The 45,542-nt window shown below is 70.5% G+C and carries 59 protein-coding genes; 53 read left to right on the top strand and 6 right to left on the bottom strand.

Annotated elements, in window-relative coordinates; translation table 11 throughout:
- Window positions 1–124: 124 nt before the first annotated feature.
- Together rfbC and rfbA are read right to left on the bottom strand one after the other, a co-directional pair.
- Window positions 125–724 carry a dTDP-4-dehydrorhamnose 3,5-epimerase gene (gene rfbC / locus ACWGKU_RS11955; RefSeq protein WP_359897519.1) on the bottom strand — a complete coding sequence of 200 codons (600 nt, stop codon included), beginning with the start codon at window positions 722–724 and terminating at the stop codon, window positions 125–127.
- The gene (gene rfbA, locus ACWGKU_RS11950; protein WP_452179449.1) at window positions 721–1,596 is read right to left on the bottom strand and encodes a glucose-1-phosphate thymidylyltransferase RfbA; all 876 of its coding nucleotides are present in this window, start codon (window positions 1,594–1,596) and stop codon (window positions 721–723) included. Before rfbA ends, rfbC begins: the two co-directional genes overlap by 4 nt.
- An 81-nt stretch (window positions 1,597–1,677) precedes the next feature.
- On the opposite strand from rfbA, the gene rfbB reads away from it, so the two are divergent.
- The 6 genes from rfbB (at window position 1,678) to ACWGKU_RS11920 (ending at window position 6,984) form a co-directional block, all read left to right on the top strand.
- Window positions 1,678–2,655, top strand: a complete 978-nt coding sequence (gene rfbB / locus ACWGKU_RS11945) for a dTDP-glucose 4,6-dehydratase (protein WP_359897517.1) — start codon at window positions 1,678–1,680, stop codon at window positions 2,653–2,655.
- On the top strand, window positions 2,652–3,587 hold the full coding sequence (gene rfbD, locus ACWGKU_RS11940; protein WP_452179450.1) for a dTDP-4-dehydrorhamnose reductase: 936 nt from the start codon (window positions 2,652–2,654) through the stop codon (window positions 3,585–3,587). Before rfbB ends, rfbD begins: the two co-directional genes overlap by 4 nt.
- A gap of 17 nt (window positions 3,588–3,604) precedes the next feature.
- A complete protein-coding gene (locus ACWGKU_RS11935) occupies window positions 3,605–4,921 on the top strand; it encodes a lipopolysaccharide biosynthesis protein (RefSeq protein WP_452179451.1) in 1,317 nt (438 codons plus the stop codon).
- Window positions 4,922–4,989: 68 nt separating this feature from the next.
- Complete coding sequence (locus ACWGKU_RS11930) at window positions 4,990–5,679, top strand: glycosyltransferase family 2 protein (RefSeq protein ID WP_359897515.1); 690 nt, start codon at window positions 4,990–4,992, stop codon at window positions 5,677–5,679.
- Window positions 5,676–6,074 carry a DUF2304 domain-containing protein gene (locus ACWGKU_RS11925; protein ID WP_401044046.1) on the top strand — a complete coding sequence of 133 codons (399 nt, stop codon included), beginning with the start codon at window positions 5,676–5,678 and terminating at the stop codon, window positions 6,072–6,074. Before ACWGKU_RS11930 ends, ACWGKU_RS11925 begins: the two co-directional genes overlap by 4 nt.
- 4 nt (window positions 6,075–6,078) lie before the next feature.
- Entirely contained in the window at window positions 6,079–6,984 is a 906-nt protein-coding gene (locus tag ACWGKU_RS11920) for a glycosyltransferase family 2 protein (RefSeq protein WP_359897513.1), read from the top strand.
- Window positions 6,985–7,071: 87 nt separating this feature from the next.
- Here the strand turns inward: ACWGKU_RS11920 and ACWGKU_RS11915 are convergent, their stop codons facing one another.
- The gene (locus tag ACWGKU_RS11915; RefSeq protein WP_452179452.1) at window positions 7,072–8,688 is read right to left on the bottom strand and encodes a hypothetical protein; all 1,617 of its coding nucleotides are present in this window, start codon (window positions 8,686–8,688) and stop codon (window positions 7,072–7,074) included.
- 432 nt (window positions 8,689–9,120) lie between these two features.
- On the opposite strand from ACWGKU_RS11915, the gene ACWGKU_RS11910 reads away from it, so the two are divergent.
- From ACWGKU_RS11910 to glmM, 37 genes are all read left to right on the top strand, one after another.
- Window positions 9,121–10,932 carry a hypothetical protein gene (locus ACWGKU_RS11910; RefSeq protein ID WP_401044042.1) on the top strand — a complete coding sequence of 604 codons (1,812 nt, stop codon included), beginning with the start codon at window positions 9,121–9,123 and terminating at the stop codon, window positions 10,930–10,932.
- Window positions 10,933–11,324: 392 nt separating this feature from the next.
- Window positions 11,325–11,633: a 30S ribosomal protein S10 gene (gene rpsJ, locus ACWGKU_RS11905; RefSeq protein WP_012785157.1), complete on the top strand. Its 309-nt coding sequence runs from the start codon at window positions 11,325–11,327 to the stop codon at window positions 11,631–11,633.
- A 14-nt stretch (window positions 11,634–11,647) separates the two neighbouring features.
- Window positions 11,648–12,295: a 50S ribosomal protein L3 gene (gene rplC / locus ACWGKU_RS11900; RefSeq protein WP_189916064.1), complete on the top strand. Its 648-nt coding sequence runs from the start codon at window positions 11,648–11,650 to the stop codon at window positions 12,293–12,295.
- A 5-nt stretch (window positions 12,296–12,300) separates the two neighbouring features.
- Window positions 12,301–12,978, top strand: coding sequence for a 50S ribosomal protein L4 (gene rplD / locus ACWGKU_RS11895; protein WP_359897509.1), 678 nt, complete (start codon window positions 12,301–12,303; stop codon window positions 12,976–12,978).
- Window positions 12,978–13,295 carry a 50S ribosomal protein L23 gene (rplW, locus tag ACWGKU_RS11890; RefSeq protein WP_030280768.1) on the top strand — a complete coding sequence of 106 codons (318 nt, stop codon included), beginning with the start codon at window positions 12,978–12,980 and terminating at the stop codon, window positions 13,293–13,295. Before rplD ends, rplW begins: the two co-directional genes overlap by 1 nt.
- Before the next feature lie 43 nt (window positions 13,296–13,338).
- On the top strand, window positions 13,339–14,175 hold the full coding sequence (rplB, locus tag ACWGKU_RS11885; protein WP_320440637.1) for a 50S ribosomal protein L2: 837 nt from the start codon (window positions 13,339–13,341) through the stop codon (window positions 14,173–14,175).
- An 11-nt stretch (window positions 14,176–14,186) separates the two neighbouring features.
- Window positions 14,187–14,468: a 30S ribosomal protein S19 gene (rpsS, locus tag ACWGKU_RS11880; protein WP_030055821.1), complete on the top strand. Its 282-nt coding sequence runs from the start codon at window positions 14,187–14,189 to the stop codon at window positions 14,466–14,468.
- A gap of 57 nt (window positions 14,469–14,525) precedes the next feature.
- Window positions 14,526–14,873: a 50S ribosomal protein L22 gene (gene rplV / locus ACWGKU_RS11875; protein WP_030055822.1), complete on the top strand. Its 348-nt coding sequence runs from the start codon at window positions 14,526–14,528 to the stop codon at window positions 14,871–14,873.
- Entirely contained in the window at window positions 14,873–15,697 is an 825-nt protein-coding gene (gene rpsC, locus ACWGKU_RS11870; protein ID WP_359820416.1) for a 30S ribosomal protein S3, read from the top strand. The genes rplV and rpsC overlap by 1 nt, the downstream gene beginning before the upstream one ends.
- 5 nt (window positions 15,698–15,702) lie before the next feature.
- A complete protein-coding gene (gene rplP, locus ACWGKU_RS11865; RefSeq protein WP_030055824.1) occupies window positions 15,703–16,122 on the top strand; it encodes a 50S ribosomal protein L16 in 420 nt (139 codons plus the stop codon).
- Window positions 16,122–16,346: a 50S ribosomal protein L29 gene (gene rpmC / locus ACWGKU_RS11860; protein ID WP_063348970.1), complete on the top strand. Its 225-nt coding sequence runs from the start codon at window positions 16,122–16,124 to the stop codon at window positions 16,344–16,346. Before rplP ends, rpmC begins: the two co-directional genes overlap by 1 nt.
- Window positions 16,346–16,618, top strand: a complete 273-nt coding sequence (gene rpsQ / locus ACWGKU_RS11855) for a 30S ribosomal protein S17 (RefSeq protein WP_030055826.1) — start codon at window positions 16,346–16,348, stop codon at window positions 16,616–16,618. Before rpmC ends, rpsQ begins: the two co-directional genes overlap by 1 nt.
- Before the next feature lie 102 nt (window positions 16,619–16,720).
- A complete protein-coding gene (gene rplN, locus ACWGKU_RS11850; protein ID WP_030393301.1) occupies window positions 16,721–17,092 on the top strand; it encodes a 50S ribosomal protein L14 in 372 nt (123 codons plus the stop codon).
- 15 nt (window positions 17,093–17,107) lie between these two features.
- Complete coding sequence (gene rplX, locus ACWGKU_RS11845) at window positions 17,108–17,419, top strand: 50S ribosomal protein L24 (protein ID WP_030055828.1); 312 nt, start codon at window positions 17,108–17,110, stop codon at window positions 17,417–17,419.
- Window positions 17,419–17,988 carry a 50S ribosomal protein L5 gene (rplE, locus tag ACWGKU_RS11840; RefSeq protein WP_030393302.1) on the top strand — a complete coding sequence of 190 codons (570 nt, stop codon included), beginning with the start codon at window positions 17,419–17,421 and terminating at the stop codon, window positions 17,986–17,988. The genes rplX and rplE overlap by 1 nt, the downstream gene beginning before the upstream one ends.
- Window positions 17,989–17,992: 4 nt before the next feature.
- Window positions 17,993–18,178 carry a type Z 30S ribosomal protein S14 gene (locus tag ACWGKU_RS11835; protein WP_030393303.1) on the top strand — a complete coding sequence of 62 codons (186 nt, stop codon included), beginning with the start codon at window positions 17,993–17,995 and terminating at the stop codon, window positions 18,176–18,178.
- Window positions 18,179–18,446: 268 nt separating this feature from the next.
- Window positions 18,447–18,854, top strand: a complete 408-nt coding sequence (rpsH, locus tag ACWGKU_RS11830) for a 30S ribosomal protein S8 (protein WP_033824224.1) — start codon at window positions 18,447–18,449, stop codon at window positions 18,852–18,854.
- A gap of 22 nt (window positions 18,855–18,876) precedes the next feature.
- Complete coding sequence (gene rplF / locus ACWGKU_RS11825; RefSeq protein WP_030393304.1) at window positions 18,877–19,416, top strand: 50S ribosomal protein L6; 540 nt, start codon at window positions 18,877–18,879, stop codon at window positions 19,414–19,416.
- 3 nt (window positions 19,417–19,419) lie between these two features.
- A complete protein-coding gene (rplR, locus tag ACWGKU_RS11820; protein WP_030280785.1) occupies window positions 19,420–19,803 on the top strand; it encodes a 50S ribosomal protein L18 in 384 nt (127 codons plus the stop codon).
- Between the two features lie 48 nt (window positions 19,804–19,851).
- Window positions 19,852–20,475: a 30S ribosomal protein S5 gene (rpsE, locus tag ACWGKU_RS11815; protein WP_030055834.1), complete on the top strand. Its 624-nt coding sequence runs from the start codon at window positions 19,852–19,854 to the stop codon at window positions 20,473–20,475.
- Window positions 20,475–20,657 (top strand): 50S ribosomal protein L30, encoded by a 183-nt coding sequence (rpmD, locus tag ACWGKU_RS11810; protein WP_030055835.1) that lies wholly within the window; start codon window positions 20,475–20,477, stop codon window positions 20,655–20,657. Before rpsE ends, rpmD begins: the two co-directional genes overlap by 1 nt.
- A gap of 2 nt (window positions 20,658–20,659) precedes the next feature.
- Complete coding sequence (gene rplO / locus ACWGKU_RS11805; RefSeq protein WP_255752515.1) at window positions 20,660–21,112, top strand: 50S ribosomal protein L15; 453 nt, start codon at window positions 20,660–20,662, stop codon at window positions 21,110–21,112.
- 310 nt (window positions 21,113–21,422) lie between these two features.
- The gene (gene secY, locus ACWGKU_RS11800) at window positions 21,423–22,733 is read left to right on the top strand and encodes a preprotein translocase subunit SecY (protein ID WP_359820423.1); all 1,311 of its coding nucleotides are present in this window, start codon (window positions 21,423–21,425) and stop codon (window positions 22,731–22,733) included.
- Complete coding sequence (locus tag ACWGKU_RS11795) at window positions 22,733–23,386, top strand: adenylate kinase (RefSeq protein WP_401046066.1); 654 nt, start codon at window positions 22,733–22,735, stop codon at window positions 23,384–23,386. Before secY ends, ACWGKU_RS11795 begins: the two co-directional genes overlap by 1 nt.
- A gap of 117 nt (window positions 23,387–23,503) precedes the next feature.
- Window positions 23,504–24,343, top strand: a complete 840-nt coding sequence (gene map / locus ACWGKU_RS11790; RefSeq protein WP_401046064.1) for a type I methionyl aminopeptidase — start codon at window positions 23,504–23,506, stop codon at window positions 24,341–24,343.
- A gap of 131 nt (window positions 24,344–24,474) precedes the next feature.
- On the top strand, window positions 24,475–24,900 hold the full coding sequence (gene mscL, locus ACWGKU_RS11785; protein ID WP_401046061.1) for a large conductance mechanosensitive channel protein MscL: 426 nt from the start codon (window positions 24,475–24,477) through the stop codon (window positions 24,898–24,900).
- Between the two features lie 194 nt (window positions 24,901–25,094).
- A complete protein-coding gene (infA, locus tag ACWGKU_RS11780) occupies window positions 25,095–25,316 on the top strand; it encodes a translation initiation factor IF-1 (RefSeq protein WP_003956442.1) in 222 nt (73 codons plus the stop codon).
- 32 nt (window positions 25,317–25,348) lie between these two features.
- Complete coding sequence (gene rpmJ / locus ACWGKU_RS11775) at window positions 25,349–25,462, top strand: 50S ribosomal protein L36 (RefSeq protein ID WP_003956441.1); 114 nt, start codon at window positions 25,349–25,351, stop codon at window positions 25,460–25,462.
- A gap of 176 nt (window positions 25,463–25,638) precedes the next feature.
- The gene (gene rpsM, locus ACWGKU_RS11770; RefSeq protein WP_350511311.1) at window positions 25,639–26,019 is read left to right on the top strand and encodes a 30S ribosomal protein S13; all 381 of its coding nucleotides are present in this window, start codon (window positions 25,639–25,641) and stop codon (window positions 26,017–26,019) included.
- Between the two features lie 72 nt (window positions 26,020–26,091).
- Window positions 26,092–26,499, top strand: coding sequence for a 30S ribosomal protein S11 (rpsK, locus tag ACWGKU_RS11765; protein ID WP_030232513.1), 408 nt, complete (start codon window positions 26,092–26,094; stop codon window positions 26,497–26,499).
- 129 nt (window positions 26,500–26,628) lie between these two features.
- Complete coding sequence (locus ACWGKU_RS11760) at window positions 26,629–27,651, top strand: DNA-directed RNA polymerase subunit alpha (protein WP_360349481.1); 1,023 nt, start codon at window positions 26,629–26,631, stop codon at window positions 27,649–27,651.
- Between the two features lie 127 nt (window positions 27,652–27,778).
- A complete protein-coding gene (gene rplQ / locus ACWGKU_RS11755; RefSeq protein ID WP_359897505.1) occupies window positions 27,779–28,258 on the top strand; it encodes a 50S ribosomal protein L17 in 480 nt (159 codons plus the stop codon).
- 82 nt (window positions 28,259–28,340) lie between these two features.
- A complete protein-coding gene (gene truA / locus ACWGKU_RS11750) occupies window positions 28,341–29,252 on the top strand; it encodes a tRNA pseudouridine(38-40) synthase TruA (RefSeq protein WP_401046058.1) in 912 nt (303 codons plus the stop codon).
- A 41-nt stretch (window positions 29,253–29,293) separates the two neighbouring features.
- Window positions 29,294–30,952 carry an ABC-F family ATP-binding cassette domain-containing protein gene (locus ACWGKU_RS11745; RefSeq protein WP_359897503.1) on the top strand — a complete coding sequence of 553 codons (1,659 nt, stop codon included), beginning with the start codon at window positions 29,294–29,296 and terminating at the stop codon, window positions 30,950–30,952.
- A 242-nt stretch (window positions 30,953–31,194) separates the two neighbouring features.
- Entirely contained in the window at window positions 31,195–31,638 is a 444-nt protein-coding gene (rplM, locus tag ACWGKU_RS11740; RefSeq protein WP_030055846.1) for a 50S ribosomal protein L13, read from the top strand.
- A gap of 45 nt (window positions 31,639–31,683) precedes the next feature.
- Complete coding sequence (rpsI, locus tag ACWGKU_RS11735) at window positions 31,684–32,193, top strand: 30S ribosomal protein S9 (RefSeq protein ID WP_387735829.1); 510 nt, start codon at window positions 31,684–31,686, stop codon at window positions 32,191–32,193.
- A 165-nt stretch (window positions 32,194–32,358) separates the two neighbouring features.
- Complete coding sequence (gene glmM, locus ACWGKU_RS11730; protein ID WP_452179453.1) at window positions 32,359–33,723, top strand: phosphoglucosamine mutase; 1,365 nt, start codon at window positions 32,359–32,361, stop codon at window positions 33,721–33,723.
- Between the two features lie 66 nt (window positions 33,724–33,789).
- Here the strand turns inward: glmM and coaA are convergent, their stop codons facing one another.
- The gene (gene coaA, locus ACWGKU_RS11725) at window positions 33,790–34,785 is read right to left on the bottom strand and encodes a type I pantothenate kinase (RefSeq protein WP_359897501.1); all 996 of its coding nucleotides are present in this window, start codon (window positions 34,783–34,785) and stop codon (window positions 33,790–33,792) included.
- 99 nt (window positions 34,786–34,884) lie between these two features.
- Between coaA and glmS the strand changes: the two genes are divergently transcribed.
- On the top strand, window positions 34,885–36,741 hold the full coding sequence (gene glmS, locus ACWGKU_RS11720; RefSeq protein ID WP_359897500.1) for a glutamine--fructose-6-phosphate transaminase (isomerizing): 1,857 nt from the start codon (window positions 34,885–34,887) through the stop codon (window positions 36,739–36,741).
- A 37-nt stretch (window positions 36,742–36,778) separates the two neighbouring features.
- Here glmS and ACWGKU_RS11715 read toward each other — a convergent pair whose 3' ends face one another.
- Complete coding sequence (locus tag ACWGKU_RS11715) at window positions 36,779–37,042, bottom strand: hypothetical protein (RefSeq protein WP_452179454.1); 264 nt, start codon at window positions 37,040–37,042, stop codon at window positions 36,779–36,781.
- Between the two features lie 86 nt (window positions 37,043–37,128).
- On the opposite strand from ACWGKU_RS11715, the gene ACWGKU_RS11710 reads away from it, so the two are divergent.
- The 5 genes from ACWGKU_RS11710 (at window position 37,129) to ACWGKU_RS11690 (ending at window position 42,086) form a co-directional block, all read left to right on the top strand.
- Window positions 37,129–38,604 (top strand): NAD(P)H-hydrate dehydratase, encoded by a 1,476-nt coding sequence (locus ACWGKU_RS11710; RefSeq protein WP_452191416.1) that lies wholly within the window; start codon window positions 37,129–37,131, stop codon window positions 38,602–38,604.
- A 139-nt stretch (window positions 38,605–38,743) separates the two neighbouring features.
- Complete coding sequence (gene alr, locus ACWGKU_RS11705; RefSeq protein ID WP_452180959.1) at window positions 38,744–39,943, top strand: alanine racemase; 1,200 nt, start codon at window positions 38,744–38,746, stop codon at window positions 39,941–39,943.
- Window positions 39,940–41,175, top strand: a complete 1,236-nt coding sequence (locus ACWGKU_RS11700) for an alpha/beta fold hydrolase (protein WP_401049444.1) — start codon at window positions 39,940–39,942, stop codon at window positions 41,173–41,175. The genes alr and ACWGKU_RS11700 overlap by 4 nt, the downstream gene beginning before the upstream one ends.
- An 85-nt stretch (window positions 41,176–41,260) precedes the next feature.
- Complete coding sequence (tsaE, locus tag ACWGKU_RS11695) at window positions 41,261–41,758, top strand: tRNA (adenosine(37)-N6)-threonylcarbamoyltransferase complex ATPase subunit type 1 TsaE (RefSeq protein WP_359897495.1); 498 nt, start codon at window positions 41,261–41,263, stop codon at window positions 41,756–41,758.
- Window positions 41,759–41,891: 133 nt separating this feature from the next.
- Window positions 41,892–42,086: a hypothetical protein gene (locus ACWGKU_RS11690; RefSeq protein ID WP_401053884.1), complete on the top strand. Its 195-nt coding sequence runs from the start codon at window positions 41,892–41,894 to the stop codon at window positions 42,084–42,086.
- Between the two features lie 41 nt (window positions 42,087–42,127).
- Here ACWGKU_RS11690 and ACWGKU_RS11685 read toward each other — a convergent pair whose 3' ends face one another.
- The gene (locus ACWGKU_RS11685) at window positions 42,128–42,694 is read right to left on the bottom strand and encodes a hypothetical protein (RefSeq protein WP_401053886.1); all 567 of its coding nucleotides are present in this window, start codon (window positions 42,692–42,694) and stop codon (window positions 42,128–42,130) included.
- 154 nt (window positions 42,695–42,848) lie between these two features.
- On the opposite strand from ACWGKU_RS11685, the gene tsaB reads away from it, so the two are divergent.
- The 4 genes from tsaB to ACWGKU_RS11665 are packed head-to-tail and all read left to right on the top strand — an operon-like array spanning window position 42,849 to window position 45,358.
- Window positions 42,849–43,505, top strand: a complete 657-nt coding sequence (gene tsaB, locus ACWGKU_RS11680) for a tRNA (adenosine(37)-N6)-threonylcarbamoyltransferase complex dimerization subunit type 1 TsaB (RefSeq protein WP_380356892.1) — start codon at window positions 42,849–42,851, stop codon at window positions 43,503–43,505.
- Between the two features lie 23 nt (window positions 43,506–43,528).
- Entirely contained in the window at window positions 43,529–44,017 is a 489-nt protein-coding gene (gene rimI, locus ACWGKU_RS11675) for a ribosomal protein S18-alanine N-acetyltransferase (protein ID WP_387686383.1), read from the top strand.
- Entirely contained in the window at window positions 44,010–45,101 is a 1,092-nt protein-coding gene (tsaD, locus tag ACWGKU_RS11670) for a tRNA (adenosine(37)-N6)-threonylcarbamoyltransferase complex transferase subunit TsaD (protein WP_452180960.1), read from the top strand. Before rimI ends, tsaD begins: the two co-directional genes overlap by 8 nt.
- A complete protein-coding gene (locus ACWGKU_RS11665; protein ID WP_452180961.1) occupies window positions 45,098–45,358 on the top strand; it encodes a hypothetical protein in 261 nt (86 codons plus the stop codon). Before tsaD ends, ACWGKU_RS11665 begins: the two co-directional genes overlap by 4 nt.
- Window positions 45,359–45,542: the final 184 nt, after the last annotated feature.

Below are 45,542 nucleotides of genomic sequence, written 5' to 3'. Positions count from 1 at the left end.
GGGGGGGGGGTTGGGGGCGGCCCTGGGGGGGGGCCGGCGGCCCCCCGGGCGCGGGGGGGGGGCCCCCCCCCGGGGGGGGGGCGGGGGCGGGGCCCCCCCCCCCCTCCGTGTGGGCCGGGCTGCGCTACTGCTGCTTCAGCGAGTCCGTGTAGGCCTTGCAGGCCTGGTAGTCCGGCAGCAGGCCGTCGGCGAGCGCCTCCGCGAGGGAGGGCGCCACCGCGTCGCGGGCCGAGAGCTGCGGGGCGTCGGTCGGCCACTCGATGCCGAGATCCGGGTCCAGCGGGTGCACGCCGTGCTCGCCGGTCGGGTTGTACGTCGCCGAGCAGAGGTAGGTCAGCGTGGCGTCGTCGGTGAGGGCGCAGAAGCCGTGGCCGAGGCCCTCCGGGATGTAGACGGCCTTGCGCTCGGTGTCGTCCAGCCGGACGAACTCCCACTTGCCGAAGTTCGGCGAGCCGACCCGCAGGTCGACGATGACGTCCAGCACCGCGCCGCGGGTGCAGGCCACGTACTTGGCCTGGCCGGGCGGGACGTCGGCGAAGTGGATGCCGCGGACGACGTCCTTGGCGGAGAGCGACAGGTTGGCCTGGGCCAGGTTCAGCGGGTGGCCGACGACCTCGGCGAGGCGGTCGAAGCGGTACCACTCGGTGAAGTGGCCGCGGGCGTCGCCGTGCACCTGAGGGGTGATCTCGAAGGCGCCCTCGATGGAGAGCTCACGGAACTTCACTTGGCGGCCGCCTCTTCGAGCAGGCCCACCAGGTACTGGCCGTAGCCGCTCTTCAGCAGCGGCTCGGCGAGCTCGCGCAGCTGGACGTCGTCGATCAGCCCGGCCCGCCAGACGGCCTCCTCGATGCAGCCGATCTTGAAGCCCTGGCGCTCCTCGATGACCCGGACGAACTCCGAGGCCTGGACCATCGACACGAACGTGCCGGTGTCCAGCCAGGCGGTGCCGCGGTCGAGGATCGTCACGTGCAGGTCGCCGGTGCGCAGGTAGGCGTCGTTGACGGCGGTGATCTCCAGCTCGCCGCGGGCGCTCGGCTCCAGCGTGCGGGCGATCTCGACGACCCGGTTGTCGTAGAAGTACAGGCCGGGGACGGCGTAACGGGACTTGGGCTCGGTCGGCTTCTCCTCGATGGAGATGACCTGGCCGGTCCCGTCGAACTCGACCACGCCGTACGCGGTCGGGTCGGCCACGGGGTACGCGAAGACCCGGCCGCCCTTGATGTCGGAGTGCTCGGTGAGCGCGGTGCCCAGGCCGGTGCCGTGGAAGATGTTGTCGCCGAGGATCAGGGCCACCGGCTCGTCGCCGATGAAGTCCGCGCCGAGCACGAAGGCCTGGGCGATGCCCTCGGGCTTCTCCTGGACGGCGTACTGGAGCTTCAGGCCGAACTGGGAACCGTCGCCCAGCAGTCGTTCGAACTGGTCCCGGTCGTTCGGGGTGGTGATGATCAGGATTTCGCTTATCCCGGCCATCACCAGGGTCGAGAGGGGGTAGTAGATCATCGGCTTGTCGAAGACCGGGAGGAGCTGCTTCGACACCGCACGGGTCAGGGGCCACAGCCGCGAGCCGGTGCCGCCGGCCAGGAGGATTCCACGCATGGGTGCACCCTATTCGAGATCGGTGAACGCGGGAGGGGCCGGGTCGGGAGGGCGTTCGGGCGGCGGTAGACTACGCGCATTATGCGCATCCTCGTGACCGGCGGCGCCGGATTCATCGGTTCGGAGTTCGTCCGTCAGCTCCTCGGGGCTGACGAGAATGCCCGGATCACGGTCTTTGACAAGCTCACCTACTCGGGCGTCCTGGAGAACCTCGCTCCGGTGGCCGACCACAAGGGCTACACCTTCGTCCAGGGCGACATCTGCGACGCGGACGCCGTCGACCAGGTCATGCCTGGACACGACGTGGTGGTGCACTTCGCCGCCGAGTCCCACGTGGACCGTTCGATCGCCGGCGCGGGCCCGTTCGTGCTGACCAACGTCGTCGGCACCCAGGTGCTGCTCGACGCGGCCCGCAAGCACGGCGTCGGCCGCTTCGTCCACATCTCCACCGACGAGGTGTACGGCTCGATCAACGAGGGCTCCTGGACCGAGACCTGGCCGCTCGAGCCGAACTCCCCGTACTCGGCCTCCAAGGCCTCCTCCGACCTGCTGGCGCTGGCCTACCACCGCACCCACGGCATGGACGTCGTGGTGACCCGCTGCTCCAACAACTACGGGCACTACCAGTTCCCGGAGAAGGTCATCCCGCTGTTCACCACCAACCTGATCGACGGCAAGAAGGTGCCGCTGTACGGCGACGGTGGCAACGTCCGCGACTGGCTGCACGTCTCGGACCACTGCCGGGGCATCGAGCTGGTCATGCGCGGCGGCCGCGCGGGCGAGGTCTACAACATCGGCGGCGGCACCGAGGCGACCAACAAGGAGCTGACCGGCCTGCTGCTGGAGGCCGCCGGCGCCGGCTGGGACATGGTCGAGCACGTCGCGGACCGCAAGGGCCACGACCTCCGCTACTCCATCGACATCAGCAAGATCCGCGAGGAGCTCGGCTACGAGCCGCAGGTCCGCTTCGAGGACGGCCTCGCCGCGACCATCGCCTGGTACCGCGAGAACCGCGCCTGGTGGGAGCCGCTGAAGCAGAAGGCGGCCCTGGCCAAGTGACCGCGAACGCCGCCGCGCCCGTGCGCTGGCTGGTCACCGGCGCGGCCGGGATGCTCGGGCAGGACCTGCTGTCGGTGCTGGGCGCCGACGGGACCGCCGAGATCACCGCGCTGCGCCGGGCGGACCTCGACATCACCGACGCGGCGGCCGTCCTGGCCGCCGTCGAGGGCCACGACATCGTGGTCAACTGCGCCGCGTGGACGAACGTCGACGGTGCGGAGACCGAGGAGGCAGCCGCCACCGCCGTCAACGGCACCGGCGTGCGCCACCTGGCCGCGGCCTGCGCCAGGACCGGCGCGCGGCTGCTGCACGTCTCCACCGACTACGTCCTGCCGGGCGACGCCACCGAGCCCTGCCCGGAGGACGCCCCGACCGCTCCGGTGAACGCGTACGGCCGCAGCAAGCTGGTGGGGGAGCAGGCGGTCGCCGAACTGCTCCCCGAGCACGGCTACATCGTGCGCACCGCCTGGCTGTACGGCGAGCACGGCCCGAACTTCGTGGCCACCATGCTCAAGCTCGCCGCCCAGCGGGACACCCTGGACGTGGTGGACGACCAGCACGGCCAGCCGACCTGGTCGTACGCGCTGGCCGGCCGCCTGGTCGAGCTCGGCCGGGCCGCGCTCGCCGGGCAGGCCCCGGCCGGGGTCTACCACGGCACCGCGAGCGGCCGCACCACCTGGTGCGGACTGGCCGGCGAGACCTACGCGCTGAGCGGGCTGGACCGGGAGCGGATCCGCCCGACCACGTCGGAGGCCTTCGTCCGCCCGGCCGCCCGCCCCGCCTTCAGCGTGCTGGCCCACGACCGCTGGGCCGCCGCCGGGCTGGCGCCGCTGCCCGAGTGGCGGGCCATGCTGGCCGAGGCGCTGTCCCGGCCCGTCTTCGCCGAACTGGCCGCAACGGCCCGGACCACCGAGAGCGACAGACCTCAGTGAAGAACGCACTGACGAAGGTGGCTGCCGCGCTACCGCCGGGAACCCTGGCGGTGGCCGGCGGCACCGTCGTCCTGGGTGCCGCCAACTACATCCACCTCGGGGTGGCGGGCCACAGCCTGTCCGTCGACGACATGGCGAACGTCTCGCTGCTGTGGACGATCGTGATGTCCGTCGGCATCGGCGTCTTCTTCCCGATCGAGCAGGAGCTCACCCGGATCGTCGCGGCGCGCGCGGCGCTCGGTCACGGTGCCGCGCCGGTCCTGCGCCGGGCGGCCCTGCTCACCGGCGGGATCCTCGGGGCGACCCTGATCGTCCTCGGCGCCGCCTCCGGCCCGATCGCCCGGTCGATGTTCCACGGCGACCGCTCGCTGGTGCTGGCGCTCGGCGGGGCCTTCACCGGCATGGCCGTCTGCTACCTCACCCGTGGCGTCCTGGCCGGCCTCGGCCGCTTCGGCGCGTACGGCACCCAGCTGGGCCTGGACGGCGGCCTGCGGATCGGCCTGGCCTTCGCCTGCGGCGTGGCCGGGGTGCACTCGGCGTTCGCGTTCAGCCTGATCCTGGCCGTCGCGCCGATCCTCGCCACGATCCTCACGCTGCCGCCGCTGCTGCGCGCGGTGAAGCCCGGCGAGCAGGTCGGCTGGTCCGAACTCTGCTCCGGGCTGGGCCTGCTGATCTGCTCGACGCTGCTCTCGCAGGTCGTGGTGAACGCGGCCGTGGTGAGCACCAAGCTGCTCGCGCCCTCGGACTCCGCGCTGATCGCCGCTCTGCTCAACGCGCTGGTGCTGGCCCGGGTGCCGCTGTTCGTCTTCGGTTCGCTCCAGGCCTCGCTGCTGAACGGCCTCTCCGCCGCGATCGCGGTCGGGGACCGGGCGGCCTTCACCGGGATGCTCAAGAAGATCGGCGTCGTGGTGGGCGCGCTCGGCGTGCTCGGCGGGATCCCGGCGGTCGCCCTCGGCCCGTGGCTGATCCAGGTGCTGTTCGGCGCCAAGCCGGTGCTCGGCTGCCTCGACTTCTTCTGGTTGTCCGCCGGAACCGTGGCGTACATGTTCGCGATGGTGCTCGGCCAGGCGTTGATGGTATTCAAGCGGCACAACCTTCAGCTGCTCTGCTGGGCGCTCGGCACCGCGGTCCTCGCCGGGGTGACCTTCCTGCCGGGCGAGGTGTCCACCCGCGTGATCCTTGCGTACACGGCGGGTTCCGTGGCCACCGTCCTCGGTATGCTGGCGGTGCTGAGGCAGAGTTTCGCCCGTTCGGCGACGAATTCCGCCGGCCTCGTCCAGCAGCCGGGGGACCCGAACGCCGCGGTGCTGAGCAGCCGGACGGCCGGTGAATGACCGTGTCCGCCCCTCATCTTCAGATCGCCGCGCAGCAGCGCGGGCCAGACCCCATTCATGGAGCCTCCGTGTCCCAGTACGACGATGTTTGGCTGGTGATCCCGGCCTACAACGAGGGCCAGGTGATCGCCGACGTTGTGGAGGGGGCGCGAAAGACGTTCCCGAACATCGTGGTGGTCGATGACGGCAGCGGCGACGACTCGGCCAAGCACATCATGGAGACGGGCGCGCACCTGGTGCGCCACCCGGTCAACCTCGGTCAGGGTGCCGCCCTCCAGACCGGCCTGGCCTACGCCCTGGCCCAGCCGGGCGCCAAGTACTTCGCCACCTTCGACGCGGACGGTCAGCACCAGACCGCCGACGTCGAGAAGATGGTCGCCCTGCTGCGGGAGGGCGACACGGACGTGGTCCTCGGCTCGCGCTTCATCGAGCAGAACGGGCAGGTGCCGTGGATCAAGCGGGTCGTCCTGCGCACCGCGGCGACCGTCAGCCCGACCGCTCGCAAGCTCAAGCTGACCGACTCCCACAACGGCCTGCGGGTGCTGAACCGCGAGGCCGCCGGCCGGCTGCGGATCACCATGAACGGCATGGCACACGCGTCGGAGATCGTCAGCTTCCTCGCCGGCTCGGACCTCCGGGTCGCCGAGCTCCCGGTGGACATCCTGTACACCGACTACTCACGCGCCAAGGGTCAGTCCCTGATCAACGGCGTCAACATCATCTTCGACATCTCGCTGCGGGAGCGTAGCCGCCGATGAAATTCTTCTGGATCCAGCTGGTTCTCATTCTCGGCTCGGTCACTCTCGCCTTCATGTTCATCCGGCGTTGGGACCGTGCCAACACCCGCGCCTGGAAGCGCATCGCGTTCTCGGTCTTCGTGATCGTGAACATCTACGCGGTGCTGCGCCCCACCGACGTGACCTGGCTGGCCCACCAGCTCGGCGTCGGCCGCGGCACCGACCTGGTGCTGTACGTGATGGTGCTGGGCATGGGCTTCCTGACCCTGAACACCTTCCTGCGCTTCCGCTCTCTGGAGAAGAAGCTCACCGATCTGGCGCGCACCGTGGCGATCAACGAGGGCGCCCGCCTGAACGAGGAGCGCTTCGACCTGGACCTGCCGGTCTCGGCGCCGGTCGACCGCAGCAAGGTCTGAGCCCGTGGCGACCTTCGAGTTCATGCTGCCGTACTACGGCGACGTGGCGCTGATGCAGGCCGCCGTGCGGAGCATCCTCGCGCAGACCGACCCGGACTTCCGGCTGACGGTCATCGACGACGGCAAGGAGCCGGACGTCCCGGGCTGGTTCGCCACGCTCGGCGACGACCGGGTGGGCTACCTGCGCAACGAGCAGAACCTCGGCATCACCAAGAACTTCCAGAAGTGCGTGGAGCTGTCCAAGGCCGACCACGTGGTCATCATGGGCTGCGACGACCTGCTGCACCCGCACTACCTGGAGACCGTCCGGTCGATCCTCAAGGCCAACCCGGACCTGGGCATGGTGCAGCCGGGCGTCGAGGTCATCGACGGCAACGGCGAGGTCAGCCGTTCCGGCCTGGCGGACAACGTCAAGGAGAAGATCTACGCGCCGACCGTCAAGGGCCGGCGGCTGATGGGCGGCGAGGAGCTGGCCGCGAGCGTGCTGCGCGGCAACTGGCTCTACTTCCCGTCGATCTGCTGGCGGGGCGAGGCGCTGCGCGCGGTCAACTTCCGTGACGAGTACTCGGTGATCCAGGACCTGGCCCTGGTCGTCGACCTGCTGGAGCGCGGCGAGCAGATGATGGTGGACAACACCACCGTCGTCTTCCAGTACCGCCGGCACGCCGTCAGCGAGTCCTCGGTGCAGGCCTTCTCCGGCACCCGGTTCACCGAGGCGGAGCGGTACTTCAACGCGGTGGCCGAGCGGATGGACGCCCGCGGCTGGCCGAAGGCCGCCCGTGCGGCCCGGTTCCGCAGCGCCTCCCGGCTGCACGCGCTGACCATGCTGCCGGGCGCGCTGAAGCGCGGCCAGCGGGACGGCGCCAAGGTCCTGGTCCGCCACGCGCTGACCGGCGGAGAGCGGCACTGACCGCTCGTAGGTCCTGATACGGCACTGGGCCGGTAGTCCGAACTCGGACTACCGGCCCAGTGCCGTTCGCGGGCGCCTCGCCACGGGTTACCAGGGCGCGCCCGAGGGACCGAGCGGGTCGGGCTGCCGCGGCGGGTACGGGTTGACCTTCGGGCACGCGAGCTTCCCGGTGTCGGGCACCGGCTCCAGCAGGTTGCTGATGTCCGTCGGCTGGTCGCACCGGCCGTTGGGCGCGTAGCGCGAGCAGTGCCCCTTGGTGTCGGCGGTGCTCTGCGCGATCCAGGCCAGCGCGCCCGGGCCCCAGTGCGGGTCGGGCATGTACTTGCTGGCGGTGGCGGAGCCGGCCATGCCGAAGAGCAGGCCCAGCGAGCAGATGGCGCCGATGGCCACGCCGCGCGGGTTGAGGCGCAGCGGGAGCCGGCGTCCGGTCTCCGCGGCCGTCTCGGCGGTGGGAGCCGCCGGGGCGCCCTGGCGGCGGCGGACGATCAGGTAGCACGCCAGCCCGACGAGGACCAGCAGGCAGTAGAGCAACTGTGCGCTGGTGCGCGGGTAGAGCATGACGGCCTGGTCGCGCTCCATGTGGGAGGCGTACCAGTAGCGCATCAGCAGGGCGCTCGCCGTGCACGCGGCGGCGGTCAGCACGGTGGCCCGGCCGATCCCGAGGGCCAGCGCCACGCCCAGGCCGACCAGCAGGAGGATCGTGAAGAGGCCGACCCCGCCGATCTCGCCGGGGACCGGCCAGGTGCTCTGGCCGTCGGTGCCGGGGAGGTCGTCGCGCCACATCGCGAAGTAGGTGGGCTCGGTGTAGGTGTCGAAGTAGCAGTAGCGGTCGACGGTGCTGCCGGCGGACCCGAGCAGCCGGACCAGGTAGAGGCCGGCGACGACCAGGAAGACCCCGGCGGCGGCGCCGATCGCGCACAGGGCGTTGAGCAGACCGGGGGTACCGCCGCTGCGGCGGGCGCGCAGCAGCAGCACCAGGGTGAGCACCACCACTCCGGCCGCGGACCACACGAACCAGCCGGAGTAGAGGAGGAACAGCAGCCCGATCCCGAGGCCGAGCACGGCGCCGCGGACGGCGGCGGTGCGGCGCGGGAGGTCCGGGGCGCGCTGGAGGAGCTGCATCAGCTTCGCCACCACGGGGAGGAAGGCGACGAGCACGAAGGTGGTGTACGGCTTGTACGGCTGCGCCATCGGCAGGGCGGCGGTGACGCCGATCCCGAGCGCCCAGAGCGGGGGCAGCAGCAGGCGCCAGGACAGGTAGGCGAGCGGGCCCAGCAGCGCGGTGAACGCCAGGTCGGCGAGCTTGAGCGCGTAGCCCACCTGGCCGTGGGTGAGGTGCTCGGCGATGAAGGCGACGATGTGCGGGAACAGCGGCGGGTAGGCGCCGTCGAGGGACTTGCCGTCCATCAGGGCGCCGACCCAGGCCTGGAGGCTGCCGGAGTCGCCGTGCTGGGCGTACAGCGGCCAGTTGGTGTCGCGCAGCGCGAGCGAGATGCCGGCGGCCAGGACGCCCGAGGACAGGCCCGCGACCGCGGCGGCGGCGAACCGCACCGGGAGGTCCGCCCAGCGGCGCATCGCCGGCACCAGGACCAGGACGACGAGGCCGACGAGCAGCAGGAGCCGGAGCTGGAGCGCGGCGAGGCCGCTGACCTGGCCGATCCTCGACATGGGGTTCAGGTGGACGGTCCATGCCAGACCGGTCATGAACAGCGCCGCCGTGGCCGCGGTCAGGATCTCCGCGGCCCAGAGGACAGCGGGGAGGCGAAGAGCGGCTGCCCGTCTCCTCTGGCTGGGCGGTATGCCCTGATGCCTGCCCGAGGCGGGGGCGGGCTGGACGCTCGTCGTCACTGTTCGGTCCTTCTGCTTCCCGCAGCACGTGGACGCGGGGGCGGTGTGTGGTTTCGGTGGCCGGACACCGCGATTCTGCCAGCACCTCGGTCGGGGGATCAGCGCGGGCTGAACCACCGTTCCCGGGCGGGTCGTTGTCGTCCAGGGGCGAGGAGTGCGTTGGCTCCGGCCGATCACCGCGTGGCACACTGCCGATGCGCTTCGACGCGTGGTGGCAGGACCCGTGGCGCACCGTCCGGAACCGGCCATGACGAGATCGTCAACTCATACAAGTAGGGAAGTGTCTCGGTGCAGCCGCTGATCGACTCTGCCCACACGTCCGACGGGCCTCGCCGGGGTGAGGGCGGCGACGGGAGCGCGTCCGGCACCCCGGCCCCGGTCGTGCCGGTCCGGCTGCGGGCGCTCGCCGCCCACCGCTGGTTCTGGCCGGCGGCCCTGCTGCTCGGGTACGGCGCGCAGGTGGCGTTCCGCCTGGTGCTGTCGATCCACAACTACTTCCCGTCGGTGCACGCCGACGAGGACTCGTACCTGGTGATAGCGCGGGTGCTGGCCGGCCGGCCGACCACCGAGATGCCGGTCGGCGTGGTGATCCCGGGCGGTTACCCGCTGCTGATCTCGCCGGCGCTGCGGATCGCCGACAACCCGGCCACCGCGTACCACCTGGTGATGGGCATCAACGCGGTGCTCAACGCGCTGGTGTTCCCGCTGGCCGTGGTGGCGGCGCGCCGGCTGGGCCTGTCCCGGCCGCAGGCGTACCTGGTGGGCACCGCCGTGGCGCTGGTGCCGCCGGTGGTCTTCTACTCCCAGTTCGTCATGTCGGACACCGTGCTGCCGGTGCTCCTGCTGGCCTGGGTGCTCGCGATGCACGGCTGGCTCTCGCCCGGCACGGCGCGCCGCCGCGCGCTGTACGCGGCGGGGATGGGCCTGGCGGCCGGCTACACGATGGCCACCCACGACCGGGGCGGCGTGGTCGTGGCGCTGACGGCGCTGGTGCTGGTCGTGGTGCTGGTCCTCGGCTGGGCGCCGCGGCTCGCCTCGCTGGCCGGCGTCGGCGCGCTCGGGGTGTCGTACCTGGGCGCCAAGCTGCTGGCCGGCTTCGTCGAGAGCCAGTTCAAGGACGTGCCGCCGAGCGACGTCGGCAACAAGGTCTTCGAGAACCTTGAGGACAGCACGTACATCGGCACGATCGTCGCCCGCACGTTCGGGCAGCTGTGGTACTTCATGACCTCCACGTACGGCTTCGGGGCGATCGCCCTCGTGCTGTGCGTGGTGGTGGTGTTCCGGCGCCGGTACTCGGTGGCCGAGCGGGTGGTGGCCTTCACCATGGTGGCCATGCTGTTCGGCACCGCGCTGGCCTCGGCGGCCGGCCTGGCGGACAACGACCGGACCGACAACTGGGTGTACGCCCGGTACTGCGCGGTGCTGGTGCCGCTCTTCCTGGTGGTCGGCCTGACCGCGCTGTTCCGGGCCGGGGTCCGTGCGCTGCTGTGGATGGCGCTGGTCGGCACGGTGGTGATCGGTGTCATCCAGGTGTCGGTCGGCGCGTACGCGGGTGCCGCGCTCAAGCTCTGGGTCAGCCCGTGGACGGTGCCGGACGCGATGTTCCTGGCCTCGACCTGGGACGGCCTGCACATGATCCGGACGAGCTTCGGCGCGCTGGCGGTGCTGGCCGCCTGCCTGCTGCTGCGGGTGGCCGGTGGGCGCCGGGTGGTCGCCGCGGTGGTGGCCTGCCTGACGCTGTTCGCGGCCTACGCGACGATCGCCATCACCGACAACGTCTCCGAGCCGCACGCCAAGTTCCGCAAGTACCAGGCGGTCGGCGTGGCCAAGGAGGCGGGCCTGCGCAAGGGCGACAACGTGGTCCTGGACTGGGACCTCGACTGGGACACCCGGATGGCGATGGCCTACGAGGTCTACTGGGGCCGGGTCTGGACGGACAACGTCAAGGGCGGCAACGCCCCGCCGGAGAAGGCCACCGCGTTCCTGGCGGCCACCGGCAAGGACGCCCCGCCGGAGGCCAGCTGGCCGAATCCGAAGCCCGGCTGGCACGTCGCGACGTACAACAAGGACCGCGGCTGGGTGCTCTGGCGCAAGGACTGACCAGGGCGTTCACCCCATCGGGGCCGGTGAGGAGCGCCTCACCGGCCCCGATTGGCATCCGGGCTGCTCCATGTGGCAGTATGTCCAAGTTGCTCGGTTGAGTGCCGATGCTGCGCGCCTCCCGCCGGGAGGACTGGAAGCGAGTCCCATGTACTCGTCGTTCCCGTGATGGCCGTCAAGCGTGAGTTCTACGCCACGGCAGCTGCGGGGCGAAAGTACGGGAATCTTCCGGGAAGCGTGAGCGGGGCCTCGACCCGGTGCCCCCAACCCCGAAAGTTCTAAACCGACGAAGTGATTCGTTGGTTTTTTGCAAGCGCGAGTGCGACACGCCCGAGCGCGGGGGTCGGAGGGTTGTCGTGCAGTGACTAAGGACAAAGGACTACTGAGTAGCCATGGCGGGACAGAAGATCCGCATCCGGCTCAAGGCCTACGACCACGAGGTCATCGACTCTTCGGCGAAGAAGATCGTCGAGACGGTGATCCGTACTGGTGCGCAGGTCGCGGGCCCGGTGCCGCTGCCCACTGAGAAGAACGTGTACTGCGTCATCCGCTCGCCGCACAAGTACAAGGACTCGCGCGAGCACTTCGAGATGCGTACTCACAAGCGTCTGATCGACATCCTCGACCCCACGCCGAAGACGGTTGACTCGCTCATGCGTCTCGACCTGCCGGCCGGCGTCGACATCGAGATCAAGCTCTGAGAGGCGCACCGAAGATGGCTAAGCAGATTAAGGGCATCCTGGGCGAGAAGCTCGGCATGACCCAGGTCTGGGACGAGAACAACCGGGTCGTCCCGGTGACCGTCGTCAAGGCTGGGCCCAATGTCGTGACCCAGGTCCACACCGCCGACAGCCCGGCCGGCTACGACGCCGTCCAGATCGGCTTCGGCGAGATCGACCCCCGCAAGGTGAACAAGCCCCTCGCGGGTCACTTCGCCAAGGCCGGTGTCACCCCGCGCCGCCACCTGGTCGAGCTGCGTACCTCGGACGCGTCCGAGTACACCCTGGGCCAGGAGATCACCGCCGAGCTGTTCGAGGCGGGTGTCAAGGTCGACGTGACCGGCACCTCCAAGGGCAAGGGCTTCGCCGGTGTCATGAAGCGCCACAACTTCCGGGGCCTCGGCGCCGGTCACGGCGTGCAGCGCAAGCACCGTTCGCCCGGTTCCATCGGTGGCTGCGCCACCCCGGGCCGCGTGTTCAAGGGCCTGAAGATGGCCGGCCGGATGGGTCACGAGCGTGTGACCACCCAGAACCTGACCGTGCACGCGGTTGACGCGGAGAAGGGTCTGCTCCTGATCAAGGGTGCGATCCCGGGCCCGAACGGCGGCCTCGTCCTCGTCCGCACCGCGGCGAAGGGGCTGTGAAGGATATGAGCACCATTGACATCCTGTCGCCCTCGGGTGACAAGACCGGCAGCCTCGAGCTGCCGGCCGAGATCTTCGACGCGAAGGTCAGCGTTCCGCTGATGCACCAGGTCGTCGTGGCGCAGCTCGCTGCGGCCCGTCAGGGCACCCACAAGACCAAGACTCGTGGCGAGGTCCGCGGCGGCGGCAAGAAGCCGTACCGCCAGAAGGGCACCGGCCGCGCCCGTCAGGGCTCGACCCGTGCGCCGCAGTTCGCCGGCGGTGGCGTCGTGCACGGTCCCGTGCCGCGCGACTACTCGCAGCGGACCCCGAAGAAGATGATCGCCGCCGCTCTGCGCGGTGCGCTCACCGACCGGGCCCGCCACAACCGCATCCACGTCGTCACCGACGTGGTCGCGGCCGAGGTGCCGTCGACCAAGGCCGCCAAGGGCCTGTTCGGCAAGATCACCGAGCGCAAGAACGTCCTCCTGGTCGTCGAGCGCGAGGACGAGCTGGGCCTGAAGTCCGCTCGTAACCTGCCGCACGTGCACATCCTGGACGCCGGTCAGCTGAACACCTACGACGTGCTCGTCTCCGACGATGTGGTCTTCACCCAGGCCGCCTTCGAGCGTTTCGTGGCCGGTCCGGCCGCGTCCGCCAAGGCCGTTGCCGCTGAGGGCGAGCTCGAAGGGAGCGCCGCCTGATGAGCGACGTTACGAGCAAGACGTTCACGGACCCCCGTGACGTCCTGGTGAAGCCGGTCATCTCCGAGAAGAGCTACAGCCTTCTCGACGAGAACAAGTACACGTTCATCGTGTCGCCGGGCGCCAACAAGACCCAGATCAAGCAGGCCGTCGAGGCGGTCTTCTCGGTCAAGGTCGAGGCTGTCAACACGATCAACCGTCAGGGCAAGCGCAAGCGCTCCAAGACGGGCTTTGGCAAGCGCAAGGACACCAAGCGCGCCATCGTGACGCTGGCCGAGGGCAACCGCATCGACATCTTCGGTGGTCCGGTCTCCTAACGGAGATCGTGATCGTCGATAAGGACGAGGACGAGAGAGCCAAATGGGCATCCGCAAGTACAAGCCGACTACGCCGGGCCGTCGTGGCTCCAGCGTGGCCGACTTCGTAGAGATCACGCGGTCCACGCCGGAGAAGTCGCTGGTTCGCCCCCTGCACAGCAAGGGCGGCCGTAACAACGCCGGTCGGATCACCGTTCGCCACCAGGGTGGCGGTCACAAGCGCGCCTACCGCGTGATCGACTTCCGTCGTCACGACAAGGACGGCGTGCCGGCCAAGGTCGCGCACATCGAGTACGACCCGAACCGCACCGCGCGCATCGCGCTCCTGCACTACGCGGACGGCGAGAAGCGCTACATCATCGCGCCGCGCGGCATCGCGCAGGGTGACCGGATCGAGAACGGCGCTGGCGCCGACATCAAGCCGGGCAACAACCTGCCGCTGCGCAACATCCCGGTCGGTACCACCATCCACGCGGTGGAGCTGCGTCCCGGTGGCGGTGCCAAGCTGGCCCGCTCCGCCGGCTCCGGCATCCAGCTGCTGGCGCGTGAGGGCAAGATGGCGCACCTGCGCATGCCCTCCGGCGAGATCCGCCTGGTGGACGCGCGCTGCCGCGCGACCGTCGGCGAGGTCGGCAACGCCGAGCAGTCGAACATCAACTGGGGCAAGGCCGGCCGTATGCGCTGGAAGGGCGTTCGCCCGACCGTGCGTGGTGTGGCCATGAACCCGATCGACCACCCGCACGGTGGTGGTGAGGGTAAGACCTCCGGTGGTCGCCACCCGGTCTCGCCGTGGGGCCAGAAGGAGGGTCGTACCCGTCGCCCGAAGAAGGCGTCGGACGCTCTCATCGTGCGCCGCCGCAAGACCAACAAGAAGCGCTAGGAGCAGGTCAGATGCCGCGCAGTCTCAAGAAGGGCCCCTTCATCGACGGCCACCTTCTCAAGAAGGTGGACGCGCAGAACGAGGCGGGTACCCAGAACGTCATCAAGACCTGGTCCCGTCGCTCCGTGATCTTCCCGGCCATGCTCGGCCACACGATCGCGGTTCACGATGGTCGCAAGCACGTCCCGGTGTTCGTCACCGAGTCGATGGTCGGCCACAAGCTGGGCGAGTTCGCTCCGACCCGCACCTTCCGCGGCCACGTCAAGGACGACCGCAAGTCGAAGCGTCGCTAGTCGCCTGAGCTTCACCGCCAGAACGACTCAATGACTTACTCCATTAAGGGGACAACCATGGAAGCCAGGGCCCAGGCGCGGTACATCCGCGTCACGCCCATGAAGGCCCGCCGCGTGGTGGACCTCATCCGTGGCCTGCCGGCCACGGAGGCCCAGGCCGTCCTGCGTTTCGCTCCGCAGGCCGCCACCGTGCCGGTCGGCAAGGTGCTCGACAGCGCCATTGCCAACGCCGCGCACAACTACAACCACTCCAACGTGGACGACCTCGTCATCAGCGAGGCGTACGTTGACGAGGGTCCGACCCTGAAGCGGTTCCGCCCGCGTGCCCAGGGCCGCGCCTACCGGATCCGCAAGCGGACCAGCCACATCACCGTGGTCGTCAGCAGCAAGGAAGGGACCCGGTAATGGGCCAGAAGGTTAACCCGCACGGGTTCCGCCTCGGCATCAGCACGGACTTCAAGTCCCGCTGGTACGCCGACAAGCTGTACAAGGACTACGTCAAGGAAGACGTTGCCATTCGTCGCATGATGACGAAGGGCATGGAGCGCGCCGGCATCTCGAAGGTTGAGATCGAGCGCACCCGCGACCGCGTCCGCGTCGACATCCACACCGCCCGCCCCGGCATCGTCATCGGTCGCCGTGGCACCGAGGCCGACCGCATCCGCGGCGACCTCGAGAAGCTGACCGGCAAGCAGGTCCAGCTGAACATCCTCGAGGTCAAGAACCCCGAGCTGGACGCCCAGCTCGTGGCTCAGGGCGTCGCGGAGCAGCTGTCCTCGCGCGTCTCCTTCCGCCGTGCCATGCGCAAGTCGATGCAGGGCACCATGAAGTCCGGCGCCAAGGGCATCAAGGTCCAGTGCTCCGGTCGTCTCGGCGGCGCCGAGATGAGCCGTTCGGAGTTCTACCGCGAGGGTCGCGTGCCGCTGCACACCCTGCGTGCGAACGTCGACTACGGCTTCTTCGAGGCCAAGACCACCTTCGGCCGCATCGGCGTGAAGGTCTGGATCTACAAGGGCGACGTCAAGAACATCGCCGAGGTCCGCGCTGAGAACGCCGCTGCCCGCTCGGGCAACCGCCCGGCCCGTCCCGAGGGTGGTCGTCCCGCCCGCGGTGGCGACCGCCGTGGTGGCGAGCGCGGTGGCCGTGGCCGTCGCCCCGCCGCTGCCGAGGCCCCCGCGGCCGCGGCCGCCGAGGCTCCGGCTGCCGAGAACACCGGAACGGAGGCCTGACCCCAATGCTGATCCCCCGTCGGGTCAAGCACCGCAAGCAGCACCACCCCAAGCGCCGTGGCGCTGCCAAGGGTGGCACCGAGCTCGCGTTCGGCGAGTACGGCATCCAGGCAGTCACCCCGGCCTACGTGACGAACCGGCAGATCGAGTCCGCTCGTATCGCCGTCACCCGTCACATCAAGCGTGGCGGCAAGGTCTGGATCAACATCTACCCGGACCGTCCGCTCACCAAGAAGCCGGCCGAGACCCGCATGGGTTCCGGTAAGGGTTCGCCCGAGTGGTGGATCGCGAACGTGCACCCGGGTCGGGTCATGTTCGAGCTGTCGTACCCCAACGAGAAGGTGGCTCGTGAGGCGCTGACCCGCGCAGCTCACAAGCTCCCGATGAAGTGCCGGATCATCCGGCGCGAGGCAGGTGAGAGCTGATGTCGGCCGGCACCAAGGCTGCTGACCTCCGCGAGCTGGACAACGAGGGTCTCGTTGCCAAGCTCCGTGAGGCCAAGGAGGAGCTGTTCAACCTCCGCTTCCAGGCGGCGACCGGGCAGCTCGACAACCACGGACGGCTGAAGCTCGTCCGCAAGGACATCGCGCGGATCTACACCCTGATGCGCGAGCGCGAGCTGGGCATCGAGACGGTGGAGAACGCCTGATGACTGAGAACACCAACGAGACGCGCGGTTTCCGCAAGACCCGTGAGGGTCTCGTCGTCAGCGACAAGATGGACAAGACCGTCGTCGTCGCCGTCGAGGACCGCGTCAAGCACGCTCTGTACGGCAAGGTCATCCGCCGTACGAACAAGCTGAAGGCGCACGACGAGGCGAACGCCTGCGGCATCGGCGACCGGGTCCTCCTCGCGGAGACCCGCCCGCTGTCCGCGACGAAGCGCTGGCGCGTCGTCGAGATCCTCGAGAAGGCCAAGTAACGAAGCCGATGTGGTACGGCCGTATGTGCAGCGGGTCCCTGCGGGACGCCGGTGTGAGCAGCGGCCGGCCCGTCAGCTCTCGTTGACGATCAGGAGAAAGCTGTGATCCAGCAGGAGTCGCGACTGCGTGTCGCCGACAACACGGGCGCGAAGGAAATCCTTTGCATCCGCGTTCTCGGTGGCTCCGGTCGTCGCTACGCCGGTATCGGGGACGTCATCGTCGCGACCGTCAAGGACGCGATCCCCGGCGGTTCGGTGAAGAAGGGTGACGTCGTCAAGTGCGTCGTCGTCCGTACCGTGAAGTCGCGTCGTCGTCCGGATGGCTCGTACATCCGCTTCGACGAGAACGCCGCGGTTGTTCTGAAGAACACCGATGGTGACCCCCGTGGCACCCGCATCTTCGGCCCGGTGGGCCGCGAGCTGCGTGACAAGAAGTTCATGAAGATCATCTCGCTTGCGCCGGAGGTGCTCTAACTCATGGCGAACAGCATGAAGATCAAGAAGGGTGACCTGGTTCAGGTCATCACCGGCAAGGACCGCGGCAAGCAGGGCAAGGTCATCCAGGCCATGCCCGCCGAGAACAAGGTCCTGGTCGAGGGTGTGAACCGGGTCAAGAAGCACACCAAGCCGGGCCCGGGCACTCAGGGTGGCATTGTCACCGTCGAGGCCCCGGTGCACGTCTCCAACGTCCAGCTGGTCGTGGAGAAGGACGGCAAGAAGGTCGTCACCCGCGTTGGCTACCGCTTCGATGACGAGGGCAACAAGATCCGCGTTGCCAAGCGAACCGGTGAGGACATCTGATGTCTGAGACGACTGTTGAGAAGGTGACCCCCCGTCTCAAGGAGCGTTACAACTCCGAGATCAAGGGTCAGCTGCAGGAGCAGTTCTCGTACGAGAACGTCATGCTGACGCCCGGCCTGGTCAAGGTCGTCGTCAACATGGGTGTCGGCGAGGCCGCCCGTGACAGCAAGCTGATCGAGGGCGCGATCCGCGACCTGACCGCGATCACCGGTCAGAAGCCGGCCGTGACCAAGGCTCGCAAGTCCATCGCGCAGTTCAAGCTGCGCGAGGGCCAGCCGATCGGCACGCACGTCACCCTCCGCGGTGACCGCATGTGGGAGTTCCTGGACCGTCTGGTTTCGCTGGCCCTGCCGCGAATCCGTGACTTCCGCGGCCTCTCCCCGAAGCAGTTCGACGGCCGTGGCAACTACACCTTCGGTCTGACCGAGCAGGTTATGTTCCACGAGATCGACCAGGACAAGGTCGACCGTCAGCGCGGTATGGACATCACCGTCGTGACCACCGCTCAGACCGACGACGAGGGCCGGGCGCTCCTGCGCGCTCTGGGCTTCCCGTTCAAGGAGGCGTGAGCCAATGGCGAAGAAGTCCCTCATCGCGAAGGCCGAGCGGAAGCCGAAGTTCGGCGTCCGGGCCTACACCCGGTGCCAGCGCTGCGGCCGTCCGCACTCGGTGTACCGCAAGTTCGGCCTGTGCCGTGTCTGCCTCCGTGAGATGGCGCACCGCGGCGAGCTGCCGGGCGTGACCAAGAGCTCCTGGTAATCAGGGCGCTTTAGGCACACAGCGAAGCAGAGGTGCCCGATCCCACACCGGCCCGTTTTGGGCCTGCCGTACGGATTCCCGTAAGGTAGTGGGGTCGGGCCCCCTGCCACGGCTTCCCCATGGACGTCCGTGGCCCTCTCAAGGGAGGGCTCGCACCCAGTCTTACGACGTCGCAGGTCCCCTGCGCTTGTGCCCCTGACGAACTCGGAAGAGTGCGTAAGGGGGACCTGGCGCGGAGAAACCGCGGCGAGAGAGGCCTGAGGCCATCATGACCATGACCGACCCCATCGCAGACATGCTCACGCGTCTGCGTAACGCGAACTCGGCGTACCACGACACCGTGGCGATGCCGGCCAGCAAGATCAAGGCGCACGTCGCCGAGATCCTGCAGCAGGAGGGGTACATCTCCTCCTACAAGGTTGAGGAGCCCGTCGAGGGCGAGGTCGGCAAGAAGCTGACCATCGAGCTCAAGTTCGGCCCCAACCGTGAGCGCTCCATTGCCGGCATCAAGCGCATCAGCAAGCCGGGTCTGCGTGTTTACGCAAAGTCCACCAACCTGCCGAAGGTTCTCGGCGGCCTGGGCGTGGCGATCATCTCCACGTCCTCCGGCCTCCTGACCGACAAGCAGGCCGCCAAGAAGGGCGTAGGCGGAGAAGTTCTCGCCTACGTCTGGTAATTCGGGAAACGGAGGTACAGCAATGTCGCGCATTGGACGGCTGCCCATCCAGGTCCCCGCTGGCGTGGACGTCACCATCGATGGCCAGACGGTCTCGGTGAAGGGCCCGAAGGGCTCCCTCACCCACGTCGTCGCCGCGCCGATCGAGATCGGCAAGGGCGAGGACGGCATTCTGGCTGTCACCCGCCCCAACGACGAGCGTCAGTCGAAGGCCCTGCACGGCCTGACCCGCACGCTGGTGGCGAACATGATCACCGGCGTGACCGCGGGCTACCGCAAGTCGCTGGAGATCAGCGGTGTCGGCTACCGAGTTCTGGCGAAGGGCTCCGACATGGAGTTCCAGCTGGGCTACAGCCACCCGATCCTCGTCGAGGCGCCCGAGGGCATCTCCTTCGTCGTCGAGTCGGCCACCAAGTTCCACGTGGACGGCATCGACAAGCAGAAGGTCGGCGAGGTCGCCGCGAAGATCCGCAAGCTGCGCAAGCCGGACCCGTACAAGGCCAAGGGTGTCAAGTACGCGGGCGAGGTCATCCGCCGCAAGGTCGGAAAGAGTGGTAAGTAAGCGATGAGTGTCTCTGTCAAGATCGGCAAGGGCAACGCCTACAAGAGCGCCGCTCGCAAGCGCCGCGCGATCCGCGTTCGCAAGCGCGTCGTCGGCACCGAGGTGCGTCCGCGCCTCGTCGTGACGCGCTCGAACCGTCACATGGTCGCCCAGGTCATCGACGACGCCAAGGGTCACACCCTGGCGTCGGCGTCCACCCTCGACGTGTCCATCAAGGGCGCCGAGGGCGACAAGACCGAGCTGGCCAAGAAGGTCGGGAGCCTGGTCGCCGAGCGCGCCAAGGCCGCCGGCATCGAGTCGGTCGTCTTCGACCGCGCGGGCAACCGGTACGCCGGCCGCATCGCCGCCCTGGCGGACGCGGCCCGCGAGGCCGGGCTCGACTTCTAAGCCGCTCGTCGACTCTGTCGACGGACGTAAACGAGAGAGGTAATTCCAATGGCTGGACCCCAGCGCCGCGGTAGCGGCGCCGGCGGTGGCACCGGCGGTGGCGAGCGGCGCGACCGTAAGCGTGACGACCGGGGCAACGCCCCCGCCGTCGAGAAGACCGCTTACGTCGAGCGCGTCGTCGCGATCAACCGTGTCGCCAAGGTTGTCAAGGGTGGTCGTCGCTTCAGCTTCACCGCGCTGGTCGTGGTGGGCGACGGTGACGGCACCGTGGGTGTCGGTTACGGCAAGGCGAAGGAGGTTCCGGCCGCCATCGCCAAGGGTGTTGAGGAGGCCAAGAAGAACTTCTTCAAGGTCCCCCGTATCCAGGGCACCATCCCGCACCCGATCCAGGGTGAGAAGGCCGCCGGCGTCGTGCTGCTGAAGCCCGCCGCCCCCGGTACCGGTGTTATCGCCGGTGGTCCGGTGCGCGCCGTCCTGGAGTGCGCCGGCATCCACGACATCCTGTCGAAGTCGCTCGGCTCGGACAACGCGATCAACATCGTGCACGCCACCGTGGCCGCTCTGAAGGGCCTCGTGCGCCCCGAGGAGATCGCCGCCCGTCGTGGTCTGCCGCTGGAGGACGTGGCCCCCGCCGCTCTGCTGCGGGCGCGTGCTGCTGGGGTGAGCGCCTGATGGCTCGCCTGAAGATCACGCAGACCAAGTCGTACATCGGCAGCAAGCAGAACCACCGTGACACCCTGCGTTCGCTTGGTCTCAAGCGCATGCACGACGTGGTGGTCAAGGAGGACCGTCCCGAGATTCGCGGGATGGCCCACACGGTCCGTCACCTGGTGACGGTTGAGGAGGTGGACTGATCATGGGCGACAACCCGATCAAGATCCACAACCTGCGTCCCGCCCCGGGTGCCAAGACCGACAAGATCCGCGTGGGTCGTGGTGAGGGCTCCAAGGGTAAGACCGCTGGTCGTGGTACCAAGGGCACGAAGGCCCGCTACCAGGTTCCGCAGCGCTTCGAGGGTGGCCAGATGCCGCTCCACATGCGCCTGCCGAAGCTGAAGGGTTTCAAGAACCCGTTCAAGATCACCTTCCAGGTCGTCAACCTCGACAAGCTGGCCGAGCTCTACCCGCAGGGTGGAGAGGTCACGGTCGAGGACCTGGTCGCCAAGGGCGCGGTTCGCAAGAACTCCCTCGTCAAGGTGCTCGGCACCGGCGAGATCTCGGTTGCCCTGCAGGTGACGGTCGACGCCGTCTCCGGCTCGGCCGCCGAGAAGATCACCGCCGCCGGCGGTACGGTCACCGAGCTCGTCTGAGCCCGCTGACAACCGGCTTCGAGCCCCGCACCTCCTCCGGGAGGTGCGGGGCTCGCGCCGTTCCCGGGGATATCCGGCCGGACGGCGCTCGTTCTTTTGTGTGGCAAACCCGGGCATCCCGTACCCCATGAGTGGGGGAGGGGTGGTACGCGCTTCTTCCGAGTGGCTGCGCACTGTTAGAGTCCGTGGAGTTCCCTTGTAGGCTGCGCGTAGGCTCGCCTGTGCCGTCTGTACGGGAGCCCGAACCGCCAAACTCCCCATTCAGGACCGACCCTCCCGCCGACGACGCGCGGGAGGCGCAGGAGGCACCGTGCTCAGTGCGTTCGCGCGGGCGTTCCAGACGCCCGACCTGCGCAAGAAGCTGCTGTTCACGCTGGGCATCATGGTGCTGTTCCGCCTGGGCTCGCACATCCCGATCCCGGGCGTGAGCTTCACGGCCGTGAACGAGTGCGTGAAGGAGACCAAGAACAGCGGCCTCTTCGGACTCGTCAACCTGTTCAGCGGTGGCGCGCTCCTCCAGCTGACGATCTTCGCCCTCGGCATCATGCCGTACATCACGGCGAGCATCATCCTCCAGCTCCTCACCGTCGTGATCCCGCGACTGGAGATGCTGAAGAAGGAGGGACAGGCCGGCCAGGCCAAGATCACCCAGTACACCCGCTACCTGACCATCGCGCTCGCCGTGCTCCAGGGCACCGGCATCGTGGCGACGGCCTCCAGCGGTGCGCTGTTCTCCGGCTGCCCGCTGGCCAACCAGATCGTCCCGGACACCGGCGTGTTCCGGATCGCCGTCATGGTGCTCACCATGACCGCCGGCACGACGGTCATCATGTGGCTCGGCGAGCTGATCACCGACCGCGGCATCGGCAACGGCATGTCGCTGCTGATCTTCACCTCGATCGCGGCCCAGTTCCCGTCCTCGATGTGGGCGATCAAGCAGTCCGGCACCATCGGCGGCGGCTGGGTCGAGTTCCTCTCCGTGGTCGCGGTCGGCGTCATCGTCGTGATGCTGGTCATCTTCGTCGAGCAGGCCCAGCGCCGGATCCCGGTCCAGTACGCGAAGCGGATGATCGGGCGCCGCGCGTTCGGCGGGACCTCGACCTACATCCCGCTCAAGGTGAACCAGGCCGGTGTCATCCCGGTCATCTTCGCCTCGTCGCTGCTGTACATCCCCGCCCTGGTGGTCCAGCTGACCAACAGCCAGGCAGGCTGGGCCACGTGGATCCGGACGAACTTCGTCAAGGGTGACCACCCGATCTACATGGCCACCTACTTCCTGCTGATCGTCTTCTTCGCGTTCTTCTACGTCGCCATCTCCTTCAACCCCGAAGAAGTTGCCGACAACATGAAGAAGTATGGTGGGTTCATCCCGGGTATCCGGGCCGGCCGACCGACGGCCGAGTACCTGAACTACGTGCTGACCCGTATCACGTGGCCGGGTTCGCTCTACCTGGGCCTGATCGCGTTGATCCCGATGATCGCCCTGGTCGCCTTCGGACAGCAGACCAACTTCCCGTTCGGCGGCACCAGCGTGCTCATCGTCGTCGGCGTCGGACTCGAAACTGTGAAGCAGATCGAGAGCCAGCTCCAGCAGCGCAATTACGAAGGGTTCCTCCGCTGATGCGTATCGTCCTCGTTGGTCCTCCCGGGGCCGGGAAGGGTACTCAGGCGCACCTGCTCGCCAAGACCCTGTCCATCCCGCACATCTCCACCGGCGACCTGTTCCGTGCCAACATCGGCCAGGGCACCCCGCTGGGGCTCGAGGCCAAGGGCTACATGGACGCCGGCCGCCTGGTGCCGGACGAGGTCACCATCGGGATGGCCAAGGACCGCATGCTCCAGGCGGACGCCGAGAACGGCTTCCTGCTCGACGGCTTCCCCCGCAACCTGGGCCAGGCCGAGGCTCTCGACGAGTTTCTCGCCGAGAAGGGCATCAAGCTGGACGGCGTCCTGGACCTGGAGGTCCCCGAGGACGAGGTCGTCAAGCGGATCGCGGGCCGTCGCCTGTGCCGCAAGAACGGCAGCCACGTGTTCCACGTCGCGTACAACCCCCCGAAGGAGGAGGGTGTCTGCGACGAGTGCGGTGGCGAGCTCTACCAGCGCTCGGACGACACCGAGGCAGCGGTGCGCACCCGCCTGGAGGTCTACCACACGGAGACCGAGCCGATCATCGGCTACTACAAGGAGCAGGGGCTGCTGGTGACCATCCCGGCCCTCGGCAAGGTGGACGAGGTCACCACCCGCGCCATCGAGGCGCTGAAGCAGGACAGCTGAGTCTCTCGGCGAACGTACGACGGTACGGCCGGGTCGCCCGCCCCTCGCGGGTGGCCCGGCCGTTTCGGCGTCGTACGGTGGTAGCAGTGGTAATCCGGACTTGGAAGGCGTGACCAGATGGTGGAGATCAAGACCCCCGAGCAGATCGCGAAGATGCGAGCGGCCGGGCTGGTCGTCGCCGAGGCCCTGAAGGCCTGTCGCGAGGCGGTCGTCCCCGGGGTGACCACCCAGGAGCTCAACGACGTCGCGGACAAGGTCATCACCGGCCACGGTGCCACCTCGAACTTCCGGGCCCACCACGGCGGGCTCTGGTTCCCGGGCGTGATCTGCGCCTCGGTGAACAACGAGGTGGTGCACGGCATCCCCGGCGAGCGGGTGCTCCAGGAGGGTGACGTCATCTCGATCGACTGCGGCGCCATCCTGGACGGCTGGCACGGCGACTCGGCCATCACGGTGGCGGTCGGCGAGGTCCGCCCGGAGGTCGAGATGCTGAGCCGGGTCACCGAGGGCTCGATGTGGGCCGGCATCGCCCAGATGAAGAAGAACAACCGCCTGGTGGACGTCTCCAAGGCGATCGAGGGCTTCATCCGTCGCCAGCCGCTGCCGCCGAAGGGCAAGTGGGGCATCACCGAGGGCTACGGCGGTCACGGCATCGGCACCGCGATGCACATGGAGCCGCACGTGCTGAACTACGTCGAGCGCGGCCGCGGCAAGGGCCCGAAGCTGGTCCCCGGCACCGTGCTCGCGATCGAGCCGATGGTCTCGCTCGGCACCCCGCACACCACCGTGCTGGACGACGAGTGGACGGTCGTCACCAACGACGGCACCTGGGCCTCGCACTGGGAGCACTCGGTGGCCGTCACCGAGCAGGGCCCGCTGGTGCTGACCGCCTTCGACGGCGGCCGGGCCGAGCTGGCCAAGCTGGGCATCACCGCAGCTCCGGACCCCCTCGCGTAGTCGCCACGGCGCCCAACTGCCGCTGCTGACAAGGGATCAGAGCCCTGGAGGTTTGGACCTCCAGGGCTTTTGTCCTATTTTTATCGGCTGGCAGGGTCTGTAGTGGCTCACGAGCGAGCAGGAGAGAGTACGTGCTCAAGGGATTCCGCGACTTCATGATGCGCGGCAACGTCGTCGACATGGCGGTCGGTGTGGTCATCGGTGCCGCGTTCACCGCGGTGGTGACCGGCTTCGTGTCCGCCTTCCTCACCCCACTGGTGGGCGTGGTGGTCGGTGCGGCCGGCGACTTCAGCTCGTACAAGGCGCACATCGCGGGGGTGACCTTCCCGTACGGGCAGTTCCTCAACGTGCTGATCGCGTTCTTCATGACCGCCGCGGTGCTGTACTTCTGCGTGGTGCTGCCGATCACCAAGGCGACCGCGCGCTACATGCCGAAGAAGCCGAAGACGCCGAAGCGTCCCTGCCCCGAGTGCCTGACCGAGATCCCCGAGGCCGCCCGCCGCTGCTCGGCCTGCACCGCCCACGTCGAGCCGCTGGTGGTCCTCGCCAAGGCCTGACGCGACGGGTGTGACGGTGACCGCTTTCCGGGGCCCCCGTTTTGGTCCGTCGGGCGCGCTGGCGTAGGATGGACCGTCGGCTCACTCGTAGCGTGCTTCAGCGCGCCCTCTTCCCCCCGGGGGAGGGGTGAACCCAGGTTCGCACGAGCGTTCCGCATACGGTAGCCGGTCCCGGAAGGTGGATCTCGCAGTTCATGGCTAAGAAGCAAGGCGCCATTGAGATCGAGGGCACCGTGATCGAGTCTCTGCCGAACGCGATGTTCAAGGTCGAGCTGCAGAACGGTCACAAGGTCCTCGCGCACATCAGTGGCAAGATGCGCATGCACTACATCCGCATCCTGCCGGACGACCGGGTCGTCGTGGAGCTCAGCCCCTACGACCTCACGCGCGGGCGGATCGTCTACCGCTACAAGTAAGAACGTCAGATCTAGACCCGGAGAACCTGAACATGAAGGTCAAGCCGAGCGTCAAGAAGATCTGCGACAAGTGCAAGGTGATCCGCCGTCACGGCCGGGTCATGGTGATCTGCGACAACCTGCGCCACAAGCAGCGCCAGGGCTGATCTCTCCCCAGCATTTCTCGTAGTACTTCGCGCGACGCGAAAACGTCATAAGCGGGCTGCCCGATCCGTTCCGTCCGGAACGGACTGCCACCCCCGGTCAGAGGCCGGGGCTCCCTCACCGTGAGGTGTCGGAGTAGGCAGCACGCAAGACCTCTGAAAAAGCACAGGAGCCTTGAATGGCACGCCTCGCCGGCGTTGATCTCCCCCGTGAGAAGCGGATCGAGATCGCCCTCACCTACGTGTACGGCATCGGCCGTACCCGCGCCCAGCAGACCCTGGCCGAGACCGGTGTGAACCCGGACGTCCGCGTCCGCGACATCACCGAGGACGACCTGGTCAAGCTGGGTCAGTACATCGACGCCAACTACACGGTCGAGGGTGACCTCCGCCGTGAGGTGGCCGCCGACATCCGCCGCAAGGTCGAGATCGGCTGCTACGAGGGTCTGCGTCACCGCCGTGGCCTGCCGGTCCGCGGCCAGCGCACCCACACCAACGCGCGTACCCGCAAGGGCCCGCGTCGCGCGATCGCCGGTAAGAAGAAGCCGGGCAAGAAGTAGTCCGTCCCGTAACCGGACATCCCTCCGGCCCGCGGGTCAGCGGACCGACCACCTCAGTAGGAGAACAGACTTATGCCCCCCAAGGGTCGTCAGGCTGCCGGCGCGAAGAAGATCCGCCGCAAGGAAAAGAAGAACGTCGCTCACGGCCACGCGCACATCAAGAGCACGTTCAACAACACCATCGTTTCGATCACCGACCCCGCGGGCAACGTGATCTCCTGGGCCTCCGCCGGCCACGTCGGCTTCAAGGGCTCGCGCAAGTCCACCCCGTTCGCCGCGCAGATGGCCGCCGAGGCCGCTGCCCGTCGCGCGCAGGAGCACGGCATGCGCAAGGTTGACGTCTTCGTGAAGGGTCCGGGCTCCGGCCGCGAGACCGCGATCCGTTCGCTCCAGGCCACCGGCCTGGAGGTCGGCTCGATCCAGGACGTCACCCCCACCCCGCACAACGGCTGCCGTCCGCCGAAGCGCCGCCGCGTCTGACGCAGCGCCTTCGGGCACGCGGGTGATGTTTTAAACCTCGTACGGGCTCCCGTTTTCCACGGGAGCCCGTACGCTTGGTCCTGTCGGCATCAAATAGTGGGTGCCGAAGACAACCGGAGGATTTCCCCCATGCTTATCGCTCAGCGTCCCTCGCTGACCGAAGAGGTCGTCGACGAGTTCCGCTCCCGGTTCGTGATCGAGCCGCTGGAGCCGGGCTTCGGCTACACCCTCGGCAACTCCCTGCGCCGCACGCTCCTGTCGTCGATCCCGGGTGCCGCTGTCACCAGCATCCGCGTCGACGGCGTCCTGCACGAGTTCACCACCGTGCCGGGCGTCAAGGAGGACGTGACCGACCTCATCCTCAACATCAAGCAGCTGGTCGTCTCCTCGGAGCACGACGAGCCGGTCGTGATGTACCTGCGCAAGCAGGGCCCGGGTGTCGTCACCGCCGCCGACATCGCCCCGCCGGCGGGTGTCGAGGTGCACAACCCCGAGCTGGTCCTCGCCACGCTGAACGGCAAGGGCAAGCTGGAGATGGAGCTGACCGTCGAGCGCGGTCGCGGCTACGTCTCCGCCGTCCAGAACAAGGCCTCCGGCCAGGAGATCGGCCGCATCCCGGTCGACTCGATCTACAGCCCCGTGCTGAAGGTCACCTACAAGGTCGAGGCCACCCGTGTCGAGCAGCGGACCGACTTCGACAAGCTGATCGTCGACGTCGAGACCAAGCCCGCCATGCGTCCGCGCGACGCCATGGCCTCGGCCGGCAAGACCCTGGTCGAGCTGTTCGGTCTCGCCCGCGAGCTGAACATCGACGCCGAGGGCATCGACATGGGCCCGTCCCCGACGGACGCCGCCCTGGCCGCCGACCTGGCGCTGCCGATCGAGGAGCTGGAGCTCACCGTCCGCTCCTACAACTGCCTCAAGCGCGAGGGCATCCACACCGTGGGTGAGCTCGTCGCCCGCTCCGAGGCCGACCTGCTCGACATCCGCAACTTCGGTGCGAAGTCGATCGACGAGGTCAAGGCGAAGCTGGCCGGCATGGGCCTGGCCCTCAAGGACAGCCCGCCCGGGTTCGACCCGACCGCTGCCGCCGACGCCTTCGGCGCCGACGACCTCGACGACTCGCACTTCGCCGAGACCGAGCAGTACTAAGAGAATTGGCCGCGGGGGCGGTTCCACGGAGCCGCCCCCGTCGTCGTGAAAGTCGTACGGGCAACAGTGCCCGTACGCCCGCTGCGGTACCTGATACGGCCGTAGTCGGAGATCCAAGGAGAAATCCATGCCGCGTCCCACCAAGGGTGCCCGCCTCGGCGGCGGCCCGCACCACGAGCCGCTGCTGCTCGCCGGTCTGTGCCGGGAGCTGTTCCAGTACGGCCGCATCACCACGACCGAGGCCAAGGCCCGTCGGATGCGCCCGCTGGCGGAGAAGCTGATCACCAAGGCGAAGAAGGGCGACATCCACAACCGTCGCCTGGTGCGCAAGACCATCACCGACATCTCGGTGCTGCACACCCTCTTCACCGAGATCGCGCCGCGCTACGAGAACCGCCCGGGTGGCTACACCCGTATCACCAAGATCGGTCCCCGTCGTGGCGACAACGCCCCGATGGCCGTGATCGAGCTGGTCGAGGCGCTGACCGTCGCGCAGACCGCCGTCGGCGAGGCCGAGGCCGCCACCAAGCGCGCCGTCAAGGAGGCCGACGAGGCCGCTGCCGTCGAGACCAAGGCCGACGAGGCCGAGGCCGCCGAGCAGGCCTGACGCCTCTAGGTGTTCCGCGGGCCCGTTTCCCCAGCAGTGGGGGAGCGGGCCCGTTCCTCATCCCCGGGAGATGTGAGAAGCAGTGGTCAACGATTGCGCCGAGCAGCCGCCGGTGAAGGACGGCCCGGCCGACGGGTACGTCCGGGTCCGGCTCGACCTCGCCTACCAGGGCGCCGAGTTCTCCGGCTGGGCCCGCCAGAAGGGCGGCCGCCGGACGGTCCAGGAGGAGATCGAGACCGCGCTGCAGATCGTCACCCGCAGCCCCGAACTGTTTCCGCTGACGGTGGCCGGCCGCACCGATGCCGGGGTGCACGCCCGCGGCCAGGTCGCCCACGTCGACCTGCCGGCCGAGCTGTGGGCGGCGCACCGGGAGAAGCTGCTGCGCCGGCTGGCGGGCCGGCTGCCCGGGGACGTCCGGATCTACCGGGTCGGCGAGGCGCCGGCCGGGTTCGACGCCCGCTTCTCGGCGGTCTGGCGCCGGTACGCGTACCGCGTCGCCGACCACCCCGGCGGGGTGGACCCGCTGCTGCGCGGCCACGTGCTCTGGCACGACCGCCCGCTGGACGTGGACCGGATGAACGCCGCCGCGAAGCTGCTGCTCGGCGAGCACGACTTCGCCGCGTACTGCAAGAAGCGCGAGGGCGCCACCACCATCCGCACCCTGCTGGAGCTGCACTGGGACCGCGTCCCGGTGGACTCCTACGCCGCCCAGGAGGGCTCGCTCGCGGTCGCCACCGTCCGGGCCGACGCCTTCTGCCACAACATGGTCCGGGCGCTGGTCGGTGCGATGTTGCTGGTCGGCGACGGGCACCGGCCGGTGGAGTTCCCCGGCGAGGTGCTGGCGGGCGGGGTGCGCAACTCCGCCGTCAACGTGATCCGGCCGTACGGGCTCACGCTGGAGGAGGTCGGCTACCCGCCGGACGACCAGCTGGCCGAGCGCAACCGGGCGGCCCGGCGGATGCGGACCCTGCCCGGGCAGCCGGCTGTCGGGTAATCCGTTTTGGCCCGGCGCGTCCGCTTGGGAGAATCGCTCCCATGGGACACGTCGAGATTTCGCACCTGGAGTACTACCTGCCGGACGGGCGCGTGTTGTTCGACGACGCGTCCTTCCGGGTCGGAGAGGGCGCCGCGGTCGCCCTGGTCGGTGCCAACGGCGCCGGCAAGACCACCCTGCTGCGCATGATCGCGGGGGACATCCAGCCGCACGGCGGCTCGGTGACGATCAGCGGCGGGCTCGGCGTGATGCGCCAGTTCGTCGGCACCACCGGCCGCGAGGACCAGTCGTCCACCCCGGGCGCGCTGCCGGCCGACGCCTCGGTGCGCGACCTGCTGGTGTCGGTCGCCCCCGAGCGGATCGCCAAGGCCGCCCGCGCGGTGGACGCCGCCGAGCTGGCGATGATCGCGCAGGACGACGAGAAGACACAGATGGCCTACGCCCAGGCGCTCTCCGACTGGGCCGACGTCGGCGGCTACGACTACGAGACGGACTGGGACGTCTGCACCACGGCGGCCCTCGGGGTGCCGTTCGACAAGGCCCAGTGGCGGGGCCTGAACACCCTCTCCGGCGGCGAGCAGAAGCGGCTCGTCCTGGAGGCGCTGCTGCGCGGCCCGGAGGAGGTGCTGCTGCTCGACGAGCCGGACAACTACCTGGACGTCCCGGGCAAGCGCTGGCTGGAGGAGGCCATCAAGACCACCTCGAAGACCGTGCTGTACATCTCGCACGACCGCGAGCTGCTCTCGAAGACCGCGGACAAGATCATCGCCGTCGAGTCCGGCGCCGCCGGCAGCAGCGTCTGGGTGCACGGCGGCGGCTTCGACAGCTTCCACGAGGCCCGCAAGGACCGCTTCGCGCGCTTCGAGGAGCTGGGCCGGCGCTGGGACGAGGAGCACGCCAAGCTCAAGAAGCTGGTCGTCACCCTGCGTCAGGCGGCCTCCGTCAGCCACGCGCTCGCCACCCGCTACGCCGCCGCCCAGACCCGGCTGAAGAAGTTCGAGGAGGCCGGCCGCCCGGAGGAGCCCCCGCGCGAGCAGAGCATCACCATGCGGCTCAAGGGCGGGCGCACCGGCATGCGCGCCTTCACCCTGGAGCAGCTGGAGCTCACCGGCCTGATGCAGCCCTTCGACCTGGAGGTCTTCTACGGCGAGCGGGTCGCGGTGCTGGGCGCCAACGGCGCCGGCAAGTCGCACCTGCTGCGGCTGCTGGCCGGCGACACGACGGTCGGGCACACCGGGGACTGGAAGCTCGGCGCCCGGGTCGTCCCCGGCCACTTCCGGCAGACCCACGCCCACCCGGAGCTGTTCGGCCGCACCGTGCGGTCGATCGTCGAGGAGGAGCACGCGCTCAGCCGCGGCGCCGCGATGGGGGCGCTGCGCCGCTACGAGCTGGACCGCCAGGAGGAGCAGAAGTTCGAGTCGCTGTCCGGCGGGCAGCAGGCCCGGCTGATGATCCTCAAGCTCGAACTCTCCGGTGTGACGGCCCTGTTGCTCGACGAGCCGACCGACAACCTGGACCTGGAGAGCGCCGAGGCGCTGCAGACCGGCCTGGAGGCCTTCGAGGGCACCGTGCTGTGCGTCACCCACGACCGCTGGTTCGCCAGGACCTTCGACCGCTTCCTGGTGTTCGGGGCGGACGGCCGGGTGTACGAGTCGTCGGAGCCGGTCTGGGACGTGACCCGGGTGGAGCGCGAACGCTGAGTCGCGACCGGCCCCGGCCGGGAGGGGGCCAGCCGATTTTTGACCCCTCAGGGTCGGGCCGGTAACCTGGACGCTTGATGTGCGTATTGGCTCGCTCTTTCTCACGTGAGAGGTCGGTACGCCGGAGACATCAGGTCGTCGACCAGCGGTCCCCCTTGAATTGCGTCCAAGGTTGGCCAGGCTGCTCTGCCGTCCGGGTGCTCCTGTCAGGACTCACTCACTGAAAAGCGAAGGCTACGACCGTGCGTACGTACAGCCCCAAGCCCGGCGACGTCCAGCGTCAGTGGCACGTCATCGACGCGACCGACGTCGTGCTCGGCCGCCTGGCCTCCCAGGCCGCCAACCTCCTCCGGGGCAAGCACAAGGCGATCTACGCGCCGCACGTTGACACTGGTGACTTCGTCATCATCATCAACGCCGACAAGGTGCACCTGTCCGGTAACAAGAAGACCCAGAAGCTGGCCTACCGCCACTCGGGCTTCCCGGGCGGTCTGCGCTCGGTGCGCTACGACGACCTGCTGGCGAACAACCCGGAGAAGGCCGTCGAGAAGGCCATCAAGGGCATGATCCCCAAGAACAGCCTGGGCCGCCAGATGCTCTCCAAGCTGAAGGTCTACTCGGGCGACCAGCACCCGCACGCTGCCCAGCAGCCGGTGCCGTTCGAGATCACCCAGGTCGCGCAGTAATTCGGCCACCAAGCCCCCCAACACTGAAAAGAGCTGAGGAACATCGTGGCCGAGACCACTGAAACCCTTGAGGTCGACTTCGACGAGGCCGTTGAGGCCGTCGAGGGCGAGTACACCTCCGAGGAGAGCTACACCTCCGAGTCCCTGGCCGGCCGCTTCGGCGAGGCCACCCCGGGCGCCGGCCTCGGCCGTCGCAAGGAGGCGATCGCCCGCGTGCGCATCGTCCCCGGCACCGGCCAGTGGAAGATCAACGGTCGCACCCTCGAGGGTTACTTCCCGAACAAGGTGCACCAGCAGACCGTGAACGAGCCCTTCAAGCTCCTTGAGCTGGACGGCCGTTACGACGTCATCGCCCGCATCAGCGGTGGTGGCACCTCCGGCCAGGCCTACGCGCTGCGCCTCGGCGTCGCCCGTGCCCTGAACGAGGCCGACGTGGACAACAACCGCGCCGCGCTGAAGAAGGCCGGCTTCCTGATGCGTGACGCCCGTGCCGTCGAGCGCAAGAAGGCCGGTCTGAAGAAGGCCCGCAAGGCGCCGCAGTACAGCAAGCGCTAATCGCCTCCCCGGGGGTGCGCTCCGCCCTGGCGGCGCACCCCCTGGTTGTGCGAAACCGTCGCCCCGGAGTACCTCGCGTACTCCGGGGCGACGTGTTCCCCGGCTACTGTGCGGCGGCCGGGATCTTCGGTTGGGTTCCGAGCAGTGGTGATGGAGGACGGGACAGTGGGACGACTCTTCGGTACGGACGGCGTGCGCGGGGTGGCCAACGAGGGCCTGACGGCGGAGCTGGCGCTCGGCCTGTCGGTCGCGGCGGCCCATGTGCTCGGCGAGGCCGGCGCCTTCGACGGCCACCGGCCGGTCGCGGTGGTCGGCCGTGACCCGCGCGCCTCGGGCGAGTTCCTGGAGGCCGCCGTCATCGCCGGTCTGGCGAGCGCCGGCGTCGACGTCCTGCGGGTCGGCGTCCTGCCCACCCCGGCCGTGGCGTACCTCACCGGCGCGCTCGGCGCCGACTTCGGCGTGATGCTGTCCGCCAGCCACAACGCCATGCCGGACAACGGCATCAAGTTCCTCGCCCGCGGCGGCCACAAGCTGGACGACCGGATCGAGGACGCGATCGAGTCCCACTACCGCAAGCACACGCTCGGCGACGAGGACTGGAACCGTCCGACCGGCGCGGCCGTCGGCCGGGTGCGCGAGTACACCGAGGGCTTCGACAAGTACGTCGCCCACCTGATCGGCGTGCTGCCCAACCGCCTGGACGGCATCAAGGTCGTCATCGACGGCGCCCACGGCGCGGCCGCCTACGTCGCCCCCGAGGCCTTCGCCCGGGCCGGTGCCGAGGTGGTCCACACCCTGGGGGCCGAGCCCACCGGCCTCAACATCAACGACGGCGTCGGCTCCACCCACCTGGACCGGCTGCGGGTCGCGATGAAGGAGCACAAGGCCGACCTGGGCATCGCCCTGGACGGCGACGCCGACCGCTGCCTGGCCGCCGACGCCGAGGGCGCCGAGGTGGACGGCGACCAGATCATCGCCATCCTCGCGGTCGCCATGAAGGAGGCCGGCACCCTGCGCCGCAACACCGCGGTGGCCACCGTGATGTCCAACCTCGGCTTCAAGCTGGCGATGGAGCGCGAGGGCATCGAGCTGGTGGAGACCGCCGTCGGCGACCGCTACGTGCTGGAGGCGATGAAGGAGCACGGCTTCGCGCTGGGCGGCGAGCAGTCCGGCCACGTGATCCTGCTGGACCACGCCACCACCGGCGACGGCACCCTGACCGGCCTGATGCTGGGCGCCCGGCTGGCCGCCACCAAGCAGCCGCTGGCCGACCTGGCCGCCGTGATGACCCGGCTGCCGCAGGTGCTGATCAACGTCAAGGGCGTCGACAAGTCCCGGGTGCGGACCAGCGCCGAGCTGACCGCCGCGGTCGCCGCGGCCGAGGCCGAGCTGGGCTCCACCGGCCGGGTCCTGCTGCGCCCGTCGGGCACCGAGCCGCTGGTTCGGGTGATGGTCGAGGCCGCCGACCCGGCGCAGGCCGAGGCGGTCGGGCAGCGGCTGGCCGACGCGGTGCGCACCCACCTGGGCTGAGCCCCCGGAGACGGCGAAGGGCCCCCGCGCGACGCGGGGGCCCTTCGTGTCGTGCCCGGCGGCCGCTCAGAGCTTGCGCAGCAGCGCCCGGCGGACCTTGTGGTCCGAGCCCTTTTGGAGGATCAGGGTGGCGCGGCCGCGGGTCGGCAGCACGTTCTCCAGCAGGTTGGGCTTGTTGATGGTGCGCCAGACCTGCCGGCCGTACTCCATCGCCTCCTCCTCCGGCACCTCGGTGAAGCGGCGGAAGTAGGAGTTCGGGTCCTGGAAGGCGGTCTGCCGCAGCTTGCGGAAGCGGTCCAGGTACCAGTGCTCGATGTCGTCGGTCCGGGCGTCGACGTAGATCGAGAAGTCGAAGTAGTCGGCCACCGCGAGGCGGGTGCGGCCGTCGGAGCCGGGCAGGGCCGGCTGGAGCACGTTCAGGCCCTCGACGATCAGGATGTCCGGGCGCTCCACGGTCAGCCGCTCGCCCTGCACGATGTCGTACACCAGGTGCGAGTAGACCGGCGCGCTGACCCGCTCCTTGCCCGCCTTCACGTCCGCGACGAAGCGCATCAGCGCCCGGCGGTCGTACGACTCCGGGAAGCCCTTGCGGGCCATCAGGCCGCGCCGGCGCAACTCGGCGTTGGGGAGCAGGAAGCCGTCGGTGGTGACCAGCTCGACCCGGGGGTGCTCGGGCCAGCGGGCGAGCAGTGCCTGGAGCAGGCGGGCGGTGGTGGACTTGCCGACCGCCACGGAGCCGGCCACGCCGATGATGAACGGGGTGCGGGTGCGTTCGGTGTCCGGGGTGTCCAGGAAGGTGCCCAGCGTGCCGCGCAGCTCGTGCGTGGCGTGGATGTACAGGTTCAGCAGGCGTGACAGCGGCAGGTAGACGTCGCGGACCTCGTCCAGGTCGAGGGCGGTGCCGAGGCCGCGCAGCCGTTCCACCTCCTCGGCGGTCAGCGGCAGTGGCGTACGCTCGCGCAGCGCGCTCCACTCGGCCCGGCTGAGGTCGACGTAGGGGGACGGCGACGGGCCGGGCGTGGCGGCGCCCCGCGTACAGAGTTCGGTCAGCACATGCTCCATTGTGAGCCGTAGCGGCGTTCACGGTGGCTGTGGTGTCGGTCACGCAGCGTTCGCGCGCGGGGGGGAAACGGCCACAGAACCGCCCTTATGCTGGCACGCATGTGCGGAATTGTTGGATACGTGGGCGCTCAGTCCGCCCTCGACGTAGTAATCGCAGGCTTGCAGCGACTGGAGTACCGGGGCTACGACTCGGCCGGTGTCGCGGTGCAGGTCCAGGACTCCGAGGGGCAGTGGAGCCTGGCCACCGACAAGCGGGCGGGCAAGCTCGCCAATCTGGAGAAGTCGCTCGCCGAGACCCCTCTGCCCGGCGGCACCACCGGCATCGGCCACACCCGCTGGGCCACCCACGGCGGCCCGACGGACGCCAACGCCCACCCCCACCTGGACGACCACCAGCGGGTGGCCGTGGTGCACAACGGCATCATCGAGAACTTCGCGCAGCTGCGCGCCGAGATCGCCGAGCGCGGCCACACCCTCCGGTCCGAGACCGACACCGAGGTCGTCGCCCACCTGCTGGGCGAGGCCTACGCGGGTGACCTCGCCGAGGCCATGCGGGTGGTCTGCCGTCAGCTGGAGGGCGCCTTCACCCTGGTCGCCGTGCACGCGGACGCGCCGGACGTGGTCGTCGGTGCCCGCCGCAACTCGCCGCTGGTGGTCGGCCGCGGCGAGGGCGAGAACTTCCTCGCCTCGGACGTCGCCGCCTTCATCGCCCACACCCGCGAGGCGATCGAGCTGGGCCAGGACCAGGTGGTCGAGCTGCGCCGGGAGGGCGTGACCGTCACCAACTTCGACGGCACCCCGGCCGACGTGCGCGAGTACCACGTCGACTGGGACGCCTCGGCCGCCGAGAAGGGCGGCTACGACTACTTCATGCTCAAGGAGATCGCCGAGCAGCCGAAGGCGGTCGCCGACACCCTCCTCGGCCGGATCGGCACCGACGGCCGGCTGACCCTGGACGAGCTGCGGATCTCCGACGCCGACCTGCGCTCGGTCGACAAGGTCGTCATCGTGGCCTGCGGCACGGCCTTCCACGCCGGCATGATCGCCAAGTACGCGATCGAGCACTGGACCCGCATCCCCTGCGAGGTCGAGGTCGCCTCCGAGTTCCGCTACCGCGACCCGATCATGGGCCCGGGCACGCTGGTCATCGCCATCTCGCAGTCCGGCGAGACCATGGACACCCTGATGGCCCTGCGGCACGCCCGCGAGCAGGGCGCCAAGGTGCTGGCGATCTGCAACACCAACGGCTCCACCATCCCGCGCGAGTCGGACGCGGTGCTGTACACCCACGCCGGCCCGGAGGTCGCGGTCGCCTCGACCAAGGCGTTCCTGACCCAGCTGGTCGCCTGCTACCTGGTCGCCCTGTACCTGGGCCAGGTGCGCGGCACCAAGTGGGGCGACGAGATCTTCGCCGTCATCAAGGAGCTCGGCGACGCGCCGAAGCAGGTCGAGCAGGTCCTGGAGACCATGGAGCCGGTGCGCGAGCTGGCCCGCTCGCTGGCCGACGCCCGTTCGGTGCTGTTCCTCGGCCGCCACGTCGGCTTCCCGGTGGCCCTGGAGGGCGCGCTCAAGCTCAAGGAGCTGGCGTACATGCACGCCGAGGGCTTCGCGGCGGGCGAGCTCAAGCACGGCCCGATCGCGCTGATCGAGGAGGGGCTGCCGGTCGTGGTGGTCGTGCCCTCGCCGCGCGGGCGCTCGATCCTGCACGACAAGATCGTCTCCAACATCCAGGAGATCCGGGCCCGCGGTGCCCGCACGATCGTGATCGCCGAGGAGGGCGACGAGGCCGTCGTCCCGTACGCGGACCACCTGATCCGCATCCCGGCCACCCCGGTGCTGCTCCAGCCGCTGGTCGCCACCGTCCCGCTCCAGGTCTTCGCCTGCGAGCTGGCCACGGCCAAGGGCCACGAGGTCGACCAGCCGCGCAACCTGGCGAAGTCGGTCACCGTCGAGTAGTCGCTCGGCGGCACGGTGCCCCTGCGGTGGCTGCGTCCTACCGCAGGGGCGCCGTGCCGAGCGTGAAGGAGAACGGGGCGGGGAGCTTGATGCGCCTGCCGAATTCGGTTGCGTGGAGGGTGGTGCAGTCGCCGTTCCCCGGATCCGTGAACAGCGTCACCCTGCCGTCGCTGCGGTCGATGAGCAGGTAGCACGGGATGCCCGCAGCGGCGTAGCCCAGGTGCTTGGCCTCGCGACCCTTGTGCGGGCCACAAGGTAGGCGTACGGACCGGCACCGGCGGGGGATCGAAGTGGTTGTCACTCGAACGTGTGCCGCAGGCCCGGCTCCCGCGGGGCGGTGACGCGGGCTAGCGTCGGCGGTAGCCGACCGCCGAAGGAGTTCTCCCCATGCGTCATGCACACCCTGTGGAAACCGTCCGGGCCGCCGAGGCCGAGCTGATGGCGCGGCTGCCCGAGGGCACCCTGATGCAGCGGGCGGCCGCGGGGCTGGCCGCGACCTGCGCGCGGCTGCTGACGCGGCGTCGGGGGCGGGTGTACGGCAGCCGGGTGACGGTGCTCGCGGGCAGCGGGGACAACGGGGGTGACGCCCTGTACGCCGGGGCCGCGCTGGCCCGGCGCGGGGCGCGGGTGACGGCGGTGCTGCTGGCGCCGGAGAAGGCCCACCCGGGCGGGCTGGCCGCGCTGCGGGCCGCCGGCGGGCGGGTGACGGCGGAGCGGGAAGTCGGCCTGGCCGACTTCTCGCGCGCGGACCTGGTGCTGGACGGGATCGTCGGCATCGGCGGCCGGGGCGGGCTGCGCCCGGAGGCCGTGCCGTACGCGAGGGCCGAGCGGCACGGGATCGTGGTGGCGGTGGACCTGCCGAGCGGGGTGGACGCCGACACCGGGGAGGTGCCGGGCGCCGCGCTGCGGGCGGACGTCACGGTCTGCTTCGGCACGTACAAGCCCGGGCTGCTGGTCGACCCGGGGGCCTCGTACGCGGGGGCCGTGCAGCTGGTCGGCATCGGGCTGGAGCCGGGCGCCGCGCAGGTGACGGCGCTCCAGCACGCGGACGTGGCGGCGCTGCTGCCGGAGCCGGGCGCGGAGAGCGACAAGTACCGGCGCGGCGTGGTCGGGGTGGCGGCCGGCTCGGCGACCTACCCGGGGGCGGCGCTGCTGGCGGTGGCCGGGGCGCTGCACGGCGGCGCGGGCGCCGTCCGGTACGTGGGCACGGCGGCCGAGGAGGTGGTGCGGCGCTTCCCGGAGGTGCTGGTCACCGAGGGCGGGCCGGCCGGCGCCGGACGGGTGCAGGCCTGGGTGGTCGGGCCGGGCGGCGGCGAGGGGGCGCGGCAGGCGCTGACCGAGGCGCTGGCGAGCGACGTCCCGGTGCTGGTGGACGCCGACGGGCTGACCGAGCTGGGCCGGCTCGGCCCGGACGCGCTGGCCGGCCGCACCGCGCCCACCCTGCTCACCCCGCACACCGGCGAGGCCGCCCGGCTGCTCGCCGGCGCCGACGGCGGTACACCGCCGGCCGCCGACGACCTGGCCGCGGCCCGGCTGGCCACCGCCCGACGGCTGGCGGCCGGCTACCGCGCCACGGTGCTGCTGAAGGGCTCGACCACGGTGGTCGCCGATCCGGGCGGGGCCGTCCGGGTGAACCCCACCGGCACCTCCTGGCTGGCCACCGCCGGCAGCGGCGACGTGCTGGCCGGGCTGGCCGGCTCCCTGCTGGCGGCCGGCCTCGCGCCGCTGGACGCCGCGTCGGCGGCCGCCTACCTGCACGGCCTGGCCGGCCGGGAGGCGGCGGGCGTGCCGGGCGCCCCGACGACGGCGCTCGCGGTGGCCGGGGCGCTCCCGGCGGCGTGGCGGGCGGTCCGCGCGGGGTGACCCCGGAACCGGGACATCCGCTTGCGGCGTCCTGAACGGGGTGAACGGGCGGTCCGCCGCACGTCGGCGCGTCGTGGGGGGCCGCCGCGCCGCCGGGCCGTTCGGCGAGGACTCCGGGACGTCTGGGAGACTGACCCTGATGACAACTGCGAACACGACCGGCACAGCCACCCGCACCGACGGCCTCCGGGCCGAGGCGACCATCGATCTCGCCGCCCTGCGCGGCAACCTCGCCGCCCTGCGCGAACGCGTCGGCGGCGCGGCGGTGATGCTCGCCGTCAAGGCGAACGCCTACGGCCACGGCGCGGTCGAGTGCGCCCGGGAAGCGGTCGCGAACGGGATCGGCTGGCTCGGCTGCGCGACGCCGGACGAGGCGCTGGCGCTGCGGGCCGCGGGCATCCGCCCGGAGCAGGCCCGCATCCTGTGCTGGCTGTGGACGCCGGGCGGGCCCTGGCGCGAGGCGCTGCGCGCGGACCTGGACATCTCGGTCAGCGGCCAGTGGGCGCTGGACGAGCTGCTGCCCGCCGTCCGCGAGACCGGCATCCCGGCCCGGGTGCACCTGAAGGCCGACACCGGCCTCGGCCGCAACGGCTGCCAGCCGCACGACTGGCCGCGGCTGGTGGCCGCCGCCCGCCGGGCCGAGACGGAGAGGCTGCTGACGGTCGTCGGCGTGTGGTCGCACTTCGCCGCGGCGGACGAGCCGGGCCACCCGTCGATCCAGGCCCAGCTGGACTCCTACCGCGCCGCGCTGGCCACGGCCGAGGCCGCCGGGCTGCGCCCCGCGGTCCGGCACCTGGCGAACTCCCCGGCCGCGCTGCTGCTGCCCGAGTCGCACTTCGACCTGGTCCGCACCGGCCTGGCCGCGTACGGGCTGTCGCCGGTGCCGGAGGTGGGCTCGCCGGCCGACTTCGGGCTGCGCCCGGTGATGGCGCTGACCGCGCGGCTGGCGCTGGTCAAGCACGTCCCCGGCGGGCACGGGGTCAGCTACGGCCACCACTACACGACGCCGGGCGAAACCACCCTGGGCCTGGTCCCGGTCGGCTACGGCGACGGCATCCCCCGGCACGCCAGCGGCACCGGCCCGGTGCAGATCGCCGGCAAGTGGCGCACGGTGGCCGGCCGGGTCGCGATGGACCAGTTCGTGGTGGACCTCGGCGGCAACACCCCGGCGATCGGCGACGAGGTGCTGCTGTTCGGCAACGGCGAGCGCGGCGAGCCCACCGCGGAGGACTGGGCCCGCGCCTGCGGCACCATCTCGTACGAGATCATCACCCGGATCGGCGCCCGGGTGCCCCGCCGCTACCTCGGCGGCAGCCACCCGGAGGGCCCGTCGGCATGACCGGTGCACCGGCCGAGGGCAGTCCGGTCGCGGCGGTCGCCAAGGCGGCCGGCGCCGCCTCCGGGGTGAGCCGGGCGGGTGTGATCGGGATCTCGGTCGGCGTACTGGCGGCGGGGGCGGCCGCGGGCGTCGCGGTGGAGCGGCTGACCGTCGGCCGGGCGATGCGCCGCCGGGCCCGGGCCGAGCTGGACGCGAACGCCCCGTACGGCTCGCTGCGCGGCCGTCCGAGGACGGTGGCCGCGCCGGACGGCACCGAGCTGTACGTCGAGCTGGACGGCACCGGCTGGAGCGGGCCGGACGGGGACGGCGCCGGCGCCGAGCCGCTGACCGTGGTGTTCTGCCACGGCTACTGCCTCAACCAGGACAGCTGGCACTTCCAGCGGGCCGCGCTGCGCGAGGGCATGCGGCTGGTCCTCTGGGACCAGCGCAGCCACGGCCGCTCCGAGCGCTCCCGTTCGTACCTGGCGGGCGAGCCGGCCGGCATCGACCAGCTGGGCGGCGACCTCAAGGCCGTGATCGACGCCGTCGCCCCGACCGGGCCGCTGGTGCTGGTGGGCCACTCGATGGGCGGCATGACGGTGATGGCGCTGGCCGACCAGCACCCTGAGCTGTTTCGCGAGAGGGTCGCCGGGGTGGCGCTGATCGGCACCCTCGCCGGGGACTGGAACGAGGTCAGCCTCGGCCTGCCGAGGGCCGGCGCGAAGCTGTTCAGGAAGGTCGCGCCCGGCATGGTGAAGCTGCTGGGCCGCCAGGTCGACCTGATCGAGGCGACCAGGCGGCTGGGCTCGGACGTGGCCGCCGTGTTCTACCGGAGGTTCTCCTTCGGCGGCCGGGACGTCGACCCCGGTGTGGTGCGCTTCGCCGAGCAGCTGCTGGACGCCACCCCGATCGACGTGGTCGCCGAGTTCTACCCGGTGTTCGGCGCGCACGAGAAGTACGAGGCGCTGGCCGCCCTGCGGGGCCTGCCCGCGCTGGTGCTGGCCGGGACGAAGGACCTGCTGACGCCCTCGACGCACAGCGAGGCGATGGCCGCGCGGCTGCCCGGCGCCGAGCTGGTCCTGGCCGAGGGCGCCGGGCACCTGGTGATGCTGGAACGCCCGGAGCTGGTGGACCACGAGCTGGCGCGGCTGCTGCGCCGGGCCGCCGGCTTCGCAGGGGCGGCGCCGCTGCCCGCGGCCGTCCTCGACCTGGCCCGGGAGCGGGTCGCGGAAGGCGTCGTCGACCCCGTGTGAGCCCCGGCGGCGCGCGGATGTGGCACGGTAGCGGTGGCGGCCGGTGGTCGGTGCGCCGGTACGGACCGAAGGGCAAGACACGCGCATGGGCTCGCACGCCACTCTCACCGTCCCCACCCCGGAGCGGATGGGCCGGCTCGGCCGGGAGCTGGCCGCGCTGCTGCGGCCGGGTGACCTGGTGCTGCTCTCCGGGGAGCTGGGCGCGGGGAAGACCACGCTGACCCGGGGCCTGGGGGAGGGCCTGCAGGTCCGCGGGGCGGTGACCTCACCGACCTTCGTGATCGCCCGGGTGCACCCCTCGCTGGTCGGCGGCCCGGCGCTGGTGCACGTGGACGCGTACCGGCTGGGCGGGGACCTGGACGAGATGGAGGACCTCGACCTGGACGTCTCGCTGCCCGAGTCGGTGGTCGTGGTGGAGTGGGGCGAGGGCAAGGTCGAGCGGCTGTCCGAGGACCGGCTGGAGGTCCGGATCGAGCGCGCCATCGGCGGCACGGCGGACGGGGACGACCAGGACCCGCGCCGGGTGGTACTGACCGGGATCGGCCCGCGCTGGGCGGACGCGGCGCTGGCGGACCTCGGATAGCCGACGGGCGCCGACGGGGTGCCGACGTCCCGCCGACATCTTGCCGACAGGCTGTCGGCAAGATGTTGCGGGCGGGGTGCCGGGCGTGGTGGGATGGGTGCTGCGGTTAGGTCTGCCTAACTAGGGAGGCGCCATGTCGAGCACCACCCCCGCCCCGAAGCGCGCGGTCCCCGCCGCCGGGGCCGGAGAACCGGCCCGTCGCGCTCCGGGAGAGCCGATGCGGGCGCTGCTGGCCGCCTGCGCGGCCGCCGAGGCGGTGTCCACCCCGCCCGAACCGCGGCCCCGACAGGACGAACGGCCCGAGGCGCGGGCGCCCCGGGCCGCGTGAGGCCGGTCCTTCCGGGCCCGGGCCGTTCCGGGCCGTCCGGGTCAGGCGATCACGACCACCTTGGTGTCCTTGGGCGCGAAGTCCCAGAGCAGCTGCCCCTCGGCGCGTCCGCTGCGGATGCCGCCGGTCTTGGCGCTCGGGTCGGTGGTCGGCGTCGCGCCGTCCACCGCCGCGCTGAAGCCGAACACCACGCCGTTCTGCTGCGCGAAGCGCACCACGTGCTCGATCTGCTTGCCGTCCGTCCCGGTGGTGGTCTGGGTGCGGCTGTACACGGCGTAGCTGCCCGGGGCCGGCTCGACCGAGCCCGGGGTGACCGGGAAGGCGGCCGCGACCTGCGGAGTCTTCTTCGGGTCGACCAGCCAGACGTAGTGGCTGCCGACCGAGTAGACCACGCGGATGCCGGTGCCCGAGGTGGTCGGCAGCGCCGGGACGGTCGGGGCGGCCGAGGCGGTCGGCGCCGCGGCGGTCGCGGTGCCGGTCGCCGTGGTGGTGGCCGTGGGCCTGGGGCCGCCGGCCCGGTCCTGGGCGCCGTTGGCCTGGAAGGCCAGCAGGCTCACCACCGCCAGGGCCCCCAGGGTCAACCCCGTGACCACCACTCCAGGACCCATCTTCGCCACGTTGCCGCTCCCGCCGCCGTCCCTTTACGTACGGCCCCATCGTGCCAGGTTCATCCGCGCGGGTCGCAGCGCCTCGGATGTGTGTTCCCGGCTGGTACACCTTGCCGATCGGCCGGTCGGCCCAACGCGGTCTAACCTTGACCCCGTGCTGCTGCTCGCGTTCGACACCGCTACCCCCGCCGTCACCGCCGCCGTCCACGACGGCACGGCCGTCCTCGCCGAGACCCACCAGGTCGACGCCAGGCGCCACGGCGAACTGTTGCTGCCCGCGATCGACGGGGTGCTGCGGGCCGCGGGGGTGGACAAGCACCGGCTGACCGGCATCGCGGTCGGCGTCGGCCCCGGCCCGTACACCGGCCTGCGGGTCGGCCTGGTGACCGCCGCCGCGCTCGGCCACGCGCTCGGGCTGCCGGTGCACGGCGTCTGCACCCTGGACGCGATCGCCTTCCAGGCCCGCGCCGAGGGCCTGGCCGGGCAGCCGTTCACCGTCGCCACCGACGCGCGCCGCAAGGAGGTCTACTGGGCCTCGTACGACGCCGAGGGCCGCCGCACCGAGGGCCCCGGCGTGGACCGCCCGGCCGAGCTGACCCCGCAGGAACGCTCCGTCGGCGCCGGCGCGCTGCTCTACCCCGACGCCTTCCCGGGCGGGCACGGCCCCGAGCACGTCTCGGCCGGCGCCCTGGCCGGGTTCGCCGCCGCCGAGCTGGCCGCCGGGCGCGAGCTGCTGCCGAACCACCCGCTGTACCTGCGCCGCCCGGACGCCCAGGTCCCGGCCGGCTACAAGGCGGTGCTCCCGGCGTGAACCACGGCACCACCCTGCGCCCGATGCGCTGGTGGGACATCGCGCCGGTGCTGGAGCTGGAGCTGCGGCTCTTCCCCGAGGACGCCTGGTCCGCCGGGATGTTCTGGTCCGAACTGGCCGAGTCCCACCCCGGCGGCACCCGCCACTACACCGTCGCGGCCGCCCCGGACGGCACGATCGTCGGCTACGCCGGCCTGATGGCGATCGCCGGTGAGGGCGACGTCCAGACCATCGCCGTCGACGCGCGCCACCAGGGCGCCGGCCTCGGCGCGGCGCTGCTCACCGACCTGATCCGGGAGGCCGCCCGGCGCGAGTGCGCCGAGCTGCTGCTGGAGGTGCGGGTGGACAACCCGCGCGCCCAACGGCTGTACGAGCGCCACGGCTTCGAACCGGTGGGCATCCGGCGCGGCTACTACCAGCCCGCCAACGTCGACGCGCTGGTGATGCGCCTCGACTCCCCGAGCACTGACAGCACTGACCCGAAGGACATTGAGGACACCCGCCATGGCTGACGAACCGCTCGTCCTCGGCATCGAGACCTCCTGCGACGAGACCGGCGTCGGCATCGTGCGCGGCACCACGCTGCTGGCCGACGCGGTCGCCTCCAGCGTCAACGACCACGCCCGCTTCGGCGGCGTCGTCCCGGAGATCGCCAGCCGCGCGCACCTGGAGGCGATGGTCCCGACCATCCAGCGCGCCCTGGACACCGCCGGGATCAAGGCGAGCGACCTGGACGGCATCGCCGTCACCGCGGGCCCCGGCCTGGCCGGCGCGCTGCTGGTCGGCGTCAGCGCCGCGAAGGCGTACGCCTGGGCGCTGGACAAGCCGCTGTACGGGGTCAACCACCTCGCCTCGCACATCTGCGTCGACCAGCTGGAGCACGGCCGGCTGCCCTCGCCGACGATGGCCCTGCTGGTCTCCGGCGGGCACTCCTCGCTGCTGCTCAGCGAGGACATCACCAGCGACGTCCGCCCGCTCGGCGCGACCATCGACGACGCGGCCGGCGAGGCCTTCGACAAGGTCGCCCGGGTGCTCGGCCTCGGCTTCCCCGGCGGCCCGATCGTCGACCGCACGGCCCGCGAGGGCGACCCGAAGGCGATCGCCTTCCCGCGCGGCCTGACCGGCAAGAACGACCCGGAGTACGACTTCTCCTTCTCCGGCCTGAAGACCGCCGTCGCCCGCTGGGTGGAGGCCAGGCGCCGGGCCGGCGAGGAGGTGCCGATCGCCGACGTGGCGGCGTCCTTCCAGGAGGCGGTCACCGACGTGCTCACCCGCAAGGCCGTCAAGGCGTGCCAGGACAGCGGCGTCGACCACCTGATGATCGGCGGCGGCGTGGCGGCCAACTCGCGGCTGCGCGAGATGGCCCAGCAGCGCTGCGACCGGGCCGGCATCCGGCTGCGGGTGCCCCGGCCGGGCCTGTGCACCGACAACGGCGCGATGGTCGCGGCGCTCGGCGCCGAGATGGTGTGGCGCGACCGCACGCCGTCCGCCTTCGACCTGTCCGCCGACTCCTCGCTGCCGGTGACCGAGGTCCACGTGCCCCACACCGACGTCCACGGCCAGGCCTACGACGCCCTCGGCGGTGGCGCGGCATGACCGTCGCCGCGATGTGGGAGGCCCGGGCCGCCGATAGGTGCGGGCCCGAACTCGCCGCCTGGGCGCGGGAGTCGGCGCTGCCCCGGCTTCGCGGCTCGGCCGGGCTGGAGCGCCTCGAACTGCTCACCGCCCCGGGCGGGCGGGTGCTGCTGATCACCTGGTGGAACGGCGAGCCGGTGCCCGTCGCCGACCCGCCGGCCGAGCTGCTCGGCCGCCCGGTGCACCGCTGGTCCTTCACCAGCGAGCACCTGGAGTAGCCCCGTACCGGGAACCGCGGGACCGGCCGTTACCGTGCATAGCTGAGAGAATGCTGGACGGGAACCGGGAGCGCGCAGCGGTGATCAGGAACGGGCGGAGCAGGACCAGGACGTACGCGGCGGGGGCGGTGGCCCTGCTGGCCCTCGCCACCGGGTGCGGCGACAACGGGGGCGGCGGCAGCGC

Source organism: Kitasatospora sp. NPDC054768, assembly GCF_053612025.1.
The sequence above is the reverse complement of the archived record's forward strand: the minus strand, read 5'-3'. Positions and strand labels throughout refer to the sequence as shown.

Excerpts from the sequence above, each read along its gene's own strand:
- rfbA (WP_452179449.1), bottom strand. The coding sequence starts at position 1,596 with ATGCGTGGAATCCTCCTGGCCGGCGGCACCGGCTCGCGGCTGTGGCCC.
- rfbB (WP_359897517.1), top strand. The coding sequence starts at position 1,678 with ATGCGCATCCTCGTGACCGGCGGCGCCGGATTCATCGGTTCGGAGTTC.
- ACWGKU_RS11925 (WP_401044046.1), top strand. The coding sequence starts at position 5,676 with ATGAAATTCTTCTGGATCCAGCTGGTTCTCATTCTCGGCTCGGTCACT.
- ACWGKU_RS11915 (WP_452179452.1), bottom strand. The coding sequence starts at position 8,688 with ATGACCGGTCTGGCATGGACCGTCCACCTGAACCCCATGTCGAGGATC.
- rpsJ (WP_012785157.1), top strand. The coding sequence starts at position 11,325 with ATGGCGGGACAGAAGATCCGCATCCGGCTCAAGGCCTACGACCACGAG.
- rplC (WP_189916064.1), top strand. The coding sequence starts at position 11,648 with ATGGCTAAGCAGATTAAGGGCATCCTGGGCGAGAAGCTCGGCATGACC.
- rplD (WP_359897509.1), top strand. The coding sequence starts at position 12,301 with ATGAGCACCATTGACATCCTGTCGCCCTCGGGTGACAAGACCGGCAGC.
- rplW (WP_030280768.1), top strand. The coding sequence starts at position 12,978 with ATGAGCGACGTTACGAGCAAGACGTTCACGGACCCCCGTGACGTCCTG.
- rplB (WP_320440637.1), top strand. The coding sequence starts at position 13,339 with ATGGGCATCCGCAAGTACAAGCCGACTACGCCGGGCCGTCGTGGCTCC.
- rpsS (WP_030055821.1), top strand. The coding sequence starts at position 14,187 with ATGCCGCGCAGTCTCAAGAAGGGCCCCTTCATCGACGGCCACCTTCTC.
- rplV (WP_030055822.1), top strand. The coding sequence starts at position 14,526 with ATGGAAGCCAGGGCCCAGGCGCGGTACATCCGCGTCACGCCCATGAAG.
- rpsC (WP_359820416.1), top strand. The coding sequence starts at position 14,873 with ATGGGCCAGAAGGTTAACCCGCACGGGTTCCGCCTCGGCATCAGCACG.
- rplP (WP_030055824.1), top strand. The coding sequence starts at position 15,703 with ATGCTGATCCCCCGTCGGGTCAAGCACCGCAAGCAGCACCACCCCAAG.
- rpmC (WP_063348970.1), top strand. The coding sequence starts at position 16,122 with ATGTCGGCCGGCACCAAGGCTGCTGACCTCCGCGAGCTGGACAACGAG.
- rpsQ (WP_030055826.1), top strand. The coding sequence starts at position 16,346 with ATGACTGAGAACACCAACGAGACGCGCGGTTTCCGCAAGACCCGTGAG.
- rplX (WP_030055828.1), top strand. The coding sequence starts at position 17,108 with ATGAAGATCAAGAAGGGTGACCTGGTTCAGGTCATCACCGGCAAGGAC.
- rplE (WP_030393302.1), top strand. The coding sequence starts at position 17,419 with ATGTCTGAGACGACTGTTGAGAAGGTGACCCCCCGTCTCAAGGAGCGT.
- ACWGKU_RS11835 (WP_030393303.1), top strand. The coding sequence starts at position 17,993 with ATGGCGAAGAAGTCCCTCATCGCGAAGGCCGAGCGGAAGCCGAAGTTC.
- rpsH (WP_033824224.1), top strand. The coding sequence starts at position 18,447 with ATGACCATGACCGACCCCATCGCAGACATGCTCACGCGTCTGCGTAAC.
- rplF (WP_030393304.1), top strand. The coding sequence starts at position 18,877 with ATGTCGCGCATTGGACGGCTGCCCATCCAGGTCCCCGCTGGCGTGGAC.
- rplR (WP_030280785.1), top strand. The coding sequence starts at position 19,420 with ATGAGTGTCTCTGTCAAGATCGGCAAGGGCAACGCCTACAAGAGCGCC.
- rpsE (WP_030055834.1), top strand. The coding sequence starts at position 19,852 with ATGGCTGGACCCCAGCGCCGCGGTAGCGGCGCCGGCGGTGGCACCGGC.
- rpmD (WP_030055835.1), top strand. The coding sequence starts at position 20,475 with ATGGCTCGCCTGAAGATCACGCAGACCAAGTCGTACATCGGCAGCAAG.
- rplO (WP_255752515.1), top strand. The coding sequence starts at position 20,660 with ATGGGCGACAACCCGATCAAGATCCACAACCTGCGTCCCGCCCCGGGT.
- ACWGKU_RS11795 (WP_401046066.1), top strand. The coding sequence starts at position 22,733 with ATGCGTATCGTCCTCGTTGGTCCTCCCGGGGCCGGGAAGGGTACTCAG.
- map (WP_401046064.1), top strand. The coding sequence starts at position 23,504 with ATGGTGGAGATCAAGACCCCCGAGCAGATCGCGAAGATGCGAGCGGCC.
- infA (WP_003956442.1), top strand. The coding sequence starts at position 25,095 with ATGGCTAAGAAGCAAGGCGCCATTGAGATCGAGGGCACCGTGATCGAG.
- rpmJ (WP_003956441.1), top strand. The coding sequence starts at position 25,349 with ATGAAGGTCAAGCCGAGCGTCAAGAAGATCTGCGACAAGTGCAAGGTG.
- rpsM (WP_350511311.1), top strand. The coding sequence starts at position 25,639 with ATGGCACGCCTCGCCGGCGTTGATCTCCCCCGTGAGAAGCGGATCGAG.
- rpsK (WP_030232513.1), top strand. The coding sequence starts at position 26,092 with ATGCCCCCCAAGGGTCGTCAGGCTGCCGGCGCGAAGAAGATCCGCCGC.
- ACWGKU_RS11760 (WP_360349481.1), top strand. The coding sequence starts at position 26,629 with ATGCTTATCGCTCAGCGTCCCTCGCTGACCGAAGAGGTCGTCGACGAG.
- rplQ (WP_359897505.1), top strand. The coding sequence starts at position 27,779 with ATGCCGCGTCCCACCAAGGGTGCCCGCCTCGGCGGCGGCCCGCACCAC.
- ACWGKU_RS11745 (WP_359897503.1), top strand. The coding sequence starts at position 29,294 with ATGGGACACGTCGAGATTTCGCACCTGGAGTACTACCTGCCGGACGGG.
- coaA (WP_359897501.1), bottom strand. The coding sequence starts at position 34,785 with ATGGAGCATGTGCTGACCGAACTCTGTACGCGGGGCGCCGCCACGCCC.
- glmS (WP_359897500.1), top strand. The coding sequence starts at position 34,885 with ATGTGCGGAATTGTTGGATACGTGGGCGCTCAGTCCGCCCTCGACGTA.
- ACWGKU_RS11710 (WP_452191416.1), top strand. The coding sequence starts at position 37,129 with ATGCGTCATGCACACCCTGTGGAAACCGTCCGGGCCGCCGAGGCCGAG.
- alr (WP_452180959.1), top strand. The coding sequence starts at position 38,744 with ATGACAACTGCGAACACGACCGGCACAGCCACCCGCACCGACGGCCTC.
- ACWGKU_RS11700 (WP_401049444.1), top strand. The coding sequence starts at position 39,940 with ATGACCGGTGCACCGGCCGAGGGCAGTCCGGTCGCGGCGGTCGCCAAG.
- tsaE (WP_359897495.1), top strand. The coding sequence starts at position 41,261 with ATGGGCTCGCACGCCACTCTCACCGTCCCCACCCCGGAGCGGATGGGC.
- ACWGKU_RS11690 (WP_401053884.1), top strand. The coding sequence starts at position 41,892 with ATGTCGAGCACCACCCCCGCCCCGAAGCGCGCGGTCCCCGCCGCCGGG.
- ACWGKU_RS11685 (WP_401053886.1), bottom strand. The coding sequence starts at position 42,694 with ATGGGTCCTGGAGTGGTGGTCACGGGGTTGACCCTGGGGGCCCTGGCG.
- rimI (WP_387686383.1), top strand. The coding sequence starts at position 43,529 with ATGCGCTGGTGGGACATCGCGCCGGTGCTGGAGCTGGAGCTGCGGCTC.
- tsaD (WP_452180960.1), top strand. The coding sequence starts at position 44,010 with ATGGCTGACGAACCGCTCGTCCTCGGCATCGAGACCTCCTGCGACGAG.
- ACWGKU_RS11665 (WP_452180961.1), top strand. The coding sequence starts at position 45,098 with ATGACCGTCGCCGCGATGTGGGAGGCCCGGGCCGCCGATAGGTGCGGG.